At 35.2% G+C, this 45,520-nt stretch carries 42 protein-coding genes and 1 pseudogene; 37 read left to right on the forward strand and 6 right to left on the reverse strand.

The annotated features are described in order from the left end of the window. Positions 1-131: 131 nt before the first annotated feature. Positions 132-821, forward strand: a complete 690-nt coding sequence (locus tag ACKI3D_RS09270; protein WP_407393943.1) for a HisA/HisF family protein — start codon at positions 132-134, stop codon at positions 819-821. Here ACKI3D_RS09270 and ACKI3D_RS09275 read toward each other — a convergent pair. Beyond that, positions 813-992 carry a hypothetical protein gene (locus ACKI3D_RS09275; protein ID WP_407393945.1) on the reverse strand — a complete coding sequence of 60 codons (180 nt, stop codon included), beginning with the start codon at positions 990-992 and terminating at the stop codon, positions 813-815. The genes ACKI3D_RS09270 and ACKI3D_RS09275 overlap by 9 nt on opposite strands. Positions 993-1,112: 120 nt before the next feature. Here ACKI3D_RS09275 and ACKI3D_RS09280 point away from each other — a divergent pair, with 120 nt between their 5' ends. The 5 genes from ACKI3D_RS09280 to ACKI3D_RS09300 all read left to right on the forward strand — a co-directional run bounded on the left by ACKI3D_RS09280 (position 1,113) and on the right by ACKI3D_RS09300 (position 12,492). Then, positions 1,113-1,961: a cation diffusion facilitator family transporter gene (locus tag ACKI3D_RS09280; protein ID WP_407393947.1), complete on the forward strand. Its 849-nt coding sequence runs from the start codon at positions 1,113-1,115 to the stop codon at positions 1,959-1,961. 21 nt (positions 1,962-1,982) lie between these two features. Beyond that, positions 1,983-2,804 (forward strand): PfkB family carbohydrate kinase, encoded by an 822-nt coding sequence (locus ACKI3D_RS09285; protein WP_407393949.1) that lies wholly within the window; start codon positions 1,983-1,985, stop codon positions 2,802-2,804. Between the two features lie 159 nt (positions 2,805-2,963). Further along, positions 2,964-10,088 (forward strand): DUF3320 domain-containing protein, encoded by a 7,125-nt coding sequence (locus ACKI3D_RS09290; RefSeq protein ID WP_407393951.1) that lies wholly within the window; start codon positions 2,964-2,966, stop codon positions 10,086-10,088. Positions 10,089-10,096: 8 nt separating this feature from the next. After that, positions 10,097-11,848 carry an excinuclease ABC subunit UvrC gene (gene uvrC, locus ACKI3D_RS09295; RefSeq protein ID WP_407393953.1) on the forward strand — a complete coding sequence of 584 codons (1,752 nt, stop codon included), beginning with the start codon at positions 10,097-10,099 and terminating at the stop codon, positions 11,846-11,848. Between the two features lie 101 nt (positions 11,849-11,949). Further along, positions 11,950-12,492: a zinc-ribbon domain-containing protein gene (locus ACKI3D_RS09300; protein WP_407393955.1), complete on the forward strand. Its 543-nt coding sequence runs from the start codon at positions 11,950-11,952 to the stop codon at positions 12,490-12,492. A 2-nt stretch (positions 12,493-12,494) separates the two neighbouring features. On the opposite strand, the gene ACKI3D_RS09305 is transcribed toward ACKI3D_RS09300, so the two are convergent. Next, positions 12,495-12,791, reverse strand: coding sequence for a hypothetical protein (locus ACKI3D_RS09305; RefSeq protein WP_407393957.1), 297 nt, complete (start codon positions 12,789-12,791; stop codon positions 12,495-12,497). A gap of 85 nt (positions 12,792-12,876) precedes the next feature. On the opposite strand from ACKI3D_RS09305, the gene ACKI3D_RS09310 reads away from it, so the two are divergent. From ACKI3D_RS09310 to ACKI3D_RS09370, 13 genes are all read left to right on the forward strand, one after another. Continuing rightward, positions 12,877-14,580, forward strand: coding sequence for an ATP-binding cassette domain-containing protein (locus tag ACKI3D_RS09310; RefSeq protein WP_407393959.1), 1,704 nt, complete (start codon positions 12,877-12,879; stop codon positions 14,578-14,580). A gap of 3 nt (positions 14,581-14,583) precedes the next feature. Continuing rightward, on the forward strand, positions 14,584-15,009 hold the full coding sequence (locus ACKI3D_RS09315; protein ID WP_407393961.1) for a universal stress protein: 426 nt from the start codon (positions 14,584-14,586) through the stop codon (positions 15,007-15,009). Between the two features lie 123 nt (positions 15,010-15,132). Further along, positions 15,133-15,300, forward strand: a complete 168-nt coding sequence (locus ACKI3D_RS09320) for a 4Fe-4S binding protein (protein ID WP_407393963.1) — start codon at positions 15,133-15,135, stop codon at positions 15,298-15,300. Positions 15,301-15,304: 4 nt separating this feature from the next. Further along, complete coding sequence (locus tag ACKI3D_RS09325; protein WP_407393965.1) at positions 15,305-16,483, forward strand: NAD(P)/FAD-dependent oxidoreductase; 1,179 nt, start codon at positions 15,305-15,307, stop codon at positions 16,481-16,483. A gap of 9 nt (positions 16,484-16,492) precedes the next feature. Beyond that, positions 16,493-17,461: a UDP-glucose 4-epimerase GalE gene (gene galE / locus ACKI3D_RS09330; protein ID WP_407393967.1), complete on the forward strand. Its 969-nt coding sequence runs from the start codon at positions 16,493-16,495 to the stop codon at positions 17,459-17,461. A gap of 9 nt (positions 17,462-17,470) precedes the next feature. Further along, the gene (locus ACKI3D_RS09335; RefSeq protein WP_407393968.1) at positions 17,471-18,364 is read left to right on the forward strand and encodes a hypothetical protein; all 894 of its coding nucleotides are present in this window, start codon (positions 17,471-17,473) and stop codon (positions 18,362-18,364) included. A gap of 66 nt (positions 18,365-18,430) precedes the next feature. After that, complete coding sequence (gene purF / locus ACKI3D_RS09340; RefSeq protein WP_407393970.1) at positions 18,431-19,852, forward strand: amidophosphoribosyltransferase; 1,422 nt, start codon at positions 18,431-18,433, stop codon at positions 19,850-19,852. A gap of 5 nt (positions 19,853-19,857) precedes the next feature. Continuing rightward, positions 19,858-21,105: a peptidase U32 family protein gene (locus ACKI3D_RS09345; protein WP_407393972.1), complete on the forward strand. Its 1,248-nt coding sequence runs from the start codon at positions 19,858-19,860 to the stop codon at positions 21,103-21,105. After that, positions 21,098-21,892 carry a Ni-sirohydrochlorin a,c-diamide reductive cyclase ATP-dependent reductase subunit gene (cfbC, locus tag ACKI3D_RS09350; protein ID WP_407393973.1) on the forward strand — a complete coding sequence of 265 codons (795 nt, stop codon included), beginning with the start codon at positions 21,098-21,100 and terminating at the stop codon, positions 21,890-21,892. Before ACKI3D_RS09345 ends, cfbC begins: the two co-directional genes overlap by 8 nt. 3 nt (positions 21,893-21,895) lie before the next feature. Further along, positions 21,896-22,372 (forward strand): methylated-DNA--[protein]-cysteine S-methyltransferase, encoded by a 477-nt coding sequence (locus ACKI3D_RS09355; RefSeq protein ID WP_407393975.1) that lies wholly within the window; start codon positions 21,896-21,898, stop codon positions 22,370-22,372. A 112-nt stretch (positions 22,373-22,484) separates the two neighbouring features. Further along, on the forward strand, positions 22,485-22,928 hold the full coding sequence (locus tag ACKI3D_RS09360) for a hypothetical protein (RefSeq protein WP_407393977.1): 444 nt from the start codon (positions 22,485-22,487) through the stop codon (positions 22,926-22,928). Between the two features lie 60 nt (positions 22,929-22,988). Beyond that, a complete protein-coding gene (locus ACKI3D_RS09365; protein WP_407393978.1) occupies positions 22,989-24,158 on the forward strand; it encodes an MFS transporter in 1,170 nt (389 codons plus the stop codon). Positions 24,159-24,162: 4 nt separating this feature from the next. Next, positions 24,163-24,675, forward strand: a complete 513-nt coding sequence (locus ACKI3D_RS09370) for a YgjV family protein (RefSeq protein ID WP_407393980.1) — start codon at positions 24,163-24,165, stop codon at positions 24,673-24,675. A gap of 31 nt (positions 24,676-24,706) precedes the next feature. Here the strand turns inward: ACKI3D_RS09370 and ACKI3D_RS09375 are convergent, their stop codons facing one another. Then, entirely contained in the window at positions 24,707-25,327 is a 621-nt protein-coding gene (locus tag ACKI3D_RS09375; protein WP_407393982.1) for a hypothetical protein, read from the reverse strand. Between the two features lie 504 nt (positions 25,328-25,831). On the opposite strand from ACKI3D_RS09375, the gene ACKI3D_RS09380 reads away from it, so the two are divergent. The 3 genes from ACKI3D_RS09380 to ACKI3D_RS09390 all read left to right on the forward strand — a co-directional run bounded on the left by ACKI3D_RS09380 (position 25,832) and on the right by ACKI3D_RS09390 (position 27,508). Next, positions 25,832-26,128, forward strand: a complete 297-nt coding sequence (locus ACKI3D_RS09380) for a hypothetical protein (protein ID WP_407393984.1) — start codon at positions 25,832-25,834, stop codon at positions 26,126-26,128. A 363-nt stretch (positions 26,129-26,491) separates the two neighbouring features. Further along, positions 26,492-27,136 carry an HAD family hydrolase gene (locus ACKI3D_RS09385; protein WP_407393985.1) on the forward strand — a complete coding sequence of 215 codons (645 nt, stop codon included), beginning with the start codon at positions 26,492-26,494 and terminating at the stop codon, positions 27,134-27,136. Between the two features lie 21 nt (positions 27,137-27,157). Beyond that, positions 27,158-27,508 carry an arsenate reductase family protein gene (locus ACKI3D_RS09390; RefSeq protein WP_407393987.1) on the forward strand — a complete coding sequence of 117 codons (351 nt, stop codon included), beginning with the start codon at positions 27,158-27,160 and terminating at the stop codon, positions 27,506-27,508. 8 nt (positions 27,509-27,516) lie between these two features. Here the strand turns inward: ACKI3D_RS09390 and ACKI3D_RS09395 are convergent, their stop codons facing one another. Then, a complete protein-coding gene (locus ACKI3D_RS09395; RefSeq protein WP_407393989.1) occupies positions 27,517-28,359 on the reverse strand; it encodes a pyridoxamine kinase in 843 nt (280 codons plus the stop codon). Positions 28,360-28,969: 610 nt separating this feature from the next. On the opposite strand from ACKI3D_RS09395, the pseudogene ACKI3D_RS09400 reads away from it, so the two are divergent. The 10 genes and pseudogenes from ACKI3D_RS09400 to ACKI3D_RS09445 form a co-directional block, all read left to right on the forward strand. After that, positions 28,970-29,275: pseudogene (locus ACKI3D_RS09400) on the forward strand (winged helix-turn-helix transcriptional regulator); the annotation flags it as partial. 115 nt (positions 29,276-29,390) lie between these two features. Continuing rightward, positions 29,391-30,668, forward strand: coding sequence for a serine--tRNA ligase (gene serS / locus ACKI3D_RS09405; RefSeq protein WP_407393991.1), 1,278 nt, complete (start codon positions 29,391-29,393; stop codon positions 30,666-30,668). 72 nt (positions 30,669-30,740) lie between these two features. Continuing rightward, on the forward strand, positions 30,741-31,373 hold the full coding sequence (locus ACKI3D_RS09410; protein WP_407393992.1) for a flavodoxin family protein: 633 nt from the start codon (positions 30,741-30,743) through the stop codon (positions 31,371-31,373). Continuing rightward, positions 31,370-31,975, forward strand: coding sequence for a flavodoxin family protein (locus tag ACKI3D_RS09415; protein WP_407393993.1), 606 nt, complete (start codon positions 31,370-31,372; stop codon positions 31,973-31,975). Before ACKI3D_RS09410 ends, ACKI3D_RS09415 begins: the two co-directional genes overlap by 4 nt. Positions 31,976-32,102: 127 nt before the next feature. Continuing rightward, positions 32,103-32,885: a hypothetical protein gene (locus ACKI3D_RS09420; protein ID WP_407393994.1), complete on the forward strand. Its 783-nt coding sequence runs from the start codon at positions 32,103-32,105 to the stop codon at positions 32,883-32,885. 291 nt (positions 32,886-33,176) lie between these two features. Continuing rightward, a complete protein-coding gene (locus ACKI3D_RS09425; RefSeq protein ID WP_407393996.1) occupies positions 33,177-35,450 on the forward strand; it encodes an SBBP repeat-containing protein in 2,274 nt (757 codons plus the stop codon). A gap of 48 nt (positions 35,451-35,498) precedes the next feature. Further along, the gene (locus ACKI3D_RS09430; RefSeq protein WP_407393998.1) at positions 35,499-37,325 is read left to right on the forward strand and encodes a hypothetical protein; all 1,827 of its coding nucleotides are present in this window, start codon (positions 35,499-35,501) and stop codon (positions 37,323-37,325) included. 38 nt (positions 37,326-37,363) lie between these two features. Continuing rightward, positions 37,364-37,882: a hypothetical protein gene (locus tag ACKI3D_RS09435; RefSeq protein WP_407394000.1), complete on the forward strand. Its 519-nt coding sequence runs from the start codon at positions 37,364-37,366 to the stop codon at positions 37,880-37,882. A 13-nt stretch (positions 37,883-37,895) separates the two neighbouring features. Continuing rightward, positions 37,896-38,519: an energy-coupling factor ABC transporter permease gene (locus ACKI3D_RS09440; RefSeq protein ID WP_407394002.1), complete on the forward strand. Its 624-nt coding sequence runs from the start codon at positions 37,896-37,898 to the stop codon at positions 38,517-38,519. A 13-nt stretch (positions 38,520-38,532) separates the two neighbouring features. Beyond that, on the forward strand, positions 38,533-39,021 hold the full coding sequence (locus ACKI3D_RS09445; protein WP_407394004.1) for a hypothetical protein: 489 nt from the start codon (positions 38,533-38,535) through the stop codon (positions 39,019-39,021). Positions 39,022-39,204: 183 nt separating this feature from the next. On the opposite strand, the gene ACKI3D_RS09450 is transcribed toward ACKI3D_RS09445, so the two are convergent. Continuing rightward, positions 39,205-39,693 carry a DUF308 domain-containing protein gene (locus ACKI3D_RS09450; RefSeq protein ID WP_407394006.1) on the reverse strand — a complete coding sequence of 163 codons (489 nt, stop codon included), beginning with the start codon at positions 39,691-39,693 and terminating at the stop codon, positions 39,205-39,207. 62 nt (positions 39,694-39,755) lie between these two features. Here ACKI3D_RS09450 and ACKI3D_RS09455 point away from each other — a divergent pair, with 62 nt between their 5' ends. Together ACKI3D_RS09455 and ACKI3D_RS09460 are read left to right on the forward strand one after the other, a co-directional pair. After that, positions 39,756-40,271: a nitroreductase family protein gene (locus ACKI3D_RS09455; protein ID WP_407394016.1), complete on the forward strand. Its 516-nt coding sequence runs from the start codon at positions 39,756-39,758 to the stop codon at positions 40,269-40,271. Further along, the gene (locus tag ACKI3D_RS09460) at positions 40,258-41,427 is read left to right on the forward strand and encodes a MalY/PatB family protein (protein WP_407394008.1); all 1,170 of its coding nucleotides are present in this window, start codon (positions 40,258-40,260) and stop codon (positions 41,425-41,427) included. The genes ACKI3D_RS09455 and ACKI3D_RS09460 overlap by 14 nt, the downstream gene beginning before the upstream one ends. Here ACKI3D_RS09460 and nudC read toward each other — a convergent pair. Then, positions 41,398-42,192, reverse strand: coding sequence for an NAD(+) diphosphatase (gene nudC / locus ACKI3D_RS09465; protein WP_407394009.1), 795 nt, complete (start codon positions 42,190-42,192; stop codon positions 41,398-41,400). The genes ACKI3D_RS09460 and nudC overlap by 30 nt on opposite strands. Positions 42,193-42,627: 435 nt before the next feature. Here nudC and ACKI3D_RS09470 point away from each other — a divergent pair, with 435 nt between their 5' ends. From ACKI3D_RS09470 to ACKI3D_RS09480, 3 genes are all read left to right on the forward strand, one after another. Then, positions 42,628-43,782: an RNA-guided endonuclease InsQ/TnpB family protein gene (locus ACKI3D_RS09470; RefSeq protein ID WP_407394011.1), complete on the forward strand. Its 1,155-nt coding sequence runs from the start codon at positions 42,628-42,630 to the stop codon at positions 43,780-43,782. Positions 43,783-43,928: 146 nt separating this feature from the next. Continuing rightward, positions 43,929-44,429, forward strand: coding sequence for a ferritin (locus ACKI3D_RS09475; RefSeq protein WP_407394013.1), 501 nt, complete (start codon positions 43,929-43,931; stop codon positions 44,427-44,429). Positions 44,430-44,467: 38 nt separating this feature from the next. Further along, positions 44,468-45,121 carry an adhesin gene (locus tag ACKI3D_RS09480; RefSeq protein WP_407394015.1) on the forward strand — a complete coding sequence of 218 codons (654 nt, stop codon included), beginning with the start codon at positions 44,468-44,470 and terminating at the stop codon, positions 45,119-45,121. The last annotated feature ends 399 nt before the right edge of the window (positions 45,122-45,520 follow it).

Here is a 45,520-nt window from a genome sequence, read left to right on the forward strand (position 1 = left end):
TCATAACTGCATGTTATTTACCATAAATTGATCATTATTTTTTCATACTAGGGGAAAGCAAAACACGTAGCTTTCCTCCCTCCTTTGATTTTTTTAAATTATTATATACTTCTTTTAACTAATTATTAATCATGATTAAGAAAATACCTGTAATCGATTTAAAACAACACCAGGCGGTAAGCGGCAAATCTGGCATGAGAGACACTTATCTGCCATTAAAAACAGTTTTCGCATCATCTGCCAATCCGGTTGAAATAGCTCAGGGATTAAAATTGAATGGTGCAGATGAAATGTATATAGCAGACCTTGATTTGATCGAATCCGTAGGTCATAACATAAACGACGTGAAGATGGCAAATACAATTCTTCCGATAATGTTTGACGGAGGGGTCAAAAACTTAGAAAACTTTGAATTTTTCCTGGATTATGCATTTAAAATCATCATTCCGACCGAAACGCTCGAAAGCATTGAAGAGATGGAAAAGATATTTGCAAAATATCCAAAGGAAAGGATTGTAGTAAGCGTTGATGTCAAAAACAATGAGCTTTTGTCCAAAAATTTTGACATGACTCTGTCTGAGTTTAAGGAAGTTCTGAAAAGGCTTGATCCAAATGAGATTATTCTTCTGGATATCACAGGTGTCGGGACTGAAAAAGGATATAACAAGGAACTCTTGGCTGAATTTGAAGAGCTAAAGGATAAGTTGATTATTGCAGGTGGTTTGAATAAGGACTCTCTTGGTGAATTGGAGTCCATAGGTATAAAAAAAGTATTGATAGGAACTAGCTTACATTCCGGTGAGGTAAAGCTTCTAGACTAGAATGCTTAAAATTACATAAGGTAGTATACAAGCCATTACAAAGAATGCTACGCCTAGTATAAGCTTGCCTTTATCTTCTTCTAGAGATCCAGAAATAATATTAATGATTCCAAAGAATCCGCAGATTACAGGAAGAATATGAGAAAATATTGTTGTTCCAATTATCGCCATTTTTAATCACTACTATAATTTACTTTTTTTAATTATTTAAATATAACTTAATTCTACTTTAATTTTTCTAGATTTGATATTAAATAACTTTTTTATTGGTGATTTTTCAAATTATAAATCATGAGAATTGATACGCATCACCACCATAAAAAGGCAGGCGAAAACCTGGCATTTGTGTTCTTCATGAATTTGACATTCAATGTAATTGTTATTATTGGTGGTTTGGCAACAAACAGTATGGCCATTCTTGCCGATTGCATCCATGATATGGCAGATACCCTATCAATAGCTATAGCCTGGATTTTGGAGCGTGTAGCCCAAAAGGACTCAACCGAGAAATATTCATATGGATATCAGAGGTTTTCAATTCTCGGCGCAATAATAATATCTGTTTTTGTCATTATAATGGCAATCATCATTCTTCAGGAGGCAATTCCCAGATTGTTCTCTCCTGAAAAGGTTGATGCCGGAGGAATGCTCGCAGTTGCCGTTATTGGAATAGTATTCAAGTCACTTTCTGTTTACAGGCTTCATCATGGCGAAACTTTCAATGAAAAAGCGATTTTCTTCCATCAGCTTGGAGATGTTTTCGAATGGGTAGCCATATTGATATTGAGCCTTGTGCTGATGGTTTGGGACGGTGCACCATACCTGGATGCCTTCGTTTCAATTGGAATTGCCTTGTGGCTGATATTCAACCTTGGAAGAAATCTGTACAAATCAATTGAGGTCATTCTTCAAAAGACACCTGATAACTTTGATGTTGAAGAATTCAGGACTTCGATAACTTCAATAGAGGGCGTAGACCAGATTGACGATTTTCATGTATGGTCCCTTGATGGAATCGATTCTGTTTTAACATTGAAGGTAGCTATTGAAAATTCGGACAGGCAAGAGGAAATAAAAAAAGAGATTTATGCAATAGCTTCCAAATATCATATTGTAGACATTACAATTGAATTCGATTGAAAATTTGAAAAGGTAAATATCATGACATTAGTGGTTATTGGGCCGGTAACAGATGATTTGATTGTCATAGGTGATGTTGAATCCCATAAAATCGGTGGGGCAACTTACTTTCAGTCTTTTGTTTTTGAAGAGTTTTACGAAGACTACTTGGCCATTGTTAACTGTTCCAGCAAGGATTTGGTTGAGGATTTTCCAAATATCGATAAAGTCAAAGTCATCTTAAAAGAAGACACTCATTTTTTCATTAACAGATATCCTGATAAAGATGATTTGGATGTTAGGGAGCAATTGAGCAATTTTCCAAATATTCCCATCCTTGAAAGCGATTTGGAAGGAATTCTTCCTGAAAATATCGATGCTTTTGTTTTGAATCCGTTGAATCGTTATGATTTTCCAAAGCAAACTGTTGAATATCTCAAGACTTTTGAGGTTCCTATCTTCATGTCAATTCAGGGTTTTTTGAGAGTTCCGGGTGTTGAAGTTAATGGAAACTATGCAATTAAATTGGATAACTTCGATGAGCTAACAGGCATTTTATCAGGTGCTGATGCAATATTTTTAGATGAGGGAGAAGAAAGCATCATTGGCATGGGTTATGATGTAGATGAAGTCATCATAACTAATGGAAGTCATGGATCTAGAATTGTCGGTGATGATGAAATCAGGATTGAAGCCGTAAAATGTGATAATGTTGTTGATACGACCGGCTGTGGGGACACTTATATGGCAGCATACATTAGTCAAAAATTATCCCACAAATCATCTGTAATTGCAGGAAATTTTGCTTCTTCAATTGCCAGTAAAAAAATAGAAAATATTGGCCCTTATAATTTCAAAAGTTAATTAAATGTAATATTTTACGAGTATTACTTTTTTTAAATATTCATTTTCAATTTTTAATAGATTTTCATTAAATTTACCTTATTTAGAAAACTTTATTAATTAATATAATTATAATTAATTATGTATTTCTAAACTTTTTTAACACTACAAAGGGTCATCATGTTGAATAAATCATCAAATATAATCGAAAAGGAATTTAAGAATTTACGTAGGGAGCTATTAGATTTAACTTTAAGAAACCAGCTTCTTAACTTCAAATCAAGAGCCAAAACCATTACTATAGTAAATCAATCCCCTGTAAATCTTTTCCAGACATTGGTATTGCAGAATGCTAAAATGTATTTTGTAGCCAACAAGAAGGATAAGAAGGAAGACAAGTCCTCAGTCTGGGATCATATTCCATTTGATTTTTCAAAGTTTTCAGAAGGAGACAGAAAGCTTGCTACTGATTTGACCCCTAAAGAGCTTCAAAAAAGATTATATTACATCAATAACCAAGCCAAAACAATGCTTCAGGAGCAAGGTTACAATATCCTGTACTTGGCGGTTGGATTTTTGGAGTGGAAGGACAAATCCAAGCCAAGGCAAAAGAACAAGGCTCCATTGGTTTTGATTCCAGTTGCAATGGAAAGGAAAAAGGTCGGTGAATCATTTAACCTTCAATGGACTGGAGAGGATATTCAAACCAACATTTCACTTAAGGCCAAACTATTGGAAGCAGGCATTGAACTTCCGGATTTCGAATTTAAAAGATACGGTGAAGTCATCGACCATTATCTTGCAAGCGTCAGACGTTCAGTATCACGCATGGACGGATGGAACGTAAACACTGATGTTGCATTAGGATTCTTTAGTTTCACCAAATTCGTAATGTATAATGACTTAAACCCTGAAGCTTGGGCTGATAATGTTGATTTAACTAAAAATGAATTGATTCAAGCTATTTTCAATCCTGCTAAAAACGATCAGGAATCCTTCAATGAGGAGGATATTGATTCCGAACTCGAATACAGAACCATGTATCAGGTATTGGATGCCGATTCATCACAGATTGCAGCGATTCAGGATGTTAAGGCTGGACGCAACCTTGTTGTGGAAGGACCGCCTGGAACAGGTAAGTCACAGACTATCGTAAACCTGATAGCTGAGCTTTTGGCAGAAGGAAAGTCAGTCCTGTTTGTATCAGAAAAGATGGCGGCATTGGATGTCGTAAAAGACAGATTGACCGCTGTTGGATTGGGCAAATTCGTCCTGGAACTGCATTCCCATAAGACCCGAAGGAAAAAGTTCCTTAAGGATTTGCAGAAGGCAACAAATGTAAGGGCTCAGGAGCCTTTGAATATTGATCAGACCATTCGTAAATTGGAAACCTTGCGCCGTCAACTTGATGATTATTCTCAAATTATTCACAAACCTGCCTTTGCAGTTAACCTCTCACCATTCCAGTTGTATGGAATGAAGGAGTCCGCAGATGACCACTTTGCCCGCAAAGACACACTGATGCCACTGGTCAGGTTTGAAAGTCCTGAAAACGTCACTTTAAAAGACTTGGATGACATGAAAATAGCCTTGGAAAACCTGGCTGAACTTTATCAGACAATTTCCAAGGAAAATCCTTGGAGCAAATGTGCTCCAAAAAGCTTACTTCCAGCCGATTTAAGGGAAATTGAAATATTGATTAATGATACCCTGCTTGCTTTGGACAATTTTCTAGTTGAACGTGGAAGGGTCTATGACATTTATGGAATCAAAAAGCCGGACACATTAAATGAGTTTCAAAATTCATTGTCAGCATTTGAAATCATCAAATCCCAAAACGCTGAACTCATTGACGGCTCCATTATAAAGTCCGGAGCATGGAACAACAATAACGACGATGCATTCAGATTGATTAAAGAGCTTGAAAAGTATCAGAAATATGCACCGGCCCTAAACAAATTCAACCAAAGCATTTACCAGGCCGATATTGACAGACTGATATATGAACTGCATCAGCTTTCAAACAAGAAGTTCCGCTTCTTCAACAACAAGCAGCACATTGAACTTGTTGAGATGTATTATGCAGTCCCTGTAACCGGAAGCGCTGAGGATATCATCCGTGAACTGAAACAGGCAAAGGCAATTATCAAAATCAGGAAAAACCTTGAAGCCAATGAGGAGCTTGGACGCAAGTATTATGGAGGATATTGGCATCTGAATGCTGATCCGAATGATTTGAAGGCCATTGCAAAATGGATGCATGAATTCACTGCACTTGTCCGTGATGGAACATTTTCTGAAAGCACAATTGACCTTTTAAGCAAGGATTTATTCGAAATCAACCCTGAAAGAGACCTTGCAGAGTATATTGATTCCGGAGAGGAATTTGTAAAAGTCCTGACAAGGCTTAAGGACAAGTTAAATCCAAGAAGCAAACTAATCTTTAAAAGGGAAACAGGTGATGTGCCATTTGAAGCATGGAAAGAACAGCTGTACAATTGGAGAGGACAACTGTCAAGCCTTCACTTATGGTCCCAATATCTTAATACTAAAAATTCACTCAAAACTTCCAATGCTAAGATGTTTGTAGATTCAATCGAAAAGAGAAACATCAAAAAGGATGATATCGAGGCATTGGTTGAAGGAAACTTTGCAGATTCACTTTTAAATATATTATTCGTTGAAAACCAGGAATTGGCAAGATTCGTTGGTGAGCTTCACGAAAACAGAATTCGTGAATTCAAGGATCTTGACAAAAAGATTCTGGTCTTGAACCGTAAAAGAATTTTCCAAATACTGAACAGCAATATTCCAAAGATATTCGGAGGAACCGAAAACCCGCAGGCAAAAATACTTGCAGGGGAGTTTACAAGAAAAAGCGGGCACATGCCGGTTAGAAAGCTTTTGGAAAAGGCCGGTGGAATGATAAAGCAAATCAAACCTTGCTTTATGATGTCTCCGTTATCCATTGCGCAATATTTGGATCCGACTAATGAGGAACTGCAATTTGACGTGGTCATCTTTGACGAAGCAAGTCAGGTAAAGCCTGAAGATGCATTAGGCGCATTCATGAGAGGTAAGACTGCAGTCGTTATGGGAGATACCCAGCAATTGCCTCCGACTTCATTTTTCGACCAGATGTCAGATGCAGACAGCGATGAGGAAGAGGCAACTTCCCTTGATATGGAAAGTATCCTTCATTTATGCAAGCTGTCATTCCCTGTCAAAATGCTTAAATGGCACTATCGTTCACGACATGAATCATTGATTACAGTATCCAACCGTGAATTTTATGATGATGATTTACTGGTTTATCCGTCCCCATCACATTCGGACCCTGAACTTGGATTGAAATTCCATTACAATCCGAATACTGCATATCACAGGGGAGCTTCATCTGCAAACCCTCTTGAAGCGGAAGATGTTGTGGAAGAGATATTCAATCACTTTGAAAAGTATGGCGATACAAAAAGTTTGGGTGTGGGAACATTCTCCGTTGCTCAAAAGAATGCAATTCTGGAAGCTCTTGAGGTTAAACGTAAGGAACATCCTGAATATGAACCGTTGTTTTCAGACAATAAGGAGGAACGCTTCTTTGTCAAAAACCTTGAAACAATCCAAGGGGATGAAAGGGATGTTATCCTAATTAGTGTTGGTTACGGCTATGACCAGGACAGAAAGATGTCACTCAACTTCGGTCCTCTAAACCAGGATGGTGGTGAAAGAAGGCTCAACGTATTGATTACACGTGCAAGGGAAAAATGTGTAGTATTTTCAAACTTCAAGGCTTATGACATGCATCTGACAGCCAATCCGCCTTATGGTGTAAAGGCGCTTAAGGAATTTTTGGCCTATGCTGAAAACTTGACATTGGGAACTCATGTATCAGAAGCATATTCAAAGGAACCTTTCGAAGATGCAATAGCCAGTTTCCTGGAAGAAAATGGCTATACTGTTGACAGGCAAATCGGATGTGCCGGATTTAGGGTAGATTTGGCTATTGTTGATGATGAAAATCCTGGAAAATACATTTTGGGAATTACTACTGACGGTAAAATGTACGCATCAAGCAAAGTTGCAAGGGACAGGGACAGGCTGCGTGAACAGGTATTGACAGGTCTTGGATGGAAACTTTATCATTTATGGTCTACAGACTGGTATAGAAACAGGGATTTGGGACGTAAAAAACTCTTGGATGCTGTTCAAAAATCAATTAAGCAAACCCGCGCAGAAGAAAAACGCAAATCCGAAGAAGAGAAAAAGTTAGCTGAGAAAAGAAGAGAAGAAGCTGAGAAAAAAGCTGAAGAATTGCGTATTGCCCGTGAAAGGGAAGAAGCCGAAAGAAAAGCTAAAGAGGGAGAAATTGATGCTGAAGCTATTGGCTCTGCAGATTTTGTTGAAGTTGAAAAGGTAGATGATGGAGACATATTGGAAAAGCCGATTGATGTTTCTGAAATCGACCCATCAGAATTTTTTGAAGATGAAATTCCTAAAAACAAATCTAGCACAATAAAAGAGGATTCATCCGAATTTGTTGTTGCGAAACCTGCAGAAGAGGAAATCAAGTTTGAAGAGACTCCTTCCGAGTTTGTAGAACTGGAAGATGAAGACGTTAAGATTGAGGAGACTCCGTCTGAATTTGTTGAGGCTTCAAAAGATGAAGATTCACAGTTCACAGAACCAATTGTTGAAACCTATAATGATGATGAAGAAATAATAATTGAATCACCAGAATCAGAAGATGCCTCTCAAGAGAAGGATGATTCAGATTATGAAGATTCAGAAGTTTGGGAATCAGATGAAGGCGTTTCACCTGAAGATAATGCTGAAGTTTGGGAAAACGAAAAGGATTATTCCGATGAAGAGATTGAAGAAGGAAATTCCATTTCCAAAATGATATCAGATAAGTTCAAATCAGTTTTAAAATCTGATGAAGAAGACATGGAAAATGAAGAGAAAACTTCATTTTTCTCAAATCTCAAGTTTGATAAAGGTTTAGGTAAAAATTCAGATTTGGAAGAAGAATTGGATGACCTTGAAACCCCGTCTGTTGATGGTTTTGACGATGAAGTAGTTTCTAGCGATGAAGCTATTGAAGTAGAGGTTGCAGAGCCTGTTGAGGACATTAACGAGGAAGTGGTTTCAAGTGAAGAAGCTATTGAAGAGGATGTTGAAGAAATAAAACAGACTGCTAAACCTAAAAAAGAACCTAAAGCTCCAAAATTTGCAGATAAAGTTGATTTAGGTTCAGATTATGATTATATTTATGTCGACCACTCACATGATGAAGAGGAATCTGAAAGCGTTAATGAGGATTTCAATGTTGATGATTATGTAACTAAAGAAAGTGTTGAGGATACAAAAGAAGAAGAGTTGACTGAAGAAAACGATGAAGAGGTTTCTCAAGAGATTCCAGAAGAGGAAAAGGTCGATTTGGGATCTGATGAGGATTATATTTATGTTGACCATTCACATGATGATGAACGTGTATTGGATGATGAACCTGTAGAAGAAAGGGAAGATTTCGCCACTCAAGCTGAAGAGGATAATCAAATTAAACAAAAACCTAAAAGAGCCGGTTTTGTAAAATCATTCATTTCCGATGTTCTTGATGGAGAATCCAGGCTTGAAAAAGAAGAAGTCGAAACTCTTAGAGGCGAAATAATTGATGAGGACGAAGTTCCTTTATACAAGCCTGCTCCTAAGGATGATATGGTTGTGGAAGCAGAGATTGTTGATGAGGATGAGGAATTGAATATTTTCACAGATAATTTAGGGGATGATGATATTAGACTTAAAAGGCCAACTCCTAAAATGGATTACACAGAAGGAGAAGAGTTGAATATTTTCACAGATCATTTCAGCAGTGATGAAATTGATGACGATACAATGAATATTGTAGATAATGCCAAAAAAGGCTTCCTTGATGAAATGTTTGAAAATGAAGAGTTAATAAAAGAAATCAATAAGGATAGGGTAGTGGAAAATGAGGTTCCAAATGTTGATAATGTTGTTGTAAATGAATCTCCTGAAGCTGATGAAGTCTTTTCTGGTGATGAAAGGGTTGTCGTAAATGATGTTCCGGAAGTCGATGAAGCATTTGGTGTTGATGATTTAGGAAATGAAATCATGGAGGATATTCGCCAGGATAATGAAGTCGGCATTGAAGAAAATGAAGTTGTTGAAGAAACTCCTGAAAAATTTGATGATATATCTACATCCAAGGATGGAATTACCTATTTCCAAGGTGCAAACGATGTTACAAATCCTTTAAGAAAAAACAACGTATACTATAAGAACGAGCATAGGAACAAATCCTTGAGGGATTCACTTAAGGGAATCAAAAAGGACATGGAGTACATTAACAAATCATTGAATGAAATTGAAAATCCAACCCAGATTGATTATGTCTCCGTAGTTGACAGGACTGAAGAATATGACCCTGCCGATTACCTAAACATGCCTAGCGATGATGATTCTGACAAAATTATAGAAATGGAAGAGGGCTTGACCTTTGCCGAAAGGGAAGAGCGAAGGATTGAAAGAGAACTGCAAGGAGAAACCCTTCAAAAAGAAATGACTGGGGATGAAGAGGTCATTATTCCGGTTCATGAACAGTTCAGAAGGGAAGACCTTAAAGACAAAGCATTGGAAGACATAATATTAAGCGCTAATGAAGATTATAAGGAAATTGAAAAGGCAAGATATCAAAAAGACAATACACTAAAAGCATTTGATGACCAAAAGCTTCCAGGCAAAAGGAAAATTGAAGATGAAATCATTGATTATGTGGAAATTGATGACATTGGAATCCATTCATCAGATGAGCTATACAAACAGCCTATTTCTACTGTAGCCAAATCCGTTAAAGACATTGTTGATATTGAAGGGCCGATTCATGTAAAAGAAGTGAACAATAGAGTTAAGGATGCTTGCCATATTCAAAGGGCAGGTTCCAAATTGAAAAAACGTGTCAATGAAGCAATTGGTGAAGCGGAAAAATCAGGAGATATCATCAGAATTGGAGATTTCCTATATGATGCTTCAAACAATAATGTGGTTATCAGAAGAAGGAATAAACCAAATATCGAGCTGATTTCCGATGAGGAGATAGCCAAAAACATCGAAACAGTATTGCTTCTTAAAAGCAATGTAACAACTTCTCAGGTTGCAAAAGAAGCATCACGCAACTTTGGATTCAAATCAACTTCCAAAAAGACAGCTACAAGAATCAATAGTGTTTTAGATTTAATGATTGCCAATAATCAGGTTAAAATTGAAAATGATATTGTTGAACTTAAATAGGTTTTTCCATGTCAACTAAAGTCAAATCTCCGGATAATCTGCCAAATAAGCCCGGCGTTTACATCATGCGTGATGAAAACGACACCATAATCTATATTGGCAAAGCAAAAAACCTAATTAAAAGGGTTAAATCTTATTTTCGTGAAAAGCTTGACAGGCCAAAAACCCAAATATTGATGAGCCATTTTGACAGCTTGGAGTATATCGTAACCAATTCCGAAAAGGAAGCCTTGATTTTGGAAGCTACATTAATTAAAAAGCATCGTCCAAGATATAATGTTCAGCTTAAGGATGACAAGAGATATCCTTATGTAAAAATCACCGATGAGGAGTTTCCAAGGCTTGTCATAACAAGGAATGTCACAAAAAATGGAGTATATTTTGGTCCCTTTACCGATGTCGGTTCAGTTAAGCAAACCGTCAAGTTCCTAAAATCACTATTCAAAATAAGGACTTGCCGCAATATGAACGGGCCTTGTTTGAATTCGCAGATTGACTTGTGCTATGCCCCTTGTGATGGCAAAATCTCTAAAGAGGACTATAATGAAATCATCAATAAGATTGATCTTTTTTTCCAGGGCAAATATTCGGACATCGTTAAGAATCTGAAAGCTGAAATGATGCAGGCTGCTGAAGCTGAGGAATTTGAAAAGGCAGCTGTTTTAAGAGATCAGATTTCATCAATCGAAGAGATTATGGAAAAGCAGTTTGTCGATTTGGTCGATGACGATTTGGACCAGGACGTAATAGCTCTTGCTTCGGGGGAAAATGAGGTTGTCGTTATTATAATGCCTATAAGAAACGGCAAGATTGTCGGACGTGACGATTTTTTAATGAGCGCATCACAATATGATTCACCATCTGAAGTCATGTTTGCGTTTATCCAACAGTATTATGGCTATAACAGGCATGTTCCAAAGCAAATTCTTTTGGATGAAGATATTGATGAGAAGGAATTGCTTGAGGATTGGCTAAGTGATTTGAGGGGAAATAAGGTTAAGATTAAGGTTCCTCAAAAAGGCGTTAAGTTAAGGTTGGTTAAAATGGCAAAGAAAAATGCCGAAATCATCAAGCATCAAAAGAAATCTATGGAAGATGCTTTAGTGGAGCTTAAGAAATACCTTAAACTTGAAAGGTTGCCTCATGTGATTGAAGGATATGACATCAGTAACATTTCTGGCAAGTTTGCTGTCGGCTCAAAGGTATCCTTTAAAGATGGAAAACCAAATAAGAGAAAATATAAGCATTTCAGGATGGAAACCCCTGGACCAAACGATTTTGCAATGATGGAGGAATTACTGACTCGGAGATTGAAATTAATAGAATCCGACCCCGAACCAGACCTGATAGTCATTGATGGGGGAAAAGGGCAGCTCGGAATGGCATGCGGAGTTTTAGAAAAATTAAATCTCACACATATTCCAATCATTGGCCTTGCAAAGGAATTTGAAGAGATTTTTATTCCTAATTCTTCTCGTCCAATTATTATTCCTAAAAACAATAAGGCATTGCACTTGCTTCAGCAAGTTAGGGATGAATCACATCGCTTTGCAATAACCTATCATAGAAAACTCCGCAGTAAGGATATTTCAGCCTCTTCGCTTGATGATATTGTTGGAATTGGTAAAAAAAGGAAGATTGCTCTTTTAAAAGAATTTGGAAGTATAGATAACATTAAAAAGGCATCTGTTGAGCAATTATCAAAAATAGACGGCATGAATCAAAAAACGGCTGAAAATGTTTATAATTATTATCACTAATGTTATATCTTTTTTTAGAAAAAATAACTAATTTTCCATTAACTTTAAATATAAGTATATTTATAAATGATTTTATATAGTAAAATCGAAGGGTTGTATTTATGGTAAAATGTCCGCGGTGTGGATATGAAAATCCGTCCACGGCCGTATATTGTAATAATTGTGCTTACCGTCTTTCCGACTCTGATGGGAAGCGAATAAGCTATACTAGGCGAAAAACTTCTTGGAATATGGGCTTAGGTAAAAAAATTGTAATAGTGCTTGGAATTATTGTTATAGCCTTTTTATTATTTTCTTTTGTATATAACAGTACTCAACCGGCAAATAATGATACATTAAATGTTATTACTGATGATGGAAGCATTCATCAAACTTCTTCTTATCCTTACACAGCAGTCATCCAATACAATGGCAGTTGGTATGCTCAAATGGGCGATCCTAATTATTTAGTAACAGAATCAGGATACATGCCAGATTCTTTTGTTTTAGATTGTGCAGCTTGGGATAGGGTAGCTATTGATGCTCATAAAGATGATTATGGTGAAGGTGAACTCAAAGTTCAACTTTTAAGAAATGGTGAAGTTGTAGCTGAAAATTCAACTAACGAGTCATATGGCAGGGTCGTAATCAACTATAATTATTGAAGTTATCCTAGCTGATTAATCTTTGCCTGCAACAATTCAATCAGTTCATCAGTCTTATATAGTCTGATTTCCTTTTCATCATCTTCAAAGATTTGGATAAATTTAATGAGGTCATTGCATAGCTGGTCATATTGGATATTCAAGGTGTTATAGTTATTCATGAGTGCAACTAATTTGTCCTGTTCTAATTTGGCGTTGTCTCTCAATATTCTTTCAATGTTAACGAAATGAGTTTCAATCATTAGTTTTTCTTCTTCTAAGCTATTTCTATATTCTTTAATTTTATCTTCGCTGGCCATGATAATCACTTGATTTTAATTATAACTATTAACATATAAATAGTTTCAAAAATATAAATGTCTATGAATAAAAGGGGCATAGATAATGATAAAAGTTGATAATGTAAGTAAAGATTATGAATTAGATGACGGAACTAAGGTAACTGCTCTTAAGGATGTTAGTTTTGAAGTTGAAGAAGGCGAAATTTTAGGAATCATGGGTAAAAGTGGTTCTGGTAAGACTACATTGCTGAGAGCCCTTAGAGGTGTTGAACACATTGATGAAGGAAGCATCACTGTAGGGGATGTTACAGTCACTTCCAAATCTTCCCAATTCTATTATAATGAACTCAAAAAGGAAACTGCAATTCACCTTCAAAGGTCATTCGGTATCTGGCCGGATACAGTGCGCGAAAATGTCTTAAGAAAGCTATATGCACGTGAATACTTTGATGAAGGAGATACCAATTTTGAACTTGCCGACAGTGAATTCGGTGATGAGGCCGATGAGCTTTTGGAGCTTGTTTCTTTAACCCATAAGAAAGACCACTACGCATCCGTATTGAGTGGTGGTGAAAAACAAAGACTCATCATGGCAAGGCAACTTGCAAAACGACCTAAAGCTTTACTTCTTGATGAACCTGCAACCATGGCATGCCCTAAAACAAAACAAGAAATATTGGATGCAGTTAAAAAAATCAATAAAGAATTGAATATTACTGTTATCATTGTATCTCACTTGCCGGATATCCAAAAATACCTGGCCGATAGAGTAATTTTACTGGAAGACGGTGAAATTGCCGATGAAGGTTCAGCTGAGGAAATCTGCGATAAGTTTATGGAAGGCATGGATGATATTGTCGATATCAAAAACGTTGCAACCGATGAAGACCTCATTCAGGTAAATGATATTTATAAGAGATTCTATTTATTGACCGGTGGAGAAGTACTTCAAATCGAAGATGTAAACTTCACTGTTCAAAAAGAGAATATATTGAGTATAATAGGTCCTAGTGGTGCTGGTAAAACTGTTCTTTTAAGGATGCTTGGCGGACTGGAAGACCCTGACAAGGGAGAGGTATTATACAAGGTTGATGATGAATGGAACGACATCGATATTCCTGGAATTGGACGTATGAAAATCAGATCCAAATTGGGTTTCATGCACCAGGAATTTGCATTGAGCCATTATGCAACCGTATTGAATCAGTTAGCTACCAGATTAGGTTATAAGAATCAGGACATTATTAAGGAAGCACAGGAAAGGGCTAAAAGGATTGGTCTCAGTGAAGAATTGTTGGATTCATTTTACTTGCTTACCGATTTGCCTGAAATGGAAGCCAGAGACCGTCTTAAAAGAGTCGGTCTGGATGCAGATATTTTAGATGACCTCTTCCCGCATTTCCCTGAAACCGCAACCAAGGAAGCGGTAGCCGATATCTTTGAAAGCCTTGATTTGGACATGGACATCCTGCATAGGAAATCCTATGAATTGTCTGGAGGTCAAAAGGTACGTGTAATGCTTGCATTGATTTTAGTCTCAAGACCTAAATTCCTGCTTTTGGATGAACCGTTTGGAGATTTGGACCCTGTTACTTTAAGGGATGTTACCAATGCATTAAAAACAATTTCCAAAGAATATGGAATTACCATTGTAATGATTTCACATAACACTGACTTCATTAAGGAACTGTCAAATAGGGCAGTATTTATGGATGATGGTAAAATTATCGACGATAGTGAAGACATTGACCAGATTGTAGATAATTTCATTGACTTCTGTCATGCAGATTACCTAAAAGGAGATTAGGAAATGTTTGATGTAATTGCCGTTCCTGTTGACGGATCTGATTATAGCTATCAAGCAGCCGATGTAGCGATTGAAATCGCTCAAAAGTTCGGCTCTAAAATTGCAGCAGTCCATGTTTTGGAGGAATTCTCTTTCAGCAGCTATGATGAGGAAGAAGATTCAGGAGATGCAATTTTAGCAAAGATTACTAAGAAAGCTGGTGAAGTGGGTGTGGATGTTACCGAGCATTTGCTCACTGCTGACCCGTTAAGGGACATGAAGTTCATTGTTGACCAGACTGGCGCTGATTTGGTTGTTATTCATGCACATGGAGCAAATAACAATAGATTTGTATCTTTCGATGAGAATAGTGTCTCAGACACTCAGGTGGGTTCAGTTGCCGAAAGGCTTTTGAGAACTTGTGAAGTCCCAGTATTATTGGTTAAATAATACTTTAAATATTTATTTTTTCTTATTTCATTGATTTAATAACTATTTTTTACTATACTTTTAAATATAATAAAAAACTTAGTATTTATAACATAAACTGTTTAATATTAAAGGAGATATTTTATGATTGTTAAAGATTGGTGCTCATATTGTGGTGAGTGCGCTGGAGTTTGTCCAAGAAACTTAATTCAAGTAAGAGAGTATTCATTAGTGTTTAATGAAGATGACTGTAAAGATTGTGATACATGCATTAAAGCATGTCCTATTGATGCATTAGAAAGAGAGGAATGATTATATGATTGAAACTGATGTTATTGTAGTAGGTTCTGGACCTGCAGGATCCAGTGCAGCAAAACACGCCGCTTTAGGTGGAGCAAAAGTAATTTTAATGGATAAAAAATCTGAAATTGGTTCTCCAAAAAGATGTGCAGAAGGAGTTTCAATTCAAGGTCTTGAAAAATTAGGCATCGAACCATCTCCTCGTTGGGTTACTCAAGAGGTTCAAGGTGTCAGAATACAGACCCCTGACGGAACCGACGTATGGTTAACAAAGGATGAAGTAAAAATCCCTGAAGCAGGTTACATCTTAGAAAGAAAAGTGTTTGATAAGCACATGGCAATGGATGCCGCAAGAGCTGGTGCTGAAATCAGAATCAAAACTTTAGTTACCGGAATTGACAAGATTGATGACGGTTATATTGTCTACACTGAATCCATGGGAGAAAAAATAGATTATAAATGTAAAATTTTAATCGCTGCCGATGGTCCTGAAGGCCACGTTGCAAGATGGGCGGGATTAAGACCGGCTGCAAAACCTAAAGAAATGGAATCAGGTGTACAGTATGAAATGTGCAATGTCAAATTGGAAAGACCTGGCGTAATTGAATTCTACTTAGGTTCATGCGCTCCTGGAGGATACGTATGGATCTTCCCTAAAGGAGACGACATTGCAAACGTTGGTTTGGCAGTTCTTCCTCACAAAGCTGAAAAAACAGCCAAAGAATATTTGGATGATTTTGTTGCAACTTGCCCTTACTTAAAAGATGCTCAAGCTGTTGAATTAAATGTTGGAGGAGACCCTGTTGGTGGAATGACCAAAAAACTTTATGATGACAATATCTTAGTCTGTGGAGATGCAGCAGGTCAGGTAAACCCATTGACCGGTGGAGGAATCATCTCCGGTATGACCGGTGGAATGTGCGCAGGTCAAGTGGCAGCTCAAGCTATTAAAGAGGACTGCTCTAAAAAATTCTTGAAATTATATGATGAAATGGCACATGAAGCATTAGACCATGAAATTAAAAGGTATAAAAAAGTACAGGAATACTTACTCACTTTATCCGATGATGAATTAGACAGTATCGGCCATGCATTCCAAGATGAAAGCTTTGAAAAAATTTCTACAACAGAAATCGTACAAAAATTAATTAAAATCTCTCCAAAAGCTTTACTCAAATTAGGCAAATTTATTTAGGTGTTTAGATTGATTTTAGTAACAGGGGGAGCAGGATATATTGGTTCTCATACCAATAAGGCATTGCATAAATCAGGTTATGATACTGTTGTAGTGGATAATCTATGTAAGGGTTATGAGAACTTTGTAAAATGGGGAAATTTTGAAAATTACGATATCGGAAGCAACGATTTGCGTGAAGTTTTCGAAAAGTATGACATTGACGGTGTTATTCATTTTGCAGGATTTATTTCAGTAGCCGAATCAGTTGAAATGCCTCAAATGTATTTCAAGAACAATTATAAAAATACCTTAAATCTTCTAAAACTCATGAGGGAATTTGGAGTGGATAAGTTTATCTTCTCTTCAACTGCGGCAGTTTACGGAAATCCTGAAAAGATTCCGATTACTGAAGACCAAACCCTAAAACCGATCAATCCTTATGGACATTCCAAATGGATTGTTGAAAAGGCTCTTGAAAGGGAAGCCGAGAAGGGCGATTTCAATTATGTTGCCTTGAGATATTTCAATGCATCAGGCTGTGACTTTGATGGTGAGATTGGGGAATTGCATGACCCTGAAACTCACTTGATTCCTTTAATATTAGACGCTGCAATCGGAAAACGTGATTGCATATATATCTACGGTGATGATTACGACACCCCTGACGGAACTTGTATTCGTGATTATATACACGTAAATGATTTGGCTGATGCACACATTAAGGCATATGAATATTTATGCAGTGAAAATGAATCCAATGTCTTCAACCTCGGAAATGGCGAAGGATATTCTGTTCGCGAAGTTATTGACATGTGTAAAAATGTCACCGGCCGTGATTTTGAAGTAAAAGTTGATGAACGCCGTGAAGGGGATCCTGCAAGATTGGTTGCCGATTCAACCAAGATTAGGCAAATGCTTAATTGGAATCCTCAATACAATCTGGAAGAAATCGTTCAGTCTGCATGGAATTGGCATCAAAAAATTAACAAAATTTAGGTAATTTTCATGGAAGCCGAAAATCATGAATCAAAAATAGATGTACGTATAATTGTATCTGGTCTGGATATTGCACAGCTTGTTTCAAAAGCTGTGAATAATATTCACCTTGAAAGGGATTATAATATCATTGTTTCATCCATAATACCGACTGTTGAATTGAGCATTGTTAAAAAGGTAGCTGGCGGTGCGGACATTTTGCTGATTGGCGGATATGGCCATGATGAAACATATAACGTTCTTTTCAATGAATTAAAAACTGATTTTAACAATATCGGATTGTTTGATTATAACAATATTATTATTGAAGATGAATCCATTGATTTTCAATTGGCTGAAAAGGAAATTCTCAATTCTATAATAAAATCCACATTATCCTATTCTTTAAATCTAATCAATATTCACACATTGGAAAACAAATTGATGAAGGTAACTCGCAACTACAATAATCTTTTGGACGATTATAATCAACTTATCAAAGAGCAGGAAGTTCTAACACAACAGAATAAGGAATTGGTTGAAGACCTTGATGAGATTAAATCTGATTTTTCCGCATTTAAATTAAGATATGAGGACATCTATTCACGTGAAATTCTAGAGATTTTTGATTTGGAAGAGTTGTGGCAGGAGACTTTCAGACAGGATTTGGTCGATGAAGAGCGTATCGTAATTGCCACAAACAAGTTCAAACCAGATAACATTATTGTTGGTCAGGGATATATTGCAGCTGAATCAAAAGACAAGGCCATAGAATGGTTAAAGATTATTAGAACTGCTTTAATATTTGTGGATGATAATTCTGATGACTTAAAAAAGGAATTGGATGATACTAAAGAAACCAAAATCCCTGAAGTAAGGGAAGAATATGATATTCCAAATACTTTTGAAAACTTTTGGGACTGAAACAATTATAATTTTATACTAGTTTTAAGATAATTATAACTATACTATTTATTAGGGAGTTAGCAAATGCAAGGTGAAATGGAAGATAAGTGTGGTATTGTTGGAATTCATTGTAATGATGATTCTAAAAATGTCGCATCCTTTGTTTATTATTGTTTGTATGCTTTACAGCACAGAGGTCAGGAATCAGCAGGTATAGCTAGTTTTAATCCAAAAAATGGTTTACATCATTCATGCGGCATGGGTTTGATAACTGATGTATTTAGGGATACTGATATCCATAATCTGACTGGAAATAGGGCAATCGGTCATGTAAGATATTCCACTACTGGCCAGTCAAAATTAGAAAATTCACAACCTTTCGTATTGGATTTTGGTGACGGATTTATTGCCATGGCTCATAATGGAGATATCGTCAACTCTGGAGAGTTAAAAAATGAGCTTATTGAAGAGGGTTTCTACTTTAAATCCGATTCTGATTCTGAAGTAATTTGTTATATGCTTAAAAAAGAACATTATGATAATGATAAAGATGTTCTAGAGTCTATTGAAGCTGTTTGTAAAAGACTCGTAGGTTCATATGCATTGACAATCTTAATCGACGGTGAATTGTATGGTGTAAGGGATCCTATGGGAATTAAACCTCTTGTCATTGCAAAAAGAGATGATGAATATATTTTAGCTTCTGAAACTGTTGCTTTTGATGTTATTAATGCAGAATATATCAGGGATATTGTACCTGGTGAAGTCGTTTACTTTGAAAACAATGAAATTAGCTCCCACATGCTGGAAAGCGCAGGAAAATGCAAGCTTTCACATTGTATGTTTGAATATGTTTACTTTGCAAGACCTGACAGTACCATAGATGGAATAAATGTTTATGAAACCAGAATGAATATAGGTCGCCAATTGCATAAGTTATATCCTATTGATGCCGACTTGGTTATTCCAGTACCGGACTCTTCAATTCCTGCAGCTATCGGTTATTCCAGAGCTTCCGGAATTCCATACGGTGAAGGTTTAATCAAAAATAGGTATGTTGGAAGAACATTCATCATGCCTACCCAGGAAGAAAGGGAGCTTGCAGTCAGAGTTAAGCTAAACCCAATTAAGAATGCGATTAAAGGCAAAAAGATTATTCTGATTGATGACAGTATTGTAAGAGGTACTACTTCCAAACAATTATTGGATCTTGTTAAGGAAGCAGAACCTGCAGAAATTCACTTTTTAGTAGGTTGCGCTCCAGTTGTCTCCCCATGTTATTATGGTGTGGCTATGGCAACCAAACAGGAATTGATTGCTGCAAACTATTCCACTGAAGAAATCCGTCAGCAGCTTGACATTGATTCTCTAGGCTACATTACCTTGCATGCTTTAGTGGAAGCTATCGGAATGCCTAAAGAGGATTTATGTTTAGGTTGTCTAAACGAGGAGTATCCAACAGAAATTCCTGAAGGGCTTGAAGCTGAAACTTACTACAAACCTTAGATATTATGGTTGAATTATTAGCTCCAGCGGGAAACTTCATATCACTGCGTGCAGTTTTGGAAAACGGTGCAGATGCAGTTTACTTTGGCCTTGATAATTTTAATATGAGGGCCAATGCTAAAAACTTTTCTTTAGATGAATTAAGTGAAGTTTCAAAGATTGCCAAGGAATATGGGGCTAAAACATATCTAGGCACAAATATTATTTTAAATGAACGCCTTGCCTGTGAGTTGGAATCCAATTTGGAGACAATTTCAGCATCTGAAATTGACGGACTTATTTTATCAGACATCGGATTAATCGAAGATACAGTCTCACATGGACTTGAAGCCCACATAAGCGTTCAGGAAAATGTAGCTAATTCTTATACTTTAAAGACTCTTGAAAAACTGGGAGCAAAAAGGGCAATCCTATCAAGGGAATTGTCTTTAAGAGAAATTATAGAAATTACTGAAAAATCCCCTATTGAAACTGAAATTTTCATTCATGGTGCAATTTGCATGGCAATATCAGGAAGGTGCTTTTTAAGCTATGGATTATATGGAAGGAGCGCCAATTGCGGGGACTGCTTGCAGCCTTGCCGCAAAAACTGGACATTGACATATGAAGAAGGGGAAGACAATGTCATTAACTTCTCGGAAGTGGAAGACGAATCATTTGTCATAACTGGAAGTGATGATTCAAGTTATAGAACTAATTTCTTCTCTCCAAAGGACATGTGCATGATTGAATACATTCCACAGTTAATGGAGAGTGGCGTAGCATCATTTAAAATAGAAGGAAGGGCGCGCAGTCCGGATTATGGTGCCATGGTAACCGGAGTTTATCGTGAAGCAATCGACAGTTACGAAAACGATCCAACTGGATATGCAGTTAAAGATGAATGGATGGATGAGCTGACAAGCGTATTCAATCGTGGATTTGACACCAATTTTTACTTCAACACTCCTTTTGAGAAAAGTGAAGATAATCAATCAAAATATATAAAAAAAGACATTGGTCAGGTTGTAAATTACTACAGCAAGGTCAATGCAGCAGAACTTAGAATATGGGATGATTTAAAGCTTGGAGATAAGATAATAATCCAAGGCCAAACAACTGGCTCCATTACCCATACAATAGACTCTATGCAGATTGAAGGCGTAGCAGTTGATGATGTTGAAAGGGGTTCTAATGTAGCAATAGCCATTCCTAAAAAGGTAAGAAAAAATGACTTCGTGTACAAATTAGTTGAGAGGAATGTAGATGATTAAAAAGATAGCTATTTATGGAAAAGGCGGAATTGGAAAAAGTACTACAGTAGCTAATTTGTCTGCTGTGTGGGGTAGCGATGGATTAAATTGCCTTGTTATTGGATGCGATCCTAAAGCAGATACTACAAGGACTTTATATGGTTCTAGAATCCCAACTGTCGTTCATACCTTAAAGGAAAACAGAAAACCCGAAAAGGAAGACCTTGTCTTCACTGGATTTAAGGGAATTCAGTGTGTGGAAAGCGGAGGGCCTGAACCGGGTGTTGGCTGTGCTGGAAGGGGTGTTATTGTAGCAATGAAGCGCCTTGAACAATTGGGAATTTTTGATGATGATTTAGATGTTGTAGTTTATGATGTATTGGGTGATGTTGTTTGTGGTGGTTTTTCAGTGCCGTTGCGTGAAAAATATGCTGATGAGGTTTTAATTGTAACCTCTGGTGAATACATGTCACTTTATGCAGCGAACAATATCGTTCGTGGCGTCAAAAAACTTAAGGGTAATTTAAGCGGTATTGTCTGCAACTGCAGAAATGTTGATAATGAGGAACAAATTGTTGGAGACTTTGCAGAAAAGATAGGCACACATGTTATTGGTACAATCCATAGAAGCAATTTGATTCAGGAAGCTGAATTAGATGCAAAAACAGTTGTAGAAAAATACCCTGAAAGTCAAGAAGCACAAGAATACAAGGGTCTTGCTTCAAGCATTATGAGTAATGAAAACATATCAACTCCAGAGCCTATGAGCGATGAGGAATTTGAAGAATTCTTCAAGTCATATATGTGAAATATGTACTCGACAGATTATTCCTCACCAATTGGTGAAATGTTGATAGTAAGTGACGGCGAAGCCATTTGTGGTGTTTGGTTTTATGGACAGAAGCATTTCCCAAAATTTAAAGAAATTATTAAAGATGATAATTTAGCTATTTTTAAAGATGTTAAACAATGGTTTGACGAGTATTTTAAGGGATTAAATCCCAAAATTAATTTTAAATTGAAACCTCAAGGAACTGACTTCAGATTGAAAGTCTGGAAGATATTAACGGAGATTCCCTATGGCGAAACAAGAACCTATGGCCAAATTGCTCGCATGATTTCACCTAAAATGTCCGCCCAGGCAGTTGGAGGGGCAGTAGGCCATAATCCGATAGCCATTATAATTCCGTGCCACAGGGTTTTAGGATCAGATGGAAAGCTAACTGGCTATGCCGGCGGAATCGACAAAAAAATCGAACTTTTAAAAGTTGAGGATATTCGAATATAGTAATCTATTTATTATTTTATTAATAGATTATTAATTAGTTTAGAAAAATCTTATTAACTGTTTAGTTTAGACAGTTTTCTCTAAGATTGATAAACAAATTATGAGGGATATCATGAAAAGATTGGGGATTTTAGTTATATTTATGCTTGTTGCAGCATCCAGCATGGCCTTTGTCAGCGCTAGCGAGGAGGTTTCTATTGGGGGAATGGATTTCAACATTCCTGACGGATTTGATGAAAACACTATCTACCGTCTTATAGATGACATGGATGAAAATGGAGTTATAAATAACATTAAAGCTTTTGAAAAGGGTGATGATGTCATATATATCTGTGTTGCGGATTTCGGTGATAAGGAAATGGATACTGATTCAGTTTCCGAATTGGGAAATGAATTCAAAACAATCAATGGTGTTGACGGCTACACATATGATGACGGATGGGTAGAAGGCTATGAGGATGTGCCTCTCTATGGATTCATATATGCTAAAAACGGCGATATAGCCATGATTATAACAACCGATGAAAGCTTATTTGAGGAGGTTATTGTCAAATAATCTTTCTCTTTTTTTTATCTATAGAAAATATTTTAAGTCTATTTAACTAATTTTAATATAATGAATAGTTCTGAAGACAAAATATTTACAAAAGATTTTTTTCTGGTTTTTGGAGCACTGCTCTTTACTGCTCTTGTAATGTATGTGCTGCTCTCAACTGTCACTGAGTATGCAACATCAATGGGCTCCTCTGCAATGATTGCAGGATTGGTCTCCGGAATATATATCTTTGGAGGGCTATGCTCAAGGGTTTATTCAGGAAATGCCCTGGAGAGAGTGGGTTGGAAGAAAACCGCACTTGTTTTCATGAGTATTCATTTTCTTGCCTGTTTGTTATATTTCATAGTGAATGATGTTACTTTATTAATCATTGTCAGATTTATTCATGGAATCGGTTTTGGAGCGTCAGCCAATGCAATAGTAACAATAGCTTCAGACGTACTTCCGAAAAAACGCTTTGGTGAAGCATTCGGTTACTTTATGATGGGAGCGACATTGGCTGTTGGACTGGGACCGTTCATCGGAGGATTTTTATATGACAATGCAGGTTCTGTAGGTTGTTTTTTAGCGGCAGGCATTTTCTCAGCACTTGCATTGATATCAATCTATTTTGTCGATGTTTCAGCGCATGATCCCGGAAACAATAAGAATGATATTAAGGTTGATAACAGCTATAAGGGCATTGAAAAGGTATTTGAAATATCAGCAATACCGGTTTCTGTGTTTACTGCAATAACAAGTCTTGGATATATAGCCATATTGTCATTCAACAGACTTTATGCGGCGGAAGTTAATCTGACAGGCATATTTTCATGGTTCTTTATAATCTATTCAATCGTCTTAATCCTGTCAAGACCAATTGCAGGCAAAATCCAGGACAGGGGCGGGGACATGATAGTCTGCATTACCAGCATTGTCGCACAGGCAATTGGTCTGTTCCTGATAGCGGTTGTGCCATCAACATTGACAGTAGTAATCTGTGCTGTTTGCGCTGCACTGGGATTCGGAACACTGAATTCTGCATGTACAACAATAGTTACAAGAAATACCTCTGAAGCTCGTCGTTCCTATGCGGTATCAACATTTTTCATATTCTGTGACGGAACAATGGGTTTTGGTCCGGCACTGCTTGGAATATTTGCAGCTAATGGTTATGCGCCGGTTTTCCTGATTTCATCAGTCATAACCCTGTTTGCGCTTCCTATTTGCATCTATTCATTGAGGAAGTGATTGCTTGGATTTGCCATGGAACATTATCATAGGAAACGTAATATCACTAATTGCGGGAATTTTCATCATCTTAAGCATGTGGGTCAATGATGAAAAGCAGGCTTACAAATACCAGTTCTGGAATGCATTTATTCTGATAATCTCATCTGTGTTTTTCCTCTCATGGACAGGCGTAACCACTATGGCCATTGCGGCTTCAAGAAATGCGATGGTTTATTATGATAAGCTGACTGGTTACTGGACAGTATTTTTCATTGTAATTTCAATTGTTGTTGGTTTGGCGGTAAATACCATGGGCTTTGTTGGAATTTTACCGATTATAGCTATTGTCCAGATTACATTATGTAATTATTATCTAAAATCAATCAAAACAATTAAGACAAGCTTTATAGTGAATAGTGCTATTTATATTGTTTATTTCCTCGCAATCTTAGATTTTTCATCTGCAACAATCGAAACGGTTACTGCAATGATAGGATTAATTTCATTAGTCAGGTTAATTAAAAGTGAAAATTAGGCAATGTTTTAGTTGAAAAAATATTCAAAAGCTATTTGAATAATTTTTCGAGCAGTTCTTCTTCGGTTTTATAAAAATCAAATTTTACCAAATTCAAAATTCTTTGAGGAGCTCCTACCAGCTGCGCTGATGAATACAGTGGAATATATAATTTTTTAGCGTTTTGTTCTACACAGATTCTTAAGGTTTCAGGCAAGTTCTGGCATTGTTGGCTGCTTAGAACTACACTATTGTCCGCTAAACTCACATTATTTTTAACGCTTTCATTTGCCACAAGTTCCTGCAGGCTAAATTCACTAGCTTCGCCATCGCCGGTTAAATTATCAATCACGGTTTCATTATTCTTAATGGATAATTTGTAGATGTCAACGCCTTCAAGGAAATACACTTCACCTACATCAATGGAGTTTTCCAGCATGTCTCCAATTTTATAGGGGTTTTCGATTTCTGTTTTTTCAATCTCTTTTTCTTTCCTTTCACCGGAAATGTGCAGGTCTCCAAAGTCGGGGGTGTAGCTTAGCAGTTCTTTATATCTTCTTGATTTTTCATCTTCTTCATCTTCGCCGGCTATTTTTTTCAAAAGACGCATGATTTCGGCATTTTGCTTTTCGATGTTTTTGGTTGTTTTCAGTAATTCGGATAAGTCTGACATGGTAATTAGTATTGATTTTGTAATTATTATAATTTTAGATTATAATTTTTACGAGTATTCCGGTTAAAATTCAGTTTTTGACATATCTTATTCTTTAAATCGATTATAAAAATTTATTTAAGCGTGTAAACTTGTTTTAAGGATATAATCAATAATTATTTAAATAATGAAAATAATACTGTTGTCTAAGTAAGAAATAATGTTATTATATCCATTATAAAAACAATTTTGCGATGTAACACAATTTTTCGATATGAAAACAATGAGGTAAAATATGTTATCCAAGTTAAATGGGGAGTTTGAAATAATTTCGCCAATTGAGGTTAAAAAATTTTTAAATGAAAATGATATGGCTATTGATTTATAAATGCTGTTGAGCCTCACTTAAACGATTATTTTCCAAATGCAGAGTTTTCCCTTGAAATATCAAATGAATTAAAATGGACAAACGAAACAAAACTATTATTGAATGTCTGTGTAACTGAAGATATATTTTTTAATGGAATGTTAGATCATTTTAATGAGATTTATGCCCGAATTGAACCTATAATTCAAGATATTCTATGTCCAATTGTCCTATTTCCTCAAGTGAAAGACAAGCAGTTCGATAGAATGAACAATAACAGCGCAATAAATCTAATTGCAAGAACCGCATACTTCAACAATGATTATGAGGATGGAAGTGTTGAATGTGAAATTAGATTAAGGGACATTCCTAAAGAGCAACAGAAACAGGAAATAATTGAATATTGCAATACTCATGAGGATATTTTTGCATTGGACATAGAAGAGGAACTATAAATAGATTTCATGGACATATGTGAAATTCTTGAAGAGCTGGAAAATGAAGGAATAATCAAGGAAATTAAGTGATATCATGGGAGTTTACATTAAAAAATGGGATAAATTAAGAGCCAACAAAAATTGAATGTAATGCACGAAAGATTAGTAGAAAGAAAAAACAAACAAATCAGGACGACATAAATCCCAGACCATTACATTGACTGATAATGCAGAATGCGAGATTAAAAAAGAATTAAAACATTACAAAAAGGATTAAATAAATTTTAATCATAGTTGTATGGAAGAATAGCAATAGTAGACTTAGAAATATTATTAATTTTTCTAAAAAAACTAAATAGGATAATCAATAAATTCAATTTCATGAAGAAACTTGCAATTTTTGATTTTGATGGGACTCTCTTCAATTCGGTTGATGATGTTGTGATTTGCTTCAACAAAGCCTTGGCAATACATAATTTTCCAACATTGACATTTGAAGAATATATTGAAAGGTTAGGCGGAAACATTGATGAAATCATATCCCTAATCTTGAAAGATCAAAATACTGCAGAAAATATTGAGCTTATTAAAGAAACATATAATGGAATATATTCCGAATCATCTAAAGAAAACACGCTGCCGTTCCCGGAAGTTAAAGAAGTCCTTGAATCCCTGCAGGAAAAGGGAACCTTATTGGCCATCAATTCAAATCGCACAACCCCTTCGATTGAACATTTCGTTGGCCAGTATTTCAGCGATATCCGCTTTGAATCCATTGAAGGCCACAATCCTGCTTATCCGTCCAAACCTAATCCCTGTGGTGTCGAAAGGATTAGAAGGAATTTGAAGGTTTCAAAAGAGGATTCAATATATATCGGTGACTCTTCAAAAGATATCGAAACGGCCAAAAATGCAGAAATAGATTGTATAATAGTTAATTGGGGCTATGGAAATCAGGATGACTATGAAAGTGACTATCCTTTGCAAATAATTGAAAGGCCATCTCAAATACTTAAGTATTTTTAACTCAAAGTCAAAGTATTAAATATGTTATTCGTTAATTATCCTAAATGCTCAACTTGCAGAAAAGCTAAGAACTGGTTAGATGAACACGGCATTGAATATGAGTCAAGGCATATCATTGAAGACAATCCTGCTGCTGATGAGTTGCGTGAATGGTGGGAAATATCAGGCCTACCCCTTAAAAGATTTTTCAACACAAGCGGCATGAAATACAGGGAACTTAAATTGAAGGATAAGCTGCCTGACATGTCTGAAGATGAACAGTTGGATTTATTGGCAACTGACGGCATGCTTGTCAAAAGGCCAATTTTAGTAAATGATGATGTTGTTCTGGTAGGCTTTAAAATAAAAGAATGGGAAGAAAAATTGTTATAATTTTTCTTTTAAATTTTCAGTAATTCTGGAATGTATTTGATTACCCTTTCAAATTTGACTCCATAGGTATGGGTAGGGTCATCTATTGTTTCTTCCAGCGCTTTTTTGGTGAATTCTCCGGCAATCTTTGCTGCTTCTGCAGGGGTTTTGCCATTCAAAGTTGATCCTACAAAGGATGAAGCAAAGACGTCACCGGTTCCATGGGACACATGGTCTATTCTGTCATTGTATACAAATTCGGTTGAGGATTCATCCTTATCCAAAACAATCATTCCCAGTTTGCCTTCCTTATGGGTGTCTCCTTTCAGGATGATATGTTTTTTTGTAAAGTTGGAAAGTTCATTTGCCATTTCTAGCATTTCTTCTTTTGTGAATTCCTCTTTCCAAGGTTTGTGCAATAGATAACATGCTTCTGTTGTGTTTGGAAGGACATAATCGCCTATTTTACAGAGTTCGCCCATTTTATCTGCGAAGTCCTGGTCGAATCCATTGTAGAATTCGCCGTGGTCTGCCATAGCAGGATCAACGAAAACGAGTCCGTCCGGTTTTAGTCTTGATTCTATAATATCAATTATGTAGTCGAATTGTTCGATTGAACCTATGAATCCGGTATATATTGCATCAAAAAATATTTCTTCCTTTTCCCAATGCTTCAGGATGCCCGGAAGGTCTTCTGTTAAATCTCTAACTGTATAATCGGTAAATCCTGCAGTATGTGTTGATAGGATAGCAGAAGGAATTACTGCTGTTTCAATTCCGAAAGCTGAAATTATAGGCAGTGCAACGGTTATTGAGCACTGGCCGTAACAGGATATGTCTTGAATAGTTAAAATTTTTATAGTTTCGATCATTTTTTTCATTCCCTATTTTCTTTTACTAACTATAATATTACTTGTATGTTTTTATTATAGTTATTGAATGAAATGGATATTTTGTATTAATTTTATCCATTAAATCTAAATATAGTAAAAAAATTTACCATATAACAATAGTTATTTTTATCGTATATAAATTTTTTCTTAAGGAGGATTAATAATCAAAAAATAAAAAGTAGAGATGGGATTGAATTTTTTGATTCAACTTGTTTAAGGGAATTTGGCTAATTTGGAGGTTGTAATCGCAATGATTTATCAAAAAATTCATTTGAAATTCCATGATTATAATATTTTCGATTTGGGTGTGTTATATTTGGAGGAAAACGGTAAATCATGTTCATTCATTAATTTTTTGATTTCGCCATCTCTTAGAAAGTGCAATTATTGCGCTTTCACTAAAAGTATAGGTTATTGGTATTTAAAAGCTTTTGGTAACCATTTGTTCACCAAAATCCGATAACTTTATATACTTATAAACTAACTATTAATTTGGAATTTATTGATATTGGAGGGATTTTTATGAACGTGAACACACAATTAAAAAATTTTCCAATAGAAAGTGTAGTCGTACTAATTAGAAAAAAAATGGGCAGTGCCGATTATAAACGATCTGTTTTTCGGCAAAACACGTTTCCATGAATTCAAGGAAAACAGACCTCAATTATCCAACAAGGCCTTAAGCAATTGCCTTAAAGACCTTGAGAAAAATGGGGTCATTAAACGTATCGTGGATAAATACGACAAAAAGAATGTCAGATATTATCTGACAGAAAAAGGAAAGTCATTGAATAAGATAATATATGAAATGGCTATTTTCAGTGTTGATAGTGAAAGCTACACTGACCAGACCAAAAAAGAGTTGAAAACAGTTTTCAGGAAAAAACTGCTGTAAACTTAAAATATTTTAGGATTTTTTTAAATCCTAAAAACTATTTTTTTTAACATTAAATTTAAAAAACAAAAGAAACTAAATTATTATTGTATAAAATATTTTAGGGGACAAAATATTGTTAGATATAAGATTGTTCAGAGAAAATCCAGAAATTATCCTTGACTCTGAAAAGAAGAGATTTAGAGATACTGAAAATGTTGAAAAGGTAATTGAATATGACACCTTATGGAGAGAAGGTGAAAGAAAACTCAATGTTTTAAGATCTGAGAAAAACAAATTATCCAAATCATTTAAAAAAGCAAAAGAAGAAGGCAATTTGGAAAAGGTAATTGCAAGATCCAAAGAGGTGGCAGCTGAAATCAAGGAGCTGACCGCTAAAAACGCAGATTACCTGAAACTCAGAGATGATTACAGATACAAAGTGGGAAACGTCATTGACGAAAAGGTTCCGATTTCAGACACTGAAGATGACAATGTGGTTGTAAGGACTTATGGAGATAAACCGGACTTTGATTTCGAGCCTTTAAATCATGTCGATTTGATAGAATCAATCGACGGAGCAGACCTTGAAACTGCAGCAAGCATTGCCGGAGCACGCTTCTACTACCTGAAAAGGGATATCCTGCACTTGAACTTGGCATTGATTCAGTTTGCCTTATCAGAGCTTGAAGCGGAAGGCTACATTCCAATGCAAACACCGTTCTTTGTGAAAGGTGAAGTTGCAGCCGAAACCTCTGAGCTGGGTGAGTTTGAAGAAACCTTATACAAGGTTGAAAACGAAGACTTATTTTTAATTGCCACTGCCGAGCAGACCCTGGCGGCACTTCACAGGGATGAAATCATAAATCCCGACGAATTGCCTTTAAGATACTGTGCACTTTCAACATGCTTTAGAAAAGAGGCAGGCTCTCACGGTAAAGATACTTTAGGTATTTTCAGGGTTCACCAATTCGAAAAGATTGAACAGTTCATTTTCTCAGAGCCTGAAGACTCTAAAAACCAGCATGAAAAACTGATGGAAGTGACTGAAGGAATCTATCAGAAATTAGGCCTTCCATATCAGATAATAGCTATCGTATCATCAGCTCTAAATGATAATGCTGCAATAAAATACGATCTGGAGGCATGGTTCCCAGGCTCAGGCACCTATCGTGAGCTGGTATCATGTACCAACTGTAAGGATTATCAGGCACGCAAAACCAAAACACGTGTCGGAAGAGCAGGTTCTGGAGATGCTCAAACCTTGCACACTCTAAACAGTACAGCCATTGCAACTGAAAGGACCATGTGCTGTATTCTGGAAAACTATCAACAGGCTGACGGCAGCGTTAAAGTTCCTGAAGTGTTAGTCCCTTACATGAATGGAAAAACCGTTATTGAAGCTAAAAAATAGCTTCTTTCTTTTTTTATTATTTTTTAATTAAACTAGAATGTTTTATATTTGAGTTTTTAATAATCTATTATTATGAAAACAATTGTCATTAATGCAAGTCCAAGAAAAACATGGAACACTGCAGAAATCATGCAGGCCGCTCAGAAAGGTGCGGAATCTGTAGATGCTGAAACTGAATTTTTCAATTTGTATGATTTGGTTTTTACAGGCTGCAGGAGTTGTCTTGCCTGCAAACTCAAAACCAACACCAAGGGGAAATGTTACTGGAAAGATGACTTGACTGAAGTAATCGATAAAATCCTGGATGCAGACTGTCTTTTGATAGGCTCACCAATATACTTCGGCCAGCCTACAAGCGAATTCAGGGCACTTCTTGAAAGACTGATTTTTTGCGTGATGTCTTATGATGACGGTTCAAGCTATTTTACAGGAAAAGTCAATGTCGGAATATTCTACACCATGAATGCGCCGAAGGAGTTTTATGAAAACTCCATGAAGGATAGTCTGGCAACTACAGAATACCTGTTTTCATTTCTGAATGGTGAGATTGTAAGCTATCCTGTTTGCGATACAATTCAGGTCAGCGATTATTCAAAATTCAACATGGCAGGCTTTTCACAGGAACATAAAGAAAAGCAATGGATTTTGCAGTTCCCTAATGACTTGGAAAAGGCTTTTGAGATTGGTGCGGAGCTGTCCAAATGAAAGCGGTTGTAATAAATGCCGACCCAAGGAGGAAGGCATTCAATGCACAGCTTATGAAATCGGCCGCCAAAGGCGCAGAATCTGCAGGTGCGGAAGTGGAATATGTTGATTTGTATAAGCTTGATTTGTCAGGATGCAGAATCTGCCTAATCTGTAAAAAGGAGGGCAGGGGCTGCAAATGCTATTGGAGGGATGAGCTTTCACCATTAATAGAGAGGATTTTGGATGCTGACGTCTTATTGATTGGTGCGGGAATTTTCTTTTCAGAACCAACCAGCCACTACAGGGCTTTGATTGAAAGGCTGATATTCTGCATTGTGTCATTTGAGGTTGGAAATCTTTTCAAGGGAAAGATCAATGTCGGCCTCTTTTATACGATTGAATATTCTAAAGATTATTTCAATGAATCCATTCGCCCTCACCTTAAGCAGTCTGAGGACTTGTTTGGGATGTTGAACGGAGAAGTTGTTATCGATTCCTTTTCATATACTCCCAAAAACGTACGTTTGGGATTGTCACAATCCGAAATTGATTCATTAAATGAAGAACAAGATGAGAATTTCGAAAAAGCCTTTGAAATTGCAGCAGGCTTGTGCAAATGAGCCTTTATTTTTTTTAAATTTTTCACGTATACATTTTTTAAAAATGCATACATTTATATACTACTTCAGCACAATATTTAATTGTATACAAAAAACATTTTTTTAATACAAAAATGGGAGTGATACAATGACAAACCAAAAAAGAACTAAAAGATTTGAATTTGGAAATCAAAGATTCGGAGGATCCGGTGAATTTGAATTCAATTTCCCGGATGACATGACTCGTGAAGACTTTGAAAAGATGTTTTCCGAAAGAATGGAATTCCTCCACAAAAGATATACAAAAGGTACCGAGGAATACTTTGAACGCAGGGCAAAAAAAGAAAACCTCAAACCATTAAGCATTCGAGTAAAGCCTCACACTAAGGAATTCTTTAAAAAACATTCTCTTCTCTCTCCAAGAGACGTGCTTGAAATGTATGAAAACTTCAACAATGGATCTGAAGCTTTCATCAACTCTCTGATTGAAGATGAAAAACAGCTTGAAAAGGAATTGAGCGATGTTCAGGAAAAACTGCACAATGCCAAACTATTCCGTGAAAAGTTGAATGACATCGAACCTGAAAACGATGTTTTGACTGATGAGGGAAAGCTAGCTAAATTGCAGAACAGATTTGAAAGCACTGAAATCATAGCATTTGGAAACGAAACTCCACTTGAAAAGGTTAAATCCGACATCATCAAATCCATTCAGATATATAATACTCTTGACGTATGTGTCTATGGTAATGAATATATTTTATTGACCGTATACACCAATGTTCAGCCGGTATTGTATTATTTCAAAAACGAATACTCCGATGAGGATATTTTAGAAATATCCGGTCATCTTAAAAAGTATTGTGAAGAAAATGATATTGGATTTAGGGAGTTTGAAAATTCCACCCTTCAAAAGTTTTCGGAAGTGTGAAAATGTGTTTTTTCGCACTTCATATTCTTTAAATCGGTATTTATTCTTATTTTTTTTTAAAGTTATTACTTTCTCACTGTAATCTAATTTTTACACCTTAAACAAAGGTATTTTAATTTTTCAATTTTTTTTAAAATATTTCCTTAAAATTCTGTTTTTTATTAATTTGTTTAATATTTGTAATATTGATGTAATAATAAATTTTATATAATTATTACTATAAACTTTTCACTAACAATTAGATAAAAAATTGAATTTAATTGTTTAGCTCAATAACAAAAGATGATTAATATGTATAAAAAAATAGTTTTATTATTATTTGTCATTTTCTGTTCATTTTGCTTGATTAGTTCTGTTTCAGCAGCTGAGGCTGATGATGTCTTTGAACTAGACGATTCTTCAATTGAATTAAGTCAAAATGAGGAGATTGACGACAGTATAGCGCAAGATGATGTTGTTGGTGATGATGTATCAGTAACTTCAGGACCTACTTCATCAGAAAAGATTAATCTAACCATCAGTACCTATATAGGCGGTAATGGTAATGATAAAGGAAAAGGAATTTACACTGATAAAGATGGAAATATTTATGTTGCAATGGAAACAAATTCCAACGATTTAGTAACCACTGATAACGCATATCAAAAAAATGTAACTGGTGGTAAAGACTTATTTGTTTCAAAATACTCCCCTGTGGGCGATTTGATTTATTCAACATATATTGGTGGAAAATCTACTGAAATGCAAAAAGACTTAAAAGTTGATTCTTTAGGAAATGTCTATGTAATCGGATTTACTAATTCTCCTGATTTCCCAGTTACTGACAATGCATTCCAAAAAGTTATTAATGGTTCTCAAGATGCATTTTTAACTGTGTTAAACCCAACCGGTACAGATTTGATTTACAGTACTTATCTTGGTGGAGATGTAGTTGATAGGGCTTGGGCATTAGCTATTGATGATAATGGCACTGCTTTTATTCAAGGAATTACCAATTCTATTAATTTCCCGATAACTGAAGATGCATTCCAAAAATCAAAAGATGGGGTAATTTGGGGATTAAACGATTCCGATGATATCAACTATCAAAACAGTTTTGATTTATTCTTATCAAAAATTAATATTAATTCAGGTAAATTAGAATACTCTACTTACTTTGGTGCTAAAGGATCCGACAGTACATATGGTACTTTAGCGGTTGATAAAAATGAAGTTCTTTACTTTGCTGGAACTACAACTTCCCTTGATTTCCCAGTAACTGATAATGCATTTAGAAAAGAACGTGCAGAAGATTCAGATTCCTTCTTAGCAGCATTAGATATTAAAAATAATAAATTATTATTCAGCACATACCTTGGTGGAAACAGTACTGATGACGGTGAAGCAATCGTATTAAGTCAAAACGGATTCTTATATTATGTTGGAGATACCTGGTCTGAAAACTTCCCTACTACCGAAGGAGCATTCCAAACTACTTTCGCTGGTGTAGGTGAAAGTATTTCCGGTGGAGACATGTTCATTATCAAAGTCGACACTTCAAATTGGGAATTAGTTTATTCCACATTATTAGGTGGTAAATATGATGAAGGTGTAAGAGCTTTAGCAGTAGATGAAAATGAAAATGCTTGGGTAGTTGGAATGTCTCAATCAAGCGATTATCCAGTAACTGAAAATGCATATCAAATTACTAAAAATGGACCAGAATACATCAGTTATGCAAACAGTACTGACTATGATTACCCAACTCACGATACAGTAATTTCAAAAATCAGTCCTGATGGTGCTCATTTGTTATACAGTACCTATTTCGGAGGTAACTCCGGTGAATTTGCAATGGGCATAACCTTTGTTGATGGCGGATTTGCTATACAAATCAGAACTTGTTCAGATGATTTATTCGTAACCGATAATACAACCAAAGGATTAGATCAATTTAACGGTTCTTTATTAGGTCACGACCCGGTTTATGACTTTGATTCATACATTGCCGTATTCAAAAACCCTACCATATTAGTTTTAGGTGATGAAGCAACTACTTATGGAAAAACTGTAAAATTAATGGCTTCCGCTGTAGACTCCATGGATTACATTCCTTTAGAAGGCAAAACTGTTGATTTCTATGTTGATGGTAAATTAGTAGGTTCCGCTGCTGTTGATAGTGCAGGTCTTGCAACTTTATCCTATAAAGCTTCTAAAGTAGGCTCTTTCAATTATGAAGCTAAATTCAGTGAAATCATTGGTCATGATGCCGCTAGTCAAACTTCTGTTTTAAAAGTATCTAAAGCAAAAGCTAAAATTACCGCTAAAAATGCTAAATTCAAAGCAAAAGCTAAAACCAAAAAATACACAATTACCTTAAAAGGCAATAATAAAGCAATTAAAAAAGTTAAAGTTACCATTAAAATTAAAGGTAAAACCTATAAGGCAACCACCAATAAAAAAGGTAAAGCAACCTTTAAAATTACAAAATTAACTAAAAAAGGCAAATACACTACAAAAGTTAAATTCAATGGTAATAAAAACTTTAAAAAAGCAGATAAAAAAGTAACTATAACTGTCAAATAATAGAAATAACTTTTTCTATTATTTCTTTTTTTATTTTTAGGTGATGACATGAATAAGAAAGCAATATTATTACTTATCATATGTTTATCCGCTATTTGTTTAATTAATATTGCTTCAGCTCATGAGGTCGAGTATCCGGATGTCAAAATCGATACTCCTAAGATAAATAGTGAAGTTTCAGGAACTGTTGATTTCAATATGAGTATTGAAGATCATCATGAAACATTGTATGTTAATGTTACAGCAAGACATTTAGAAACAGACACTGTTTATTATAGTGGACAAGATAACAATTCCAACGACGGATGGAGTTGTTCATGGGATACTTCGGATTCCCCAAATGGAAAATATCATGTTTCGGCTGTTGCAATCAATAGTAAGAATTTACAAGGATTATATGAAATTTTAATAACATTAAACAACACTAAGCAGAAATCCAATATAGTCTTAGATAGTTCCATAGGTGTTGTGAATAAAGAAAACACTATTGTAGCATATCTTAACGATGTCGCTTCTAAACCGATATCAAATAAAAATCTTGAATTTGACATTGATGGAAAAACTTATTCCACTACAACTATGAGCGATGGGGCTGCAGTGGTTTCTTTTACTCCGAAAGAGATAAAAAATTACACAGTTAACGTTAAATTTGAGGGGGATAGTAATTATCTGGCTTCTCAAAATACAATGGTGTTCAATGTCCTGGCGAATGCCAGCATGATAACCATTAACAATATAACTGCTGATAATAAGGAAAAAATCATATTGAATGCAAATTTGAAAAATCAAAACACTGTTTTAGCTGCAAAAGAAGTTGATTTCTATATCAATGGGAATAAGATAGGCCATGCCGTAAGTGATGAAAACGGTGATGCGAAAATGGAGTATGATGTATCTGAAGTAGGCGGAAAATATTTAATATCAGCCGAATATGATGACAGTGCATCTAATCAATTAATCAAAGGATTTTCCACATTATATGTACCTGAATCATCCCTCTTTACAAGAATTACAGCAACTACATTTTCTAAAGATGGAATCTTTACAGTAGGAAATACTTTTAAAGTAACTTATACTATCTTTAATAATGGTCCGGATATTGCTGAAAATGTCGTATTTACTTATAATGTGCCGGATTCATTAGAATTCATAAGCTATCTGCAATCTCAAGGAAATGCAGCATTCAATGAAAAAACTAATGAGTTTATTTGGGAAATAGGGGATGTTTCTCTAGGAAATCAAAGCTTGGAAATTTTATTTAAAACAACTAAAGCAGCAAAAAATAACCTGGCGCCTGTAATATCTACATCCACATATGATCAATCTGTTAATAACAATATTACCCGCAATATTCTTTCAGTTAAGGAATATAAGTTAGTTGCAGATGACTTAACTAAATATTATACAGGTTCTCAAAAATATAAAGTCTTTGTAAAAGACGAGGACGGCAATGTTATTCAGGGAGCCATCGTTAACTTGTTTTATAAGAATAAAGCTATTGCTTCGGTTAAAACAAATGAAAATGGTTTTGTTCAGTTAGATATTAAAGATGTAGGCAAATATACAATTAAGGCAACATGTGCAGACATGTCAATATCAAATAAGGTTATTGTTAAACCGTTAATTGTTACTAAAGACATCTCTAAAAAGAAATCTAAAAAAATTAAATTCACAGCAAAACTTGTTAACAATAAAGGTAAGGCTGTTGCAAATAAGAAGTTAACTTTTAAATTCAATGGAAAAAAATTCACCGCTAAAACAAATAAAAAAGGTGTAGCTACTTTAACTCTAAAAAATTTAAAAGTCGGAAAATACAAAATCCAAACTTCCTATGGTAAATCCAGTGTTAAAAATAAGATTGTAATTAAAAAATAAAGATTAAAATCTTTATTTTTTTATTTTTTGGTGGTTAAATGAAATTGAATAAATTATCATGTTTATTGTTGATTTTTATATTTATTGTTTCAAGTTCCGGAATGATTTTTGCTCATCCTGGACATGAAGGAGGCCACGGGCCTGAAGAAATCACAACATCCGATGTTGCGGAGTCATCATCTTCATCCGACTCTTCAAGCGCTAGTCTATCAAGTGATGCTTCAAGTTCAAGTGATGATTCATCATCCAGTTCTTCCCAATCATCAAAATCTTCCAGTTCCAATCAGGGTTCTAGTTCAGATTCGTCTAATTCTTATTCTTCCAGTTCTTCATCCAATTCAGGACAAAATTCTAATGGAGAAGTTGAATATGTGTCCGATTCATCCTCAGATGAAGACGTCAATTTAACAAATGAAACTAACAACAGCACTAATGTAACTAATGATACTGGAAATATAACAAGTAATGAAGATGATAATCAAGGTTTCATCTGGATTATTGTTTTGCTGATAATAATAATAATCGCAATTATTGCGGGAATTTACTATAAATTATGAAATAGGTGATAAAATGCATATTCCTGATGGTTTAATACCTTTTGAGCAAAGTGTAATTTATATGATTATTAGCTTAATCATTGTAGCTATTTGCTTTTATTACACTTCGAAAAAAGTTGATATGGAAAAGAGGTTAGTTTTATCAGGCATTTTAACTGCTGTTGCTATTGTCGCTACTTCAATTACCATTCCTTCCCCAATGGGAATTCCAATGCATTTTTTCATCATCCCTTTAGTAGTTCTAATTTTAGGACCCTATAACGCAATACTTGTTTCATTTTTATCTCTTTTAATTCAAGCCTTTGCTTTGGGAATGGGCGGAGTAACTACTTTGGGAATTAATCTTTTAGATATGGGAATAATTTTAAGTTTGGTTGTCTTTTTTGTTTATTCCCTATTGTTATCAATTGATAGGAGGCTTGCAATATTTGCATCGACATTATCAGGCATTCTTGCAGCTACAATATCTCAAATTATAATATTGTCCATAGCAAATACAACCAGTCTGGAAGTATTATTGGCAAGTTTGCTGCCTTATTATTTGATGATTGGCGTAATTGAAGGAATAATTAATATAATGGTTTTAGAGTTCCTTTCACGAACTAATAATTCCATTTTGGAAATAGAAAAAATATGAAGGGGAGATTTTTTTGAAAAAACAGATTTATGGCATGTTATTATTAAGTTTAATGTTATTTTTATGCATTTCTTCGGTGAGTGCTCATGGTGCTGACTTAACTGATGATACAATGATAATTGCCAACGAAACTAATGGGATTTTGGCGAAATCTATTGTAGATGATATGGGATTAAATATTTCTGTCTATAAGTTTACTTCTGAAGGTGATGTTGAGCATCAACTTGAACATGCATCAACCAACCCTAATAAAAGGATATTGGCCATTGCTTACCAAGATACTGTAAACGATTATTTAAAAGATCACAGCGAGTTAGAGGATAGGGTTATTGTAAGTGAAGATGATAACAGTTCAATTAGCAGCAATGCTCAAAAATTAGTTTCAATTAATGTAGGTGAAGAATCTTCTGGAGATTTTACAACTCCATTAGTTGTTGGTTTGGCTATAGGTGCATTAGTGGGTCTAATTGCCGGTGTAGCTTTAATGAAACGTAAAAATTAATTCATATTAAAAGTTTTCGGAAGTGTGAAAATGTGCTTTTTCGCACTTCAACAAATTATATTTTTTTTTAAAATCAGATTATTAACCGGACTTAAGTCCAGGCTTGGTTAATGATTTGAATATATGTTTTTAGTGGTGATGGTTTTTTACAGGTTAGTTTTTTTTAAGATTGTTAGCCAAGCCTTAATCACCCTCTAAAAGATAGGCAATTCCTTCAATGATCAAGACAATACCAATAACGGTTGCAAGGAAAATTGGATTGTTACCTGCGAAAATTGCAAGAGCTATTGCAAGAATACCCATCAATATAACAAGTATTGATGTAAAGGTTGTGATTCTGTTTGATTTGGATATCAATCCGGTTATTCCAAATAAAATCATTATAAATCCTATAATATAGAATTCGAAAGCAACTAAGAATGATATTGCATCAAGGTAGAATATAAATAACAATCCTAATATAATAGTGATTATTCCAATGATGATTGTGGATATTGCGAATACATTAAATCTAGGTTGCATTTGAAAGCCCTTGATTACGGCTGGAATACCGAAGAACAATAGACATAATCCAACAATGATTGAAACTACTCCGCTTGAAAACATTGGGAGTAAAATAAATATTAAACCTATGATGATAAAAATTATCCCTGCAGTTTTTTCAAAAGCCATTACCGTTCACCTCCGTTTGTAATAAACTAAGTATATATATGATAAAAATATTATTTAAAAATATGGTTGATTTTGAGGAAATTATTAACACAAGAAGAAGCATTCGTGAATATCAGGACAAGCAAGTCAGTGATGAAGACATTATCAAAATCCTAAAGGCGGGAATGCAGGCACCGGGATCAAGGCTTGGAGCTGAACCATGGGAATTTGTAGTTGTAAAAGATAAGGAAACGTTAGCCAAACTTGCTGAAATCAAGCCCAGGGTAAAAACAGCACCGGTTGCAATTCTGCTTGTGGCCAATATTGAAAGGGCATTCTATAAGGCTCATTGGCAGCAGGACATGTCTGCAGCGGCCGAAAACATGCTGCTTGAAGCAGTCAATTTAGGTTTGGGAGGTCTTTGGAACGGCGTGGCACCAACTGAAGAGACCATGAAAAATGTAGCTGAACTGTTTGGCTTGGATAACGTCAATCACCTTCCTTTTTGTGTAATAACCTTAGGATATCCTGCCGAAGGATGGGAAAACAAATTCATGGACAAATTTGATGAGACAAGGATTCACTATGAAAAATATTAAATATGATTTTGAAAGTGTTATTGACCGTAAAAGCACTAACTGCCTTAAATGGGACTTTTTTGATGATGACTTGCCGATGTGGGTAGCGGACATGGACTTTAAGGTAGCTCCCGCTATCCAGGATGCCATTCTTGAAAGGGCAAATCATCCTGTCTACGGCTACACCATCGTTCCCGATGAGCTTTTTGAAGCCTACATCGGCTGGTGGGATAGACGGTACGATTTGAAAATGTCAAAGGAGGATATGGCATATTCAATTGGTGTTATGCCCTCAATATCATCAATGATAAGGTGCTTGACTGGTGAGGGTGATGAAATATTGATTCAGTCACCGGTATATCATGTATTCTATTACGTCATTGAGGACAATAATCGTAGGGTCTTGGAAAATGAGCTGATTTATGAAAATGGACAGTACCGTATTGATTTCGATGATTTGGATGAGAAACTGTCAAGGGTCAAGATGATGATACTCTGCAATCCCCACAATCCAATCGGTAAAATCTGGTCAAAAGAGGATTTGGAACGTATTGGGGAGTTATGCAGAAAGCATGATGTAATATTAATTTCTGATGAGATTCATTGTGACCTGACAGATCCCGCAATAAAATACAATCCATTTGAAGCGGATGATAATGTCATCAGATGTCTTTCCCCTTCAAAATCTTTTAACATTGCAGGATTTCAAAGCTCAATAGTTCACACAACCAATAATGAGCTATTGGATAAAATTAAAACTCAGATGCACATTGATAACTCAGATTCATGCAACGTATTTGCAACAACTGCCGTTATTGCTGCATATAACGATTCTGAAGAATGGTTAGATGAACTAAAAGAAGTCATATATGAAAACAAGCAAATAGTAAAGGATTATCTGTCTTGTGAATTGCCGGTTATTAAATTGGTCGAGTGTGATGCAACATACTTGTTGTGGCTTGATTGTTCTGATTTGAAAGTGCCTTCAAAGGTTTTATCTGAATTTTTAAGAACTAATCAAGGGTTATTCTTATCAGCCGGCATTGATTTCGGTAAAAATGGGGACAATTTCTTGAGGATGAATATTGCCTGCCCTCAAAAGCTTTTGAAAGATGGTTTGGGAAGGTTAAAAGCTGGCGTTATGGCATTAAACATTATCAATAAAGGATTGTATTAGCCAGTCTGAAATGCTGATGTCTGAAGCGTATCTTATGATTTCATCTTTTTTAAACCAGTGTGCCCTGACGATTTCATCACCATCTACCTTAATGTCTCCTGATTCATACTCTGCAGTGAAACCTAGCATTAGTGAGTTTGGAAACGGCCAGGATTGGCTTCTTTGATATTTTAAATTTTTTATTTTAATGCCCACTTCCTCTAAAACCTCTCTATGAACGGCTTCTTCAATGCTTTCACCAGGTTCGACAAATCCGGCTATCAAAGCATATCGGATGTTGTCATGGTAGCTATGCTTTGCCATAAGCAATTCGTCGCCTTTTCTGATGGCCACAATAATTGCAGGGGAGATGCGGGGATAATGGTTCTGACCGCAGGAAGGGCATTTTAACATCATGTCCTTTTCATCTAATTGAGTTGGTGTTCCGCATCTTCCGCAGAACCTGTGGGATACATACCAATCGTTTACAAGAACGGCTTTTCCCGCAATATGGTACAGGTCATGATCGAATTCATAAACTTCATGTAGAGGATAGAATGATTCATTAGTGTCTACATTAATGACAAAGGCTTTTTTATCTTTATAGTCTCCAATATACAGGCAAAAATTAACATTAAAATTGTCAAGGGATGTAGGCAATTTTTTATCTTCATCCAAGCATAATTCTCTGTTTTCATTAAAAATAAATAGGTAATCATCAGAATCTGGTGTGAGTTCTTCACTAAAATTGATCTTATAGTTTTCATAGAGGGATTTTTCAATCATGTTTAATGTTCTATCCTAACTTTTTATTATATTATTGCTTTTATAATGAAAAATTGTTCTCAGAAAACCATTTAATAAATGTTTTTTGATTTTAATTAAATAATTGGATTATTTAATAATTAATTGATTTAATTATTTTCAAATTCTGTCTTAGTATAGTCGGATAGTTTTTTGTATTTTTAATTTCTGTCTTAGTATAGTCGGATAGTTTTTTTGTATAATGAGGTTCTATTGGGAGATGAAATTTAAAAATATATATTATAGTATTTCTCTTAAAGTTTTTACCTTTTTTGGGGATTACTTTCCAAATGCTCTCTTGCTATTTTTTTAAGTATATTTGGTGGACATATTTGTTATTATGAATTTTCTTGTAGATTTTTGTTAAGTGAAAAGTTGAAGAAAATATTTATATTAACTAAATTTTGGTGTTTGGTTATGTGCAGTGTGGTAAATAAAGGTTTGAAATTGGAGATTTTGCCTAATGAGGATATGACTACTGTTTTAGAGCAAAACATTGGTAATGCACGATTTCTATGGAATAACATTTTAAGAAGATATAATGACTTGTATAAGCTATTCCGTTTTCATGGCTATCCTTTATCTCCATATATCCGTAATTTAAATGCTATTTTAAAAATGCTAAAACAAGAAAATAGATTTTTATATGAAGGTGAGTCCACAAGTCAACAACAGGTTTTCCGTGATTTAAACAAAGCATTTACTAAATTTTTTAAAGAAGGTACTTGTTATCCGAGGTTTAAATCCAAAAAGAACCCTAAACAATCTTTTAGAATTCAAAAAAATGGAAATAACATACGTATAACCAACAGAAGAATCCGATTAGCCAAACTAGGTTATGCGCACTACCGAACAAGCTCACAATATAAAAAACTACTGAAAAACAGCAAAATCAACAATGTAACCGTGAAAAAGGAAAATGGCAAATATTACGCAATAGTCAATATCAAAACCACTGTTAAAGAATTAGAAAAAACCGGAAAAAATATTGGCATCGATTTAGGATTAAAAAATCTTGCAACACTCTCCAATGGCCAAGAGATAACCAATCTAGACCTAAAAAAAGAAGATAAAATAATCAAAAAATACCAGCAAAAATTATCCCGACAAAAATACAATAGTAAAAATTACCAAAAAACCTTAAAAAAATACCACAAATGGTTAAACCAAAAAAACAACAAAATAAATAACGCATACCACCAACTAAGTCACCATCTCGTCAAAAACTATGATATAATAGCAATGGAAACACTAAATATCCAGGGAATGTTTAAAAATAAGCGATGGGCACCAAAATTACAAAAAATAAGCCTACACAAACTACAGGAAATGATAAAATACAAATCACAATGGTATGGAAAAAAATTCATACAAATACCAAGATTTTACCCATCCAGCCAACTATGCAACATCTGCGGATACCAAAAACACAACCTAACATTAGACATAAGAAAATGGACATGTCCCACCTGTGGAACAACACACCACAGAGACATAAACGCAGCAAAAAACATACTACAAAAAGCAATAAAAAATATATATCATAAAAAAAAGATAAATATTAAAAAATAATATTCCAACCCGTAAGTCAACGGGGGATAGCTTGGTAATTCTTATGACTCACAAGAGCATAACAGCCCAAGAATAATTTTACAAAATGGTAAAAACATTAAGTAAAAGACTAAAATTAATTACAAAAGATAGTATGGTGATATTTAATGGTATCTGAAAATATGGAAAAAGCATTAAACGGACAGTTAAATGCTGAAGTTTACTCAGGATATTTATACTTGTCTATGGCAGCTTACTTTGAAGATGAAGACTTAGCAGGATTTGCTAACTGGATGAGAGTTCAAGCAGCTGAAGAATTGGAACATGGAATGAAATTCTATGACTACATTATCAGAAGAGGAGCTTCTGTAACTTTAACTGCAATCGAAGGACCTCAAACAGAATGGGATTCTCCTGTTGCCGCATTTGAACATGTCTTGGAACATGAACAAAAGGTTACTGGTCTTATCAATGATTTAGTGGACCTAGCTATTGAAGAAAAAGACCACGCAACCAACAACTTCCTGCAATGGTTTGTCGAAGAACAAGTCGAAGAAGAAGAAAACGCAATGGAATTGGTTGCTAAAATAAAACTCGCTGATGGCGATAACAGATTAATTTACGAATTAAACAAAGAATTAGGTGCACGTGCACCATCCGAAGACTAGATTCATTCTAGTCTTAACTTATTTTTTTGGGTGTTAAGATGAATTGTCCCGAAGGTCCCACTAGTGAAGCTCAAATTGACTCAGCAAGATATGAATCAACATTAATTGGGGAAAATGAACTTGGCAGTGTGCATCTGCATGGTCCTTTTGGTGATGAAGAATCTGAAGTCAAAATAGCTTATCTAATTGGAATGCACCCTCTTGAAAGCAAATCTCACAGAGCATTATTTGAAAAGTTAAGATCTAAAAGTGATTTAAAATATTGCTATTATTTGTATAACATTAATGTCCTGGACAAAACTTCCCAAAGCGAAGGAAGAGATGAAGGACAGCTCTTGGCTCGGGAATTTGTTCGTGATGACATCATCAATAAAGAATTTGATCTGTTTTTAGATATCCACTCTAATCGTGGTTCACATGGTCCAGGAGATTATCAGATTACTAATTTTGTTTTTGCACCGGGCTTTGATGATGAATCTTCCAAATTCATGAATGAAATAATCGATTCAATCGATGGAGTTGTTTATTACGCTCCCGAATTCAGATCAAGTCCGCCATTCATTACAGAACCAACTGCAGAAGCTGGAATCCCAACTATCGTTTATGAATGCTACTCATATGAAGAAATGGAGTTAACATTGGATTTGGTGGAAAAATTGGTAAGCACTGTTGATAATTTGGATTTCGATTAAAAAAAGAAGAGAAAAGTATTTTTTCTCAAAAAATATTAAAATGCGTATATTAATGCAACAATTAAAGGTATAATCAATGTGATATATACAGTTGCAATTGTTACATCAATGTCGTCTAAACCTTTTGGAATTAAGCTTTCTAAATCCATAAATCTATTTTGCATTTACTGATATAAAATACTTTTTATTTTTTTTAAAGTTAATTTGAAAAAATATGGTTTCAACAAATATATGTTTTGGAGCCAATCGTTGTTTAATGAGATATTTAGGCTTTCTGTATGGATTATTGTGCAAAATTTGCTGGGATGGGGTGTGTGGCTTTACTTCTTTGTCAAAATCGAGAATCTGGGTGAAGAAGCTTTGGCGATATCTAATATATTGCGTTCACTATCTACATTG

This window comes from Methanobrevibacter sp., assembly GCF_045586545.1.
In the GTDB taxonomy this organism is placed as follows: domain Archaea; phylum Methanobacteriota; class Methanobacteria; order Methanobacteriales; family Methanobacteriaceae; genus Methanocatella.

Excerpts from the sequence above, each read along its gene's own strand:
- ACKI3D_RS09270 (WP_407393943.1), top strand. The coding sequence starts at position 132 with ATGATTAAGAAAATACCTGTAATCGATTTAAAACAACACCAGGCGGTA.
- ACKI3D_RS09275 (WP_407393945.1), bottom strand. The coding sequence starts at position 992 with ATGGCGATAATTGGAACAACAATATTTTCTCATATTCTTCCTGTAATC.
- ACKI3D_RS09280 (WP_407393947.1), top strand. The coding sequence starts at position 1,113 with ATGAGAATTGATACGCATCACCACCATAAAAAGGCAGGCGAAAACCTG.
- ACKI3D_RS09285 (WP_407393949.1), top strand. The coding sequence starts at position 1,983 with ATGACATTAGTGGTTATTGGGCCGGTAACAGATGATTTGATTGTCATA.
- ACKI3D_RS09290 (WP_407393951.1), top strand. The coding sequence starts at position 2,964 with ATGTTGAATAAATCATCAAATATAATCGAAAAGGAATTTAAGAATTTA.
- uvrC (WP_407393953.1), top strand. The coding sequence starts at position 10,097 with ATGTCAACTAAAGTCAAATCTCCGGATAATCTGCCAAATAAGCCCGGC.
- ACKI3D_RS09300 (WP_407393955.1), top strand. The coding sequence starts at position 11,950 with ATGGTAAAATGTCCGCGGTGTGGATATGAAAATCCGTCCACGGCCGTA.
- ACKI3D_RS09305 (WP_407393957.1), bottom strand. The coding sequence starts at position 12,791 with ATGGCCAGCGAAGATAAAATTAAAGAATATAGAAATAGCTTAGAAGAA.
- ACKI3D_RS09310 (WP_407393959.1), top strand. The coding sequence starts at position 12,877 with ATGATAAAAGTTGATAATGTAAGTAAAGATTATGAATTAGATGACGGA.
- ACKI3D_RS09315 (WP_407393961.1), top strand. The coding sequence starts at position 14,584 with ATGTTTGATGTAATTGCCGTTCCTGTTGACGGATCTGATTATAGCTAT.
- ACKI3D_RS09320 (WP_407393963.1), top strand. The coding sequence starts at position 15,133 with ATGATTGTTAAAGATTGGTGCTCATATTGTGGTGAGTGCGCTGGAGTT.
- ACKI3D_RS09325 (WP_407393965.1), top strand. The coding sequence starts at position 15,305 with ATGATTGAAACTGATGTTATTGTAGTAGGTTCTGGACCTGCAGGATCC.
- ACKI3D_RS09335 (WP_407393968.1), top strand. The coding sequence starts at position 17,471 with ATGGAAGCCGAAAATCATGAATCAAAAATAGATGTACGTATAATTGTA.
- purF (WP_407393970.1), top strand. The coding sequence starts at position 18,431 with ATGCAAGGTGAAATGGAAGATAAGTGTGGTATTGTTGGAATTCATTGT.
- ACKI3D_RS09345 (WP_407393972.1), top strand. The coding sequence starts at position 19,858 with ATGGTTGAATTATTAGCTCCAGCGGGAAACTTCATATCACTGCGTGCA.
- cfbC (WP_407393973.1), top strand. The coding sequence starts at position 21,098 with ATGATTAAAAAGATAGCTATTTATGGAAAAGGCGGAATTGGAAAAAGT.
- ACKI3D_RS09355 (WP_407393975.1), top strand. The coding sequence starts at position 21,896 with ATGTACTCGACAGATTATTCCTCACCAATTGGTGAAATGTTGATAGTA.
- ACKI3D_RS09360 (WP_407393977.1), top strand. The coding sequence starts at position 22,485 with ATGAAAAGATTGGGGATTTTAGTTATATTTATGCTTGTTGCAGCATCC.
- ACKI3D_RS09365 (WP_407393978.1), top strand. The coding sequence starts at position 22,989 with ATGAATAGTTCTGAAGACAAAATATTTACAAAAGATTTTTTTCTGGTT.
- ACKI3D_RS09375 (WP_407393982.1), bottom strand. The coding sequence starts at position 25,327 with ATGTCAGACTTATCCGAATTACTGAAAACAACCAAAAACATCGAAAAG.
- ACKI3D_RS09380 (WP_407393984.1), top strand. The coding sequence starts at position 25,832 with ATGTTAGATCATTTTAATGAGATTTATGCCCGAATTGAACCTATAATT.
- ACKI3D_RS09385 (WP_407393985.1), top strand. The coding sequence starts at position 26,492 with ATGAAGAAACTTGCAATTTTTGATTTTGATGGGACTCTCTTCAATTCG.
- ACKI3D_RS09390 (WP_407393987.1), top strand. The coding sequence starts at position 27,158 with ATGTTATTCGTTAATTATCCTAAATGCTCAACTTGCAGAAAAGCTAAG.
- ACKI3D_RS09395 (WP_407393989.1), bottom strand. The coding sequence starts at position 28,359 with ATGATCGAAACTATAAAAATTTTAACTATTCAAGACATATCCTGTTAC.
- ACKI3D_RS09410 (WP_407393992.1), top strand. The coding sequence starts at position 30,741 with ATGAAAACAATTGTCATTAATGCAAGTCCAAGAAAAACATGGAACACT.
- ACKI3D_RS09415 (WP_407393993.1), top strand. The coding sequence starts at position 31,370 with ATGAAAGCGGTTGTAATAAATGCCGACCCAAGGAGGAAGGCATTCAAT.
- ACKI3D_RS09420 (WP_407393994.1), top strand. The coding sequence starts at position 32,103 with ATGACAAACCAAAAAAGAACTAAAAGATTTGAATTTGGAAATCAAAGA.
- ACKI3D_RS09425 (WP_407393996.1), top strand. The coding sequence starts at position 33,177 with ATGTATAAAAAAATAGTTTTATTATTATTTGTCATTTTCTGTTCATTT.
- ACKI3D_RS09430 (WP_407393998.1), top strand. The coding sequence starts at position 35,499 with ATGAATAAGAAAGCAATATTATTACTTATCATATGTTTATCCGCTATT.
- ACKI3D_RS09435 (WP_407394000.1), top strand. The coding sequence starts at position 37,364 with ATGAAATTGAATAAATTATCATGTTTATTGTTGATTTTTATATTTATT.
- ACKI3D_RS09440 (WP_407394002.1), top strand. The coding sequence starts at position 37,896 with ATGCATATTCCTGATGGTTTAATACCTTTTGAGCAAAGTGTAATTTAT.
- ACKI3D_RS09450 (WP_407394006.1), bottom strand. The coding sequence starts at position 39,693 with ATGGCTTTTGAAAAAACTGCAGGGATAATTTTTATCATCATAGGTTTA.
- ACKI3D_RS09455 (WP_407394016.1), top strand. The coding sequence starts at position 39,756 with ATGGTTGATTTTGAGGAAATTATTAACACAAGAAGAAGCATTCGTGAA.
- ACKI3D_RS09460 (WP_407394008.1), top strand. The coding sequence starts at position 40,258 with ATGAAAAATATTAAATATGATTTTGAAAGTGTTATTGACCGTAAAAGC.
- nudC (WP_407394009.1), bottom strand. The coding sequence starts at position 42,192 with ATGATTGAAAAATCCCTCTATGAAAACTATAAGATCAATTTTAGTGAA.
- ACKI3D_RS09470 (WP_407394011.1), top strand. The coding sequence starts at position 42,628 with ATGTGCAGTGTGGTAAATAAAGGTTTGAAATTGGAGATTTTGCCTAAT.
- ACKI3D_RS09475 (WP_407394013.1), top strand. The coding sequence starts at position 43,929 with ATGGTATCTGAAAATATGGAAAAAGCATTAAACGGACAGTTAAATGCT.
- ACKI3D_RS09480 (WP_407394015.1), top strand. The coding sequence starts at position 44,468 with ATGAATTGTCCCGAAGGTCCCACTAGTGAAGCTCAAATTGACTCAGCA.